This window comes from Streptomyces aquilus, assembly GCF_003955715.1.
Classification (GTDB): Bacteria; Actinomycetota; Actinomycetes; order Streptomycetales; family Streptomycetaceae; genus Streptomyces; species Streptomyces aquilus.
In genome coordinates this window covers 5,870,038-5,924,354 of record NZ_CP034463.1, presented here as the reverse complement: position 1 = coordinate 5,924,354, position 54,317 = coordinate 5,870,038, and the positions used below count along the sequence as shown (strand labels likewise).

56 protein-coding genes, 1 tRNA gene and 1 pseudogene (2 of these 58 only partly in view) are annotated in these 54,317 nt (G+C 71.9%); 16 read left to right on the top strand and 42 right to left on the bottom strand.

Features of this window, described 5'->3' with window-relative positions:
• Both EJC51_RS27245 and EJC51_RS27240 read right to left on the bottom strand, forming a co-directional pair.
• A protein-coding gene (locus EJC51_RS27245; protein WP_126273493.1) for an aldehyde dehydrogenase family protein crosses the window boundary here: on the bottom strand, positions 1–910 show its 5' portion. Its footprint begins 551 nt before the window's first position; only the first 910 of its 1,461 coding nucleotides appear in the window; it begins with the start codon at positions 908–910; the stop codon falls past the left edge of the window.
• Positions 911–1,022: 112 nt separating this feature from the next.
• Positions 1,023–1,847 carry a helix-turn-helix domain-containing protein gene (locus EJC51_RS27240; protein ID WP_126277152.1) on the bottom strand — a complete coding sequence of 275 codons (825 nt, stop codon included), beginning with the start codon at positions 1,845–1,847 and terminating at the stop codon, positions 1,023–1,025.
• Positions 1,848–2,180: 333 nt separating this feature from the next.
• Here EJC51_RS27240 and EJC51_RS27235 point away from each other — a divergent pair, with 333 nt between their 5' ends.
• Complete coding sequence (locus EJC51_RS27235) at positions 2,181–2,687, top strand: ATP-binding protein (protein WP_165951251.1); 507 nt, start codon at positions 2,181–2,183, stop codon at positions 2,685–2,687.
• Between the two features lie 92 nt (positions 2,688–2,779).
• Here the strand turns inward: EJC51_RS27235 and EJC51_RS27230 are convergent, their stop codons facing one another.
• The 8 genes from EJC51_RS27230 to rpmG all read right to left on the bottom strand — a co-directional run bounded on the left by EJC51_RS27230 (position 2,780) and on the right by rpmG (position 6,312).
• Complete coding sequence (locus EJC51_RS27230; RefSeq protein ID WP_059194009.1) at positions 2,780–3,040, bottom strand: DUF397 domain-containing protein; 261 nt, start codon at positions 3,038–3,040, stop codon at positions 2,780–2,782.
• Positions 3,041–3,189: 149 nt separating this feature from the next.
• On the bottom strand, positions 3,190–3,651 hold the full coding sequence (locus EJC51_RS27220) for an SRPBCC family protein (protein WP_126273490.1): 462 nt from the start codon (positions 3,649–3,651) through the stop codon (positions 3,190–3,192).
• Complete coding sequence (locus EJC51_RS27215; protein WP_079311385.1) at positions 3,648–3,998, bottom strand: ArsR/SmtB family transcription factor; 351 nt, start codon at positions 3,996–3,998, stop codon at positions 3,648–3,650. Before EJC51_RS27215 ends, EJC51_RS27220 begins: the two co-directional genes overlap by 4 nt.
• Positions 3,999–4,005: 7 nt before the next feature.
• A complete protein-coding gene (locus EJC51_RS27210) occupies positions 4,006–4,380 on the bottom strand; it encodes a VOC family protein (RefSeq protein ID WP_126273489.1) in 375 nt (124 codons plus the stop codon).
• A 99-nt stretch (positions 4,381–4,479) separates the two neighbouring features.
• Positions 4,480–4,716, bottom strand: a complete 237-nt coding sequence (rpsR, locus tag EJC51_RS27205) for a 30S ribosomal protein S18 (protein WP_126273488.1) — start codon at positions 4,714–4,716, stop codon at positions 4,480–4,482.
• Positions 4,716–5,882: a CobW family GTP-binding protein gene (locus EJC51_RS27200; RefSeq protein ID WP_126273487.1), complete on the bottom strand. Its 1,167-nt coding sequence runs from the start codon at positions 5,880–5,882 to the stop codon at positions 4,716–4,718. The genes rpsR and EJC51_RS27200 overlap by 1 nt, the downstream gene beginning before the upstream one ends.
• Positions 5,882–6,139 (bottom strand): type B 50S ribosomal protein L31, encoded by a 258-nt coding sequence (locus EJC51_RS27195; protein WP_126273486.1) that lies wholly within the window; start codon positions 6,137–6,139, stop codon positions 5,882–5,884. Before EJC51_RS27195 ends, EJC51_RS27200 begins: the two co-directional genes overlap by 1 nt.
• A gap of 8 nt (positions 6,140–6,147) precedes the next feature.
• Complete coding sequence (gene rpmG, locus EJC51_RS27190) at positions 6,148–6,312, bottom strand: 50S ribosomal protein L33 (protein ID WP_019753828.1); 165 nt, start codon at positions 6,310–6,312, stop codon at positions 6,148–6,150.
• A gap of 63 nt (positions 6,313–6,375) precedes the next feature.
• On the opposite strand from rpmG, the gene rpmB reads away from it, so the two are divergent.
• The 4 genes from rpmB to EJC51_RS27170 all read left to right on the top strand — a co-directional run bounded on the left by rpmB (position 6,376) and on the right by EJC51_RS27170 (position 8,191).
• The gene (rpmB, locus tag EJC51_RS27185) at positions 6,376–6,612 is read left to right on the top strand and encodes a 50S ribosomal protein L28 (protein WP_059194016.1); all 237 of its coding nucleotides are present in this window, start codon (positions 6,376–6,378) and stop codon (positions 6,610–6,612) included.
• Entirely contained in the window at positions 6,612–6,917 is a 306-nt protein-coding gene (gene rpsN / locus EJC51_RS27180; RefSeq protein WP_126273485.1) for a 30S ribosomal protein S14, read from the top strand. Before rpmB ends, rpsN begins: the two co-directional genes overlap by 1 nt.
• A gap of 62 nt (positions 6,918–6,979) precedes the next feature.
• Positions 6,980–7,489, top strand: coding sequence for a hypothetical protein (locus EJC51_RS27175; RefSeq protein WP_126273484.1), 510 nt, complete (start codon positions 6,980–6,982; stop codon positions 7,487–7,489).
• Positions 7,490–7,654: 165 nt separating this feature from the next.
• On the top strand, positions 7,655–8,191 hold the full coding sequence (locus tag EJC51_RS27170; RefSeq protein WP_126273483.1) for a DUF4232 domain-containing protein: 537 nt from the start codon (positions 7,655–7,657) through the stop codon (positions 8,189–8,191).
• 6 nt (positions 8,192–8,197) lie between these two features.
• Here EJC51_RS27170 and EJC51_RS27165 read toward each other — a convergent pair whose 3' ends face one another.
• A complete protein-coding gene (locus EJC51_RS27165; RefSeq protein WP_126273482.1) occupies positions 8,198–9,334 on the bottom strand; it encodes a DUF2786 domain-containing protein in 1,137 nt (378 codons plus the stop codon).
• A 65-nt stretch (positions 9,335–9,399) separates the two neighbouring features.
• Between EJC51_RS27165 and EJC51_RS27160 the strand changes: the two genes are divergently transcribed.
• From EJC51_RS27160 to EJC51_RS27150, 3 genes are all read left to right on the top strand, one after another.
• On the top strand, positions 9,400–10,026 hold the full coding sequence (locus EJC51_RS27160) for a LysE family translocator (protein ID WP_126273481.1): 627 nt from the start codon (positions 9,400–9,402) through the stop codon (positions 10,024–10,026).
• A 48-nt stretch (positions 10,027–10,074) separates the two neighbouring features.
• A complete protein-coding gene (locus tag EJC51_RS27155) occupies positions 10,075–10,806 on the top strand; it encodes a Clp protease N-terminal domain-containing protein (RefSeq protein ID WP_126273480.1) in 732 nt (243 codons plus the stop codon).
• Positions 10,807–10,899: 93 nt separating this feature from the next.
• The gene (locus tag EJC51_RS27150) at positions 10,900–12,570 is read left to right on the top strand and encodes a bifunctional 3'-5' exonuclease/DNA polymerase (RefSeq protein ID WP_126273479.1); all 1,671 of its coding nucleotides are present in this window, start codon (positions 10,900–10,902) and stop codon (positions 12,568–12,570) included.
• 13 nt (positions 12,571–12,583) lie between these two features.
• On the opposite strand, the gene EJC51_RS27145 is transcribed toward EJC51_RS27150, so the two are convergent.
• The 3 genes from EJC51_RS27145 to EJC51_RS27135 form a co-directional block, all read right to left on the bottom strand.
• Complete coding sequence (locus EJC51_RS27145; RefSeq protein ID WP_425276807.1) at positions 12,584–16,261, bottom strand: AfsR/SARP family transcriptional regulator; 3,678 nt, start codon at positions 16,259–16,261, stop codon at positions 12,584–12,586.
• 181 nt (positions 16,262–16,442) lie between these two features.
• Complete coding sequence (locus EJC51_RS27140; protein ID WP_126273478.1) at positions 16,443–17,348, bottom strand: glycosyltransferase family 2 protein; 906 nt, start codon at positions 17,346–17,348, stop codon at positions 16,443–16,445.
• A 74-nt stretch (positions 17,349–17,422) separates the two neighbouring features.
• On the bottom strand, positions 17,423–17,854 hold the full coding sequence (locus tag EJC51_RS27135) for a DUF3052 domain-containing protein (RefSeq protein ID WP_126273477.1): 432 nt from the start codon (positions 17,852–17,854) through the stop codon (positions 17,423–17,425).
• A 123-nt stretch (positions 17,855–17,977) separates the two neighbouring features.
• On the opposite strand from EJC51_RS27135, the gene EJC51_RS27130 reads away from it, so the two are divergent.
• The 3 genes from EJC51_RS27130 (at position 17,978) to EJC51_RS27120 (ending at position 20,644) form a co-directional block, all read left to right on the top strand.
• Positions 17,978–18,505, top strand: coding sequence for a SigE family RNA polymerase sigma factor (locus tag EJC51_RS27130; RefSeq protein WP_126273476.1), 528 nt, complete (start codon positions 17,978–17,980; stop codon positions 18,503–18,505).
• A gap of 106 nt (positions 18,506–18,611) precedes the next feature.
• Positions 18,612–18,971 carry a cellulase gene (locus EJC51_RS27125; protein WP_126273475.1) on the top strand — a complete coding sequence of 120 codons (360 nt, stop codon included), beginning with the start codon at positions 18,612–18,614 and terminating at the stop codon, positions 18,969–18,971.
• Complete coding sequence (locus EJC51_RS27120) at positions 18,968–20,644, top strand: dolichyl-phosphate-mannose--protein mannosyltransferase (RefSeq protein ID WP_166682908.1); 1,677 nt, start codon at positions 18,968–18,970, stop codon at positions 20,642–20,644. The genes EJC51_RS27125 and EJC51_RS27120 overlap by 4 nt, the downstream gene beginning before the upstream one ends.
• Before the next feature lie 151 nt (positions 20,645–20,795).
• On the opposite strand, the gene EJC51_RS47840 is transcribed toward EJC51_RS27120, so the two are convergent.
• The 7 genes from EJC51_RS47840 to EJC51_RS27090 all read right to left on the bottom strand — a co-directional run bounded on the left by EJC51_RS47840 (position 20,796) and on the right by EJC51_RS27090 (position 25,369).
• Positions 20,796–20,966 carry a hypothetical protein gene (locus EJC51_RS47840; protein WP_165951249.1) on the bottom strand — a complete coding sequence of 57 codons (171 nt, stop codon included), beginning with the start codon at positions 20,964–20,966 and terminating at the stop codon, positions 20,796–20,798.
• Between the two features lie 33 nt (positions 20,967–20,999).
• Positions 21,000–21,356 (bottom strand): PRC-barrel domain-containing protein, encoded by a 357-nt coding sequence (locus EJC51_RS27115; RefSeq protein ID WP_126273474.1) that lies wholly within the window; start codon positions 21,354–21,356, stop codon positions 21,000–21,002.
• 372 nt (positions 21,357–21,728) lie between these two features.
• Positions 21,729–22,373 (bottom strand): hypothetical protein, encoded by a 645-nt coding sequence (locus EJC51_RS27110; RefSeq protein ID WP_244362872.1) that lies wholly within the window; start codon positions 22,371–22,373, stop codon positions 21,729–21,731.
• A gap of 592 nt (positions 22,374–22,965) precedes the next feature.
• Complete coding sequence (locus EJC51_RS27105) at positions 22,966–23,682, bottom strand: GAF and ANTAR domain-containing protein (RefSeq protein ID WP_126273473.1); 717 nt, start codon at positions 23,680–23,682, stop codon at positions 22,966–22,968.
• Between the two features lie 79 nt (positions 23,683–23,761).
• Positions 23,762–24,508: an ANTAR domain-containing protein gene (locus EJC51_RS27100; RefSeq protein WP_244362871.1), complete on the bottom strand. Its 747-nt coding sequence runs from the start codon at positions 24,506–24,508 to the stop codon at positions 23,762–23,764.
• Complete coding sequence (locus tag EJC51_RS27095; RefSeq protein ID WP_244362870.1) at positions 24,498–24,905, bottom strand: hypothetical protein; 408 nt, start codon at positions 24,903–24,905, stop codon at positions 24,498–24,500. The genes EJC51_RS27100 and EJC51_RS27095 overlap by 11 nt, the downstream gene beginning before the upstream one ends.
• A gap of 47 nt (positions 24,906–24,952) precedes the next feature.
• A complete protein-coding gene (locus EJC51_RS27090; RefSeq protein ID WP_126273472.1) occupies positions 24,953–25,369 on the bottom strand; it encodes an STAS domain-containing protein in 417 nt (138 codons plus the stop codon).
• A gap of 446 nt (positions 25,370–25,815) precedes the next feature.
• Here EJC51_RS27090 and EJC51_RS27085 point away from each other — a divergent pair, with 446 nt between their 5' ends.
• A complete protein-coding gene (locus EJC51_RS27085) occupies positions 25,816–26,310 on the top strand; it encodes an Asp23/Gls24 family envelope stress response protein (protein ID WP_126273471.1) in 495 nt (164 codons plus the stop codon).
• A gap of 40 nt (positions 26,311–26,350) precedes the next feature.
• On the opposite strand, the gene EJC51_RS27080 is transcribed toward EJC51_RS27085, so the two are convergent.
• The 3 genes from EJC51_RS27080 to EJC51_RS27070 all read right to left on the bottom strand — a co-directional run bounded on the left by EJC51_RS27080 (position 26,351) and on the right by EJC51_RS27070 (position 27,484).
• Positions 26,351–26,707, bottom strand: a complete 357-nt coding sequence (locus EJC51_RS27080) for a PRC-barrel domain-containing protein (protein ID WP_126273470.1) — start codon at positions 26,705–26,707, stop codon at positions 26,351–26,353.
• A 9-nt stretch (positions 26,708–26,716) separates the two neighbouring features.
• Positions 26,717–27,109, bottom strand: a complete 393-nt coding sequence (locus EJC51_RS27075; protein WP_126273469.1) for an ANTAR domain-containing protein — start codon at positions 27,107–27,109, stop codon at positions 26,717–26,719.
• 81 nt (positions 27,110–27,190) lie between these two features.
• Positions 27,191–27,484, bottom strand: coding sequence for a hypothetical protein (locus EJC51_RS27070; RefSeq protein ID WP_126273468.1), 294 nt, complete (start codon positions 27,482–27,484; stop codon positions 27,191–27,193).
• A 382-nt stretch (positions 27,485–27,866) separates the two neighbouring features.
• On the opposite strand from EJC51_RS27070, the gene EJC51_RS27065 reads away from it, so the two are divergent.
• From EJC51_RS27065 to EJC51_RS27055, 3 genes are all read left to right on the top strand, one after another.
• Entirely contained in the window at positions 27,867–28,076 is a 210-nt protein-coding gene (locus EJC51_RS27065; protein WP_126273467.1) for a hypothetical protein, read from the top strand.
• Positions 28,077–28,193: 117 nt separating this feature from the next.
• Positions 28,194–28,343, top strand: a complete 150-nt coding sequence (locus EJC51_RS27060; protein WP_126273466.1) for a hydrophobic protein — start codon at positions 28,194–28,196, stop codon at positions 28,341–28,343.
• Positions 28,344–28,633: 290 nt separating this feature from the next.
• Complete coding sequence (locus tag EJC51_RS27055) at positions 28,634–29,257, top strand: hypothetical protein (RefSeq protein ID WP_126273465.1); 624 nt, start codon at positions 28,634–28,636, stop codon at positions 29,255–29,257.
• A gap of 129 nt (positions 29,258–29,386) precedes the next feature.
• On the opposite strand, the gene EJC51_RS27050 is transcribed toward EJC51_RS27055, so the two are convergent.
• From EJC51_RS27050 to bldG, 13 genes are all read right to left on the bottom strand, one after another.
• Positions 29,387–30,451 (bottom strand): fatty acid desaturase family protein, encoded by a 1,065-nt coding sequence (locus EJC51_RS27050; protein ID WP_126273464.1) that lies wholly within the window; start codon positions 30,449–30,451, stop codon positions 29,387–29,389.
• A 379-nt stretch (positions 30,452–30,830) separates the two neighbouring features.
• Positions 30,831–30,907: transfer RNA gene (locus EJC51_RS27045), tRNA-Thr, on the bottom strand.
• A gap of 108 nt (positions 30,908–31,015) precedes the next feature.
• Positions 31,016–32,629 (bottom strand): alpha/beta hydrolase, encoded by a 1,614-nt coding sequence (locus EJC51_RS27040; protein ID WP_126277147.1) that lies wholly within the window; start codon positions 32,627–32,629, stop codon positions 31,016–31,018.
• A 116-nt stretch (positions 32,630–32,745) separates the two neighbouring features.
• Positions 32,746–33,951 carry a DNA polymerase III subunit delta' gene (locus EJC51_RS27035; protein WP_126273463.1) on the bottom strand — a complete coding sequence of 402 codons (1,206 nt, stop codon included), beginning with the start codon at positions 33,949–33,951 and terminating at the stop codon, positions 32,746–32,748.
• A gap of 107 nt (positions 33,952–34,058) precedes the next feature.
• Complete coding sequence (gene tmk / locus EJC51_RS27030; RefSeq protein WP_126273462.1) at positions 34,059–37,391, bottom strand: dTMP kinase; 3,333 nt, start codon at positions 37,389–37,391, stop codon at positions 34,059–34,061.
• 146 nt (positions 37,392–37,537) lie between these two features.
• Complete coding sequence (topA, locus tag EJC51_RS27025) at positions 37,538–40,363, bottom strand: type I DNA topoisomerase (RefSeq protein ID WP_126273461.1); 2,826 nt, start codon at positions 40,361–40,363, stop codon at positions 37,538–37,540.
• 243 nt (positions 40,364–40,606) lie between these two features.
• Positions 40,607–40,804, bottom strand: coding sequence for a hypothetical protein (locus tag EJC51_RS27020; RefSeq protein ID WP_126273460.1), 198 nt, complete (start codon positions 40,802–40,804; stop codon positions 40,607–40,609).
• Positions 40,805–40,947: 143 nt separating this feature from the next.
• On the bottom strand, positions 40,948–43,524 hold the full coding sequence (locus EJC51_RS27015; RefSeq protein WP_126273459.1) for a serine/threonine-protein kinase: 2,577 nt from the start codon (positions 43,522–43,524) through the stop codon (positions 40,948–40,950).
• 209 nt (positions 43,525–43,733) lie between these two features.
• Entirely contained in the window at positions 43,734–45,251 is a 1,518-nt protein-coding gene (locus tag EJC51_RS27010) for a DUF7059 domain-containing protein (protein WP_126273458.1), read from the bottom strand.
• 70 nt (positions 45,252–45,321) lie between these two features.
• Positions 45,322–45,924, bottom strand: coding sequence for a small secreted protein (locus tag EJC51_RS27005; protein WP_126273457.1), 603 nt, complete (start codon positions 45,922–45,924; stop codon positions 45,322–45,324).
• 194 nt (positions 45,925–46,118) lie between these two features.
• Complete coding sequence (locus EJC51_RS27000) at positions 46,119–48,524, bottom strand: sodium-translocating pyrophosphatase (RefSeq protein WP_126273456.1); 2,406 nt, start codon at positions 48,522–48,524, stop codon at positions 46,119–46,121.
• A gap of 265 nt (positions 48,525–48,789) precedes the next feature.
• Positions 48,790–49,227 (bottom strand): ATP-binding protein, encoded by a 438-nt coding sequence (locus EJC51_RS26995; RefSeq protein WP_126273455.1) that lies wholly within the window; start codon positions 49,225–49,227, stop codon positions 48,790–48,792.
• A gap of 118 nt (positions 49,228–49,345) precedes the next feature.
• Positions 49,346–49,687 carry an anti-sigma factor antagonist BldG gene (gene bldG, locus EJC51_RS26990; RefSeq protein ID WP_003975386.1) on the bottom strand — a complete coding sequence of 114 codons (342 nt, stop codon included), beginning with the start codon at positions 49,685–49,687 and terminating at the stop codon, positions 49,346–49,348.
• Between the two features lie 79 nt (positions 49,688–49,766).
• On the opposite strand from bldG, the gene EJC51_RS26985 reads away from it, so the two are divergent.
• Positions 49,767–52,343, top strand: a complete 2,577-nt coding sequence (locus EJC51_RS26985; protein WP_244362868.1) for a DEAD/DEAH box helicase — start codon at positions 49,767–49,769, stop codon at positions 52,341–52,343.
• On the opposite strand, the pseudogene EJC51_RS26980 reads toward EJC51_RS26985, so the two are convergent.
• The 5 genes and pseudogenes from EJC51_RS26980 to EJC51_RS26960 all read right to left on the bottom strand — a co-directional run.
• A pseudogene (locus tag EJC51_RS26980) lies at positions 52,294–52,674 on the bottom strand (Rv3654c family TadE-like protein); the annotation flags it as partial. The gene EJC51_RS26985 and the pseudogene EJC51_RS26980 sit on opposite strands and share 50 nt — an antisense overlap.
• Positions 52,671–53,027 carry a TadE family type IV pilus minor pilin gene (locus EJC51_RS26975; protein WP_126273454.1) on the bottom strand — a complete coding sequence of 119 codons (357 nt, stop codon included), beginning with the start codon at positions 53,025–53,027 and terminating at the stop codon, positions 52,671–52,673. The pseudogene EJC51_RS26980 and the gene EJC51_RS26975, both read right to left, overlap by 4 nt.
• The gene (locus EJC51_RS26970; RefSeq protein ID WP_126273453.1) at positions 53,014–53,202 is read right to left on the bottom strand and encodes a DUF4244 domain-containing protein; all 189 of its coding nucleotides are present in this window, start codon (positions 53,200–53,202) and stop codon (positions 53,014–53,016) included. The genes EJC51_RS26975 and EJC51_RS26970 overlap by 14 nt, the downstream gene beginning before the upstream one ends.
• Positions 53,203–53,293: 91 nt before the next feature.
• A complete protein-coding gene (locus EJC51_RS26965) occupies positions 53,294–54,079 on the bottom strand; it encodes a type II secretion system F family protein (protein ID WP_126273452.1) in 786 nt (261 codons plus the stop codon).
• A 178-nt stretch (positions 54,080–54,257) separates the two neighbouring features.
• Positions 54,258–54,317: the final stretch of a type II secretion system F family protein gene (locus EJC51_RS26960; protein WP_126273451.1), read on the bottom strand. It continues 813 nt past the right edge of the window; 60 of the gene's 873 nt are visible here — the last part of the coding sequence; its start codon lies off the right edge, out of view; the stop codon is at positions 54,258–54,260.

Below are 54,317 nucleotides of genomic sequence, written 5' to 3'. Positions count from 1 at the left end.
ACTCGTCGGCGATCGAGCGGTCGACCAGGACGCGGTTGGCGGCCATGCAGACCTGCCCCTGGTGGACGTACCGGCTGAAGACCGCGGCGTCGACCGCGTAGTCGATGTCGGCGTCGTCGAGGACCACGATGGCGCTGTTGCCGCCGAGTTCGAGGACCGAGCGCTTGAAGTGCGAGGCGCAGACGGTCGCCACATGGCGGCCGACCTTGTCGGAGCCGGTGAAGGAGATGACCTTCGGGACCGGGTGCTCCAGGAAGGCGTCGCCGATCTCCGCGATGTCGGTGATGACGACGTTCAGCAGGCCCTTGGGCAGACCCGCGTCCTCGAAGATCTTCGCGATCAGGGAGCCGCCGGTGATCGGGGTGTTCTGGTGCGGCTTGAGGACCACGCCGTTGCCGAGGGCGAGCGCCGGGGCGACCGACTTGATCGACAGCAGGAACGGGAAGTTGAAGGGGCTGATCACGCCGACGACGCCGACCGGGACGCGGTAGACGCGGTTCTCCTTGCCGTCGACCGGCGAGGGGATGATCCGGCCCTCGGGGCGCAGCGCCAGGTGGATCGCCTCGCGCAGGAACTCCTTGGCGAGGTGCAGCTCGAAGCCGGCCTTCAGATACGTGCCGCCGAGCTCGGCGATGATCACCTCGGTGATCTCCTGCTCGCGCTCCTCGATGAGCCGCAGCGCCTTCTCGAAGACCGCGCGGCGGGCGTACGGGTTGGTCGCGGCCCATTCCTTCTGGGCGCGGGCGGCCGCCCGGTACGCGTCGTCGACCTCGTCGACCGTGGCTATGGTGATCGACGCCAGCTTCTCGCCGTCGTACGGGTTGAAGTCGATGATGTCCCAGGAGCCGGTGCCCGGGCGCCACTCACCGTCGATGTACTGCTGGGCCAGGTCAGTGAAGTACGACGACATGTGATCCCCAAATCACTAGCGGACACGCGATCTGCATCACGGTCTGATCACACGTCATCGTACTTGCGGCGCAAGCGAGTTGGGGACGGAGAGCTAACTTATGGGGAGAACCCTAGGAGAGCTGGAGAAGACCCCTCAGCAGGTCCCGGCTCTCGGCCGGACCCGGACTGTCCTGCTGGAGCTCCTTGAGGGCGGTCTCGTACTGGGCGACGTCCTCGCGCTTGTCCAGGTAGAGGGCGCTGGTGAGCTGCTCCAGATAGACCACGTCGGTGAGGTCGGACTCCGAGAAGCTCAGGATCGTGAACGCGCCGCTCTCGCCCGAGTGCCCGCCGAAGCTGAACGGCATGATCTGAAGCCGGACGTTGGGGTGCTCGGAGATCTCGATGAGGTGCTGGAGCTGCTCCCGCATCACCTCGCGGTCGCCGTAGGGGCGGCGCAGGGCGGCCTCGTCGAGGACGATGTGGAACTCGGGGGCGTTCTCGGCGACGAGGTACTTCTGCCGCTCCAGGCGCAGCGCCACCCGCCGCTCGACGTCGGCCTCGCTCGCGCCCTTCATGCCACGCCGTACGACTGCACGTGCATACGCCTCGGTCTGCAACAGACCGTGCACGAACTGCACCTCGTACGCGCGGATGAGGCTCGCGGCGCCCTCCAGCCCCACATAGGTGGGGAACCAACTCGGCAGGACGTCGGAGTAACTGTGCCACCAGCCCGCCACGTTGGCCTCCCGGGCGAGGGAGAGCAGGGACATGCGCTCGGCCTCGTCCGTGATGCCGTACAGCGTCAGGAGGTCCTCGACGTCCCTGGTCTTGAAGCTCACCCGGCCCAACTCCATCCGGCTGATCTTCGACTCGGAGGCGCGGATGGAGTAGCCCGCGGCCTCGCGCGTGATCCCCCGCGCCTCACGCAGTCGCCTGAGTTGTGATCCGAGCAGCATGCGCCGCACCACCGATCCCGGCTCTCCCGCGCTCACGTTCGCCAGCCTCCCCAACCGTCTTCAGGGGCCGAAGTCTGCCACTAAAACACTTCGAGCTGTACTCGTCCGATTACAGAGATGGAAAGAAGCCAAAGATTCCACACAGGAGGTGGCCGCGAGAAGGCAAGAGAGAGGAGGAAGTTGGCGGAAAAAATGCCCAACAAGCGGTACGGCACCATCCAATTCGGTCACGTGCACGTGCATCTGCACCTTGCATCTGCACCACACATCCGAAACCATGGTCCCGCGCAACCGCTGCATCGCAACGACCGCGAGTTCCCGGGAGTGCCTCGCATGGGGATGAATGGATCGACCATGCTCGAGCCGTTACGGCAGGGCCTTCCGCCGCTGGATCCCGCGGCCGTGTCCAACGCCGCCTCCTGTGCGCTGCCCGCCCGCTACGAAGCGGTGCGCGAGGCACGGCAGTTCACCCGCAGAACGCTCGACCAGTGGGACATCGGCGACCGTTTCGACGACGTCTGTCTGGTGGTCTCCGAACTGGTCACCAACGCCCTGCGGCACGGACTGCCGGCCGGCGACGGCCACACCCCCGCACAGATCCCGCCGGTGCGGCTGCATCTGATGCGCTGGACGGACCGGTTGGTGTGCGCGGTGCGCGATCCCAGCCACGACAACCCGGTGGCGCGCGATTCGGACGACTTCTCGGCGGAATCCGGCCGCGGCCTGTTCCTCGTCGACTCCTTCGCCGACAGCTGGGGCTGGCACCCGTTGGCCGGCACCCTCAACGGCAAGGTCGTCTGGGCCCTGTTCCTGCTCCAGCCGCGGGAGTCCGCCGAGTGAGGCTCCGCGGCGTTTTTCGACGCCGCGGTTCTACGCGCGTCACCGCAGGTAGTGAGCCGGTCACCCCGGGTTGACCGGGGCGGCCGCCGCCCTCAACCGGCTATCAGGTGGTCGAACTCGCCGTCCTTGACGCCGAGGAGCATCGCCTCGATCTCCGCGCGCGTGTAGACGAGCGCCGGACCGTCCGGGAAGCGCGAGTTGCGCATGGCCACGCCGCCGTCGGGCAGCCGCGCGAACTCGACACAGGAACCCTGCGAGTTGCTGTGCCTGCTCTTCTGCCAGGCCACCCCGCTCAGGTCCGTGGCCGCCATGCCGTTGTACACGTCCATGCCGTTGTACACGTCGTGGTCCACAGGTCGCTCCCCGGTGCTGCGGTGGCCTTGGGGCCAATTGATGCAAAGGTCAACTGGTCCGGATCATAGCTCTGTTCACGTGCAGATGCATGAGCAGATGCACGTGCACGCGGGGTGTTCCCGTGGTTACAGATGTGACGTACGTGGTGCTACATCCGTTCCAGCGCATCCCCCAGAGCGCGCATCACATGCGATCTCCAGCCCCCGTCCATGATCGTCCGGGCCATCAGCTGTGCGGGGTCGTCCGGGTCGAATCCCTCGTGTACTAGAAAGAGACGCGTTCCACGCCCTTCCTGTTCCAACCTCCACGTGATGGTCCAGTCGGCGGAGTTGGCAGGATCGGTGTCGGTCCAGCGGACGCTCAGCATCCGTTCCGGCTGAAAACCGAGAACCTCCACGTCGACGGTGCCGGAGAAGTTGGTGTTGGGCCGCGGCACGGAGGTCATCGTGTACCGGTGACCGACCTCCAGACGGAACGCCTCGGTTCCTTGCATCTGCCACTGCACGAGCAACTCGGGCTCGGTGAGGGCGCGCCACACCTTGGCGGGCGGGTGCGGGAAGAACTGGTCGACGCGGATGACGGTGAGGTCGTCGTCAGGGGTGGCGTTCATGTCGCGTCATCGTCGGGCATGCGGTCGAGCAGTTCGCCCAACCCCTTCAGCCGGTCGCGCCAGAACCGCTCGTACGGGTGGAGCCAGTCCTGCACCTCGGCGAGCGGGGCCGCCTCCAGGCGGTAGATGCGCTGCCGGCCGGAGCGCTGCTCGGAGACGAGGCCGGCGTCACGCAGCACCTTGAGGTGCTCGGAGAGGCTCGGGCGGGCCATGTCGAAGTGGGCGGCGAGGGCCTGCACGGGCTGCGGGCCGCCGTCGCGCAGGAGCCGCAGCACCTCGCGGCGCACGGAGTTGGCGAGCGCGGCGAAGACGCGGTCGTTCGCGGCGGCGGTACCCGTCCCGTTCATGGCGAGGTCAGAAGCCTTCCTTCTCCGTCAGCAGCATCAGACCGTTGCCGTCGGGGTCCGTGAAGGCGGCCATCCGGCCCCAGGGGAGCTCGTCAGGGCCCTGCACGGACACGCCGGCCTCGGCGAGGCGCGCGCAGTCGGCGTCGACATCGGTCGTCACCAACATGATCCCCCGGGCCGAACCGGGCTCGAAGCCGCCCATCCCGGGGCCGGAGAGCGTGAAGACGGTCTGCGCGCCCTCGGGGGCGACCTGGAGCCAGCGGCCCTGGGGCATGTCCCGGTCGACGGCGACCGTCATGCCGAGGACGTCGGTGTAGAAGCGCAGGGCGCGGTCCTGGTCGGAGACGGGGAGGGTGACGAAGGAGGCGTGGGTGATGGTCATGTGGGCCATGATAGGTAGGCGATTCCCTACGCGTCAAACGTAGGGAATCGCCTACCTATGGGTGCTCACCTGGCGTGGCGTTGGTACACCTGTAGCCGCTCACTTGGCGCTGGAGTACGGCAGCAGCGCCATCTCCCTCGCGTTCTTGACGGCGCGGGCCAGCTGTCGCTGCTGCTGGGCCGTGACGCGGGTGACGCGGCGGCTGCGGATCTTGCCGCGGTCGGAGATGAACTTCCGCAGCAGGTCGGTGTCCTTGTAGTCGATGTAGGTGACCCCGGCGGCGTCCAGCGGGTTGGGCCGGGACTTGAGGGGCTTGCGGTCGCTCTTACGAGGCATCAGACCTCCAGGAGGGTGTCGAAGGCGGGCGGCAACTGCTTCCAGGCGCTGCGGCCCGCGGCGTACTCGGCGTCGGTCAACAGGCAGGACTCCAGCAGCCGTTCGAGTCCGTCGCGGTCGAGGGCGGGGGACGTGAACACGAGGTGCTGGCAGCAGTCGCCGTGCTCGGGGTGCCAGTCCAGCGCGGCGGCGGCGCGACGCACCGGCGGGACCATGTCCCAGGCCGCGTCGGGGAGGGAGGCGAGCCAGGGCCCGACGCTCTCCACGCACAGCGCGCCCCCGGCCGCGTCCCAGTGCAGCAAGGTGTCCGGCCGGTCCGCGAGCCAGAACCGGCCCCGGCTGCGGGCGGCGGCACAGGTGATGTCCTCCAGCGCCTCGTACAGCCGCTCCGGGTGGAAGGGCCGGTCCCGGTGCCATACGAGCGTGGAGACGCCGTGCGCGTCGGCCTCGGCGGGCAACAGGGCGCAGGCGGGGTGCTGGGCCGCGGCGGCGGCCTCGACGTCGAAACCGGCGAGGGCGGCCCGCGCCAGCGGCGATCGCGCGGACGCCGTGGCGTCGGCCGCGCCCGCCGGGTCACCGGGGCCGATCGGGACCTGGCGGGCCGTCGGGTGGAGTTGGGTCAGCAGCTCCCGGTCCTCGTCGTCGGCCTCCTCCGAGTCGGTCACGGCGAGGACGGGGGCGTACTCCAGCTGGCGGGCGAAGGTGTCGGCGACCGTGCGCTGGTCGGTCGCGGCCGCGGCGAGGCCGCGCTCGGCGAGGTCGTCGCCGTTGCCGAGGTAGGGCAGGACCAGCGCCGGGTCGACCGCGGTGATCACACCGGTGACCATGAGGCCGCCGGCGGTCACCACCTCCGCCATGGCCTTGGGCTCGACGGAGTCCCACAGTTCGACGATCGCGAGCCGCGTCGTCCCGTCGTCCGCGAGGCGCCGCAGCTCGGGCACCAGGTCTTCACGCAGCGCACAGCACGCACAGTCGTTGACCAGGGGCGTCTCCCCGGCGGACAGCAGGCCGGAGCCGTCGCGCACGGTCCGCACGACGGTGCCCGCCGCGGCCGTCGCCAGGTCGTGGTGGAGTACGACGCTGCCGGGCACGTCGGCGAGGAGCCGATCGACGGCCGCCTTACGGGCGTCGGCGTGCAGCCCGCCGACGATCACGACCGAGAGCATCAGCCCCGCTCCCCCGACCGGCCGTAGCGCCGCTCGAAGCGCTCCACGCGGCCCGCAGTGTCCAGGACGCGCGCGGTGCCGGTGTAGAAGGGGTGGCTGACGTTCGAGATCTCGACGTCCACGACCGGGTAGGTGTTGCCGTCCTCCCACTCGACCGTCTTCTCGCTCGTCATCGTCGAGCGGGTGAGGAAGGCGTGGTTCGCGGCGCGGTCCCGGAAGACGACGGGACCGTACGCCGGATGGATGTCCTTGCGCATGGTGGCGGTCAGCGCTCCTCTCGGAAGTCGACGTGGCGGCCGACGACCGGGTCGTACTTGCGCAGGGTCATGCGGTCCGGGTCGTTGCGGCGGTTCTTGCGGGTGACATAGGTGAAGCCGGTCCCGGCCGTGGACCGGAGCTTGATGACCGGGCGGAGTTCGTTGCGAGCCATGCCGTGTATCTTACTGAAAATGAATTCCATTTACACAACTGCTTCGAGAGAGGTGCGTCACCCGTGTCCGCCCACTGCATGCTGACCGGCGCCCGGCCCGGCTTCGGCAACCGCATCTCCCACTCCCACCGGCGCACCTCGCGCCGCTTCGACCCCAACATCCAGTCCAAGCGGTACTGGCTGCCCAGCGAGGGCCGCCACGTCCGGCTGCGGCTGAGCGCGAAGGGGATCAAGACCGTCGACACGATCGGCGTCGAGGCGGCCGTGGCGCGCATCCGCGCGCGGGGAGTGAGGATCTGATGGCCAAGAAGAGCAAGATCGCGAAGAACGGGAAGCGGCAGGAGATCGTCGCCCGGTACGCCGAGCGACGTGCCGAGCTGAAGGAGATCATCCGGCGGCCGTCCTCGACGGATGCCGAACGTCTCGCGGCCCAGCGGGAGTTGGGCAGGCAGCCGCGGGACGCCAGCGCCACCCGGGTGCGCAACCGCGACCAGGTGGACGGCCGGCCGCGCGGCTACTTCCGGGCCTTCGGCCTGTCCCGGGTGAGCCTGCGGGAGCAGGCGCATGCCGGGTACCTTCCGGGGGTCCGCAAGTCGTCCTGGTAGCTTGCTGCGGTCGTAGCGTCGCCGGTGTCGGGGCGTCGCCTGCCATCCGCTAGGGAGCTTTCATGGGTTCGGCTTCGGCTTCGGCTTCGGCTTCAGGGAACTTCTCGCGGACCGCGGCGGCCGCGGCTCTGGCGCTGGCGGGCGCCCTCGTGCTGGGTGCGTGCAGCTCGGACGGCGGGTCCGACTCCGACGACGCCACCCCGAGCGTGAGCGCGTCCGTCAGCGGCCCGGCCTCGTCCTCCGGCTCCGCGGCCCCCTCCGGTGACCTCGCCGGCAGCTGGCTCACCACCGCCAAGGGCAAGGCCGTCGTCCTGATGGTCAACGGCACCGAGGCGGGGCTGTTCGCGACCGGCGGGACCGTGTGCAGCGGGACCGCGGGCGAGGAGTCCGGCATGCAGATGATCCACCTCAAGTGCACGGACGGCAGCAAGGACCGGGCGACCGGGATGGTCGACTCCGTCGACAAGACCACCCTCAAGGTGACGTGGGAGGGCGGCCTCGGCGCGGAGACGTACACCAAGTCCGAGGGCGGCAAGCTGCCGTCGGGCCTGCCTACGGCGAGCCTGGGCTGACGTAGAGGCCGTTCGGCGAGCTTGGGCTGACGTAGAGGCTGTTCGACGCGGCTGGACCTAGAGGCTGTTCGGCGGGGGCGGGCAACCGTTGCCCGGGCTCGTGCGTGATGATCCATGCACGAGCCTCAGCGGCACCGCGCCGCCCGGAGCATCCAAGGACCCACCATGCGCGCCCTCCCCCTCGCCGCCGCCACCCTCGCCGCGGCCTTCCTGCTGACCGGCTGTTCCGACGACGACGGCGGCAAGGACACCGGCGCCTCCGCCGCCGCCAAGTCCGGCGGTGCCTGCGCGATCGGCGAGATGGGCGTGCGGGTCGGCCCCGCCAACGCCGCCCCGGCCGCCGGTGACACCGGCAACGTGCCGGTGACGATCACCAACAAGAGCGGCGCCAAGTGCACGCTGGACGGCCTGCCCAGTGTGGGCCTCGCCGCCGGCGGCACCACGGCGAAGGTGGAGTCCGACCCCGCCGCCACGGCCAGGAAGACGAGCCTGGCCAAGGACGCCTCGATCTCCTTCACCATCACCTATGTCCGGGGCGAGAAGGGCGGCGACCGCAGCCTCGCCGTGACGAGCGCGGACTTCACCCTGCCCGGGTCCACCAAGACGCACGCCTTCAAGTGGTCGTACGGCGATGTCGCGCTGAAGAAGAACAGTCAGACTCCGGACGCGACGGTGTCCGGATTCCAGGAGTCCAGCGACTGACCCGGCTCAGCGCAGGGGCCTGCGGGACTTCACCTGCGCCCGGTCGGCCGCCTCGGCGCCCTCCACCCAGCCCGCCTCGTCGGTGACTCCGCGCAGGCGGGTCGTGGTGGTCTGCGGGAACATGCGGTCCACGCGGTCGGTGACGGCGACCTCGCGGGTGGCGAGGACCGGGAGCAGGTCGTCGCCGACCTGGGTCTCGGCGGCGGCGCGCAGCCGGTCGCCGACGCGGTGGGCGTAGGCCGCGAGGAAGGACTGCCGGAAGGTCTTGGTCCGCTTGCGGCCACCGGCCCGCTGGGCGGCCTCCGCCTTCGTCATGGCGGTCGTGGCCTGCACCAGGAGCGAGGTGTAGAGCAGCTCGACGGCGTCGAGGTCGGGGCCGAAGCCGACCACCGTGGAGAACGCGAACGCCTCGTTCCAGACGGCCCGGCAGTGGTTCGCCGTCGCCACCGCGTCCAGCAGCACCGCCTTGGCCTGCTCGTACGGCGGCTCGACCCCGATCCGGCAGGCGCCGGGGGCGTCATGCGTGGGCGCCTGCGCATCCAGCAGCGCCTCGTCGACACTGTGCCGGGCCATCAGTTCCTGCGCCTTGGCGGTGAGCGCCTCCGCCTCGTCCGGGTAGCCGGTCGCCTCCGCCTTGGCGAGCAGCGCGCGGATCCGGGTGAGCATCCGGGGCTCGGCGGAGGCGTGCCGGGTGACGGGCTCGTCCAGGGGTTCGAGGGTGGGCAGCCGCAGCAGCAGGCGGTACAGCTCCAGGACCGCGGTGGCGTGTGAGAAGCGGTCGGTGCGGGGTGCGGGTTCGGCGGGGAGTTCGGCGAGCTGGGCGGCCCAGCGCGGGCCGCGCGCCCGGTCGTCGGGCGCCTGCGCGCGGATCAGCGCCGACAGCAGGCGCAGGTGTACGTCGTCCAGCTCGCGCCGTACCAGTCGTACGACGTCGGCGGGCTGCCAGCCACGGCGCCAGGCGGCCGCGACGAACTCCCGCCCCCGGCGTTCGACTTCGGCGTCGGCCTTCGCGTCGGCGGCGAGGAGGGAGGCGGCCGCGTCGAGGGCGGAGTCGGCGTCGGTGTAGAGGGCGGCCTCGAAGGCGCGGTCGACGGTGCCCGGAGTGCCGGGGGTGTCTCCGCTGGACGTACTGCTGCTGGTCACGGGGCGATCGTCTCACTCCCCGAAAATCGGGTGCCGTGGGCGGTGGGGGCTTCGAGCATGGCCGCATGATGGACATGTCTCTCTACGCGGCCTTCCTCGTGGCCGCCTTCGCGCTCTGTGTGACTCCGGGTCCCGACATGATGTTCATCGTGGCGATGGGTGGCCGGGGCGGGCCGTCGACGGGGGTGATGGCGGCGTTCGGGGTGGCCTGCGCGATGTTCGTGCACACGGTCGCCGCGGCGCTCGGCCTGTCGGCGCTGTTCCTGGCGCTGCCGACGCTGTACCACGTGCTGCGCTGGGCGGGCGCGGCCTATCTGCTGTACCTCGCAGTGAAGGCCTTCCGGGACCGTTCGGTGCCGGGTGAGGGGACGGCGGCCGGGCCGGGGATGCGGCGGGCGTTCTGGCAGGGCGCCGTGACCAATCTGCTGAACCCCAAGGTGATCCTCTTCAACGTGGCGTTCCTGCCCCAGTTCGTGGCGCCCGAGAAGGGTCATGTGTGGGAGCAGTTCCTGGTGCTCGGGCTCTCGATCACGGTGATGGGGTTCGCGGTGGACGGTTCGATCGGGCTGCTCTCCGGGAAGCTGTCGGCGCTGCTGCGGCGGAGCCGGCGGGTGGCGCGCGGGCTCAACGTCTTCAGCGGGACGGTGTTCACGGGGCTGGCGGTGCGGCTGGCCGTCTCGGCGCCGAAGTAGTGTCAACTCCGAGTTGACACTCGATGGGTGTCAACCTACGGTTGACACATGACGACGAACCCCATCATCACGTCATCCGTACGCCTCGACGACCTCATCGCCGCCATCAAGAAGGTCCACGCCGAGCCCCTCGAACAGCTTGAGGACGCGGTGATCGCCGCCGATCACCTCGGTGAGGTCGCCGACCATCTGATCGGCCACTTCGTGGACCAGGCCCGCCGCTCGGGCGCCTCCTGGACGGACATCGGCAAGAGCATGGGGGTGACCCGGCAGGCGGCGCAGAAGCGGTTCGTGCCCAAGGAGGGCGGGGACGCCGGCGCGAACCAGGACTTCAGCCGGTTCACGCCACGCGCGCGGAACGTGGTGATGGCCGCCCACAACGAGGCCGTCGCCGCCCACAACGCCGAGGGCCGCCCCGAGCACCTGGTCCTCGGCCTGCTGGCGGAACCGGAGGGGCTGGCCGCGAAGGCGATCGTCGCGCAGGACGTCCTCCTCGACACCGTCCGCCAGGCCGCCACCGCCGCGCTCCCGCCGGCCGCGGAGAACGCCCCGGAGCTGGTGCCCTACGGCGCCGACGCCAAGAAGGTCCTGGAACTCACCTTCCGCGAGGCCCTGCGCCTGGGCCACAACTACGTCGGCACCGAGCACATGCTGCTGGCGCTGCTGGAGTTCGAGAACGGCGAAGGAGTGCTGTCGGGTCTCGGGATCGGCAAGCCGGCCGCGGAGGAGTACCTCACCGAGGCGCTCGCCAAGATCCAGAAGCCGACGCAGCAGGGCTGACCCTCGTTGCCGGTACGGCGACAGGGCTGACCGTCATAGTCGACGCGACAGGGCTGAGCCTCGTTGTCAGACCCTCCTGCGACACTCGCAACCATGACCGACCGCTGGGCGCTCGCTCCGGCCGAGGGCGGTGGCGCGGAGGTCGCCCCCCTCGGTGACGACGGGCTGCCCGTGGGGCCGGTGGTGCGGGAGCCGGATCTGGCGGCGGCCGTGCGGGGGCGGCCGGAGGTCACGCGGTGGGTGTGGCGGTCCACCGCCGAGGTGTACCCGCGGCTGCTCGCCACGGGGGTGCGGGTAGAGCGGTGCTACGACATCGAGGACGCGGAGACCCTGCTGCTCGGCCATGCCGGGCGGTACGGCGAACCCCGGTCGGCCGCCGCCGCGCTCGCCCGGCTGCGCGGCGGCCCCGTACCGCCCGATCCGCCGCTGCGCTCCGCCGAACCCGGCTCCCAGTCCTCCCTCTTCGAGCCCCAGGCCGTCCACCTCCCCCTCACCGACCTCCTGGAGGTCTACGCCGACCAGCTGCGCCGCCAGGACGCCACCGCGCACCCCGACCGGATGCGGCTGCTGATCACCGCCGAGTCGGCCGGGATGCTGGTGGCCGCCGAGATGAACCGCGCCGGACTGCCGTGGAGCGCCGACGTCCACCGGGCGGTGCTGCACGAGCTGCTGGGCGACCGGTACGCCGGTGGCGGTGAGCCCCGGCGGCTCGCCGAGCTCGCCGACGAGGTGTCCGCCGCGTTCGGCCGCCGGGTCCGGCCCGACCTGCCCGCCGACGTCGTCAAGGCCTTCGCGCAGGCCGGCATCAAGGTCGCCTCGACCCGTCGCTGGGAGCTGGAGACCGTCGACCACCCGGCCGTGAAGCCCCTCATCGAGTACAAGAAGCTGTACCGCATCTGGGTGGCCCACGGCTGGTCCTGGCTCCAGGACTGGGTGCGGGAAGGCCGCTTCCGCCCGGAGTTCCTCTGCCACGGAACCGTCACCGGCCGCTGGGTCACCAACGGCGGCGGCGCCCTCCAGATCCCCAAGGTGATACGCCGTGCGGTCGTCGCCGACCCCGGCTGGCGGCTGGTCGTCGCCGACGCCGACCAGATGGAACCGCGCGTGCTCGCCGCCATCTCCCGCGACCCCGGTCTGATGGAGGTGGCCGGCCGGGAGAGCGACCTCTACCAGTCCGTCTCCGACCGCGCCTTCTCCGGCGACCGCGACCAGGCCAAGATCGCGGTGCTGGGTGCCGTGTACGGCCAGACCTCCGGGGACGGCCTGAAGAACCTCGCCGCGCTGCGCCGCCGCTTCCCCAAGGCGGTGGCGTACGTCGACGAGGCGGCCCGCGCGGGCGAGGAGGGGCGGCTCGTACGGACCTGGCTCGGCCGCACCTGCCCGCCCGCGGCCGGCTCGGGCGAGGACGGCGCCGACGAGGCCGGCATTCCCCAGGAGGACGACGGCTGGGTGCCGGGCTACGCCTCCACCAACGCCCGCGCCCGCGGCCGCTTCGCCCGTAACTTCGTCGTCCAGGGCAGCGCCGCCGACTGGACCCTGCTGCTGCTCGCGGCCCTGCGGCGGACCTGCGCGGACATGGCGGCCGAGCTGGTCTTCTTCCAGCACGACGAGGTGATCGTGCACTGCCCAGAGGAGGAGGCCGAGCAGGTCGTCGCCGCCATTCGGGAGGCCGCGGCGCTGGCCGCCCGGCTGACGTTCGGCGAGACGCCGGTGCGGTTCCCGTTCACGACGTCGGTGGTGGAGTGCTATGCCGACGCCAAGTAGCCGCCCGCCCCGGTCAGCTTGCGAGCAGCTCCCTGAGCTCGGCCAGGACCTCCTTCTTGTCCGTGCCGTCCAGCGCGGCCAGCGCGACGCGCCACTGCTCCCGCGCCTCGGCCGGCCGCCCCGTCTCCCGCAGCAGCAGCCCGTACTGATGGCGGGCGAGCCCGCCGGTGTACCCGTCGGCGCGGGCGTCCGCGCGGCGCAGCAGCTCGGTGCACTCGCTCTCGCACGGCCCGGTCCGGCCGAGCAGCCGCAGCGCGCGCACCAGCCCGAGCCGGGACTGGGACTCCCCGTGCCAGTCGCTGTGCCCGCCGAGCATGCTCAGGCTCTCCTCGAAGTGCGGTACGGCGGCGGCCGGTTCACCGAGGGCGAGATACGCGTAGCCGATGTTGCAGAGCGCGGAGTGGGCCACGATGACGTTGCCGATCTCGTTGCCGATCGCGAGCGAGCGCCGGTGGTACTCGATGGCGGCCCGCGGGTCGGTGTGCTCGTAGAGGTTGCCGAGATGGCCGTACGCCACCGCGTCGCCCCACGGATCGTCCAACTGTGGTGACAGCTCCAGACATTGGAGCAGCGCCTGCTCGCACTCGGCGTACCGGCCGAGGCTCTCCAGCAGCAGGCCCTGGTTGCCGAGGCAGCGCCGGACCCGGGAGATCATGCCGAGCCGCCGCCACAGCACGATGGCCTGTTCCATGAACGCGAGGGACTCGCCGTGCCGGCCGGCGAGGAAGTGCATCCCGGCGAGGTCGCTCAGCGCGTAGGCCTCGGCCACCTCGTCGCCCAGGCGGCGCGCCAGCTGGAGCGCCACCTGGCCGAGCACCTCCATCTCGGAGACCCGGCCGCCGCGTTGGAGGCAGGGGAAGATGAGCCGCAGCAGCGTGGAGACATGGGCGGCGGTGCGCTCGTCGGAGGCGTCCGCGTACCGCTCGGCGAGCGCGACGATGTTCTCCAGCTCCGCCGTGCTCCAGGCGAAGGCCTCCTCGGAGCCGGCGAAGGGCGGCACGGACCGGACGTGCGCCGTGTGCTCGGGGGGTTGCGTCGGGGTCGGGCGACGCCGGTCCTCCTGGTCGAAGCCGGGCACGACGGTCTCGGTGAGGACGCGTTCGGCGACGGCCGTGTACCAGCGCACACCGGTGCGGGCGACGTCGGCGGCCTGTCCGCTGCCGGCGAGTTCGCGGGCGAAGTCGCGGACCAGGTCGTGCGGGGCGTAGCGGCCGTACGCCGTCTCCTCCAGCAGCGCCACCTCGACGAGCCGGTCCAGGGCCTCCTCCGCGCGATCGGTGTCGGTGCCGAGGAGCCGGGCGACGAGCGGGACGCCGTACGTGGGCAGGTCCAGGGCGCCCAGGCGGCGCAGCGCGAGGGCGGCGTCGCGGTCGGAGCGGCGGCCCGAGGCGGCGAGCGCGTCATGGGCGACGGCCAGGGAGCGGCGTACGGACAGGTCGTCGTACTCCAGCCGCTGCAACCTGCTCTCCGTGGCGGCGAGTTGATCGGCGAGCACGTCCGGGGTGAGGGCACGGCGGGCGGCCAGGCGGGCGCCGACGATGCGCAGGGCGAGGGGGAGGCGGCCGGTGAGTTCGACGAGGGGGTGGGTGGCGTCGATGCGGTCGTCGCCGTCGCCGTCACCGGCATCGGGGCCGGGGTCTCGGCCTGACGCCGCCCGCAGCAGTGCCGCGCTTTCCTCCGCCGACAGGGGTTCGAGCGGGAAGCGGCGGGCGCCGTCGAGCGCGGCCAGCGGGGAGCGGCTGGTGACGATCACCGCGCAGCCGGGGCCGGCCGGCAGCAACCGCCGCACTTGCGCGGCGTTCTCGGCGTCGTCCAGCACCATCAGGGTGCGGGTCGGGGCGAGCATCGAGCGCAGCAACGCGGCCGCCGCGTCGGGGTGTTCCGGGATGGAACGGGGGTCGGCACCGAGGTCCCGCAGCAGCGCGGTGAGCGCCTGGGCCGAGGTGAGGGGGGTCATGCCGGGGGTGGCGCCGTGCAGGTTGACGTACAACTGCCCGTCGGGAAAGCGGTCCCGCAGGGCGTGCGCGGTGTGCAGGGCGAGAGCGCTCTTGCCTACACCGGCTGTGCCGCTGATGACGGCGATGGGGGTGTAGGGGGCGGCGGGGGGAGGGGTGTGTGCGGGGTTGTGGGGCGAGTTGTGGGGCGATGTGCGCGGGGAGTTGTAGGGAGAGTTGTGGGGGGTGAGGGTCTGGCGGAGGTCGTCGAGGTGGGTGGTGCGGCCGGTGAAGTGGGGTGGGGGTGGGGGGAGTTGGGCGGGGCGAGGTAGGGGGGTCGGGGGCGCGGGTGCCGGGGGTGGGGTGGCGGACGGGGGCGAGGACGGGGCAGGGGTCGAGGGCGAGGCGGAGGTCAGGGCCGAGGGCGGAGCGGGGGTCGAGGGCAGGACGGGGGTCGGGGCTGCTTCTGTGGCTGCGACTGCTGTGGCGGCAGCGGAACCGGCGGTTGGGGTTACGGCGGCCGAGGTGCCGGCGGTTGGGGTGGCGGCAGCCGGGGGCGGAGCGGTCGGTGCGGCGCCGGGTGCCGCGGACGTGGCGAGCGGGGCCGACGCCCTTCCCGCCGCGCCCACCGAACCGTCGGCCGTGTCCGCAGACCAGCCGACCGTGCCCACCGTCCCGTCGGCCGGATCCGGCGCCCCTTCCACGCTGCCCGGCACCCCAGCCGCGCTGCCCGGCGTCGCGTCGGCCGTGTCCACAGACCAACCGGCCGTGCCCACCGCCCCGTCGGCCGTGCCCACCGCCCCGTCGGCCGTGCCCGGCGCCTCTACCACGCTGCCCGGCGTCCCTGCCGACGTGCCCGACGCCCCAGCCGCCCTGCCCGCCGCCCCAGCCGAGGAACCCGGCGTCCTGGCCCAAGTACCCCCCGCCCCCAACTCCCCCCGCAGCACCTCAACATGCGCCTCCCGCACCCCCGCCCCCGGCTCCACGCCGAGTTCCTCGATGAGGTGGGTGCGCAGGTCGCGGTGGACGGCGAGGGCCTCGGCCTGGCGGCCCGTGCGGTGGAGGGCCAGCATCAGCTGGCGGTGGAAGGCCTCACGCAGCGGATGTTCGGCGGCGAGCGCGGTCAACTCCGGTACGGCGGCGTCGAGCCGGCCGCCACCGACGGCGAGCTCGGCGTCGTACCGCCACTCCAGGAGCAGCAGCCGGGCCTCCCCCAGCCGCTGCACGAAGGCGTATCCGCCCAGCTCGGGCGGGAGCCCGGCGAGCGGGGTGCCGCGCCACAGCGTGAGCGCCGCGGTGCTCGCGCGCAGGGTGCGCTCCCAGTCCCGCCCGGCGTGCGCGGCGCGGGTCTCGGCGGTCAGGGACTCGAAGACATGGACGTCGAGTTCGCCCTGCTCGACCCGGAGCAGATAGCCGGGCGGCACGGCCCGCAGCCGGTCGGGGTCGTCGAGCAGCCGGCGCAGCCGGGTGACGTGGTTGTGCAGGGAGGCCTGCGCGGAGGCGGGCGGCGACCCGCCCCACAGGGCGTCCTTGAGCGCGTCGACGGAGACGGTACGGCCGGCCTCCAGCAGCAGCGCGGCCAGCAGCACCCGCACCTTGGGGCTGCTGACGACACGGGCGGCGGGGTGGTCGGCGCCGCCGTCGACGTCGTACAGGACCGGCGGCCCCAGGAGTCCGAAGCGCAGCTCGCACCGCTTCACACCGACCCACTGCCTTCCGACGCGCTGTACCTGGCGAAATCTCGCCGTTGGCGACATGTTAGCGATCCGTTGGTGACGCCTGATGTGATCATTCCATCGGATCTGGCCCGAGGGTGCGCGCGTCTGACGCGTTACTCGGGGGAGTGTCGCCGTCGCGGCCGGATCCGGGGATGTGACAGGACCCCGGTCGTCGGAGGTGAACGACCGGGGTCCTCGTCCGTTTCCGGGCACCGTCGGCTCAGATGACGGGCGGCCGCCCCAGCCGGGTCAGCCGCCACACCGTCCGCCAGCGCATCGGCCGCCGCTCCCCCGCCGACTCCCGCAGCCCCTCCGCGAACCCGCCGAACCAGGCGCGCAGTCCGGCCCCGGACCGGTTCCGTGCGACGGTCAGCAGCATCCACACGCCGAGGTGGACGGGGATCAGCGGCAGCGGCAGTCGGCGCCGGGCCAGCCACACGCGGTTGCGGGCGTTGACCCGGTAGTAGACGGCGTGCCGGGCGGGCGAGGTCTTCGGGTGCTGGAGCAGCAGCTCGGGGGCGTACAGGATGCGCCAGCCGGCGTCGGCGGCGCGCCACGCCAGGTCGGACTCCTCGTGCGCGAAGAAGAACCGCGCGGGCCAGTCCCCGATCTGGTCGAGCATGGCCATGCGGAAGCCGTGTCCGCCGCCGAGGAAGCCGGTGACGTACCCGCCGCGCAGTGGATCGGCGGAGCCGAGGCGGGGCACGTGCCGCTGCTGGGTCTCGCCGTGCTCGTCGGCGATCCGGAAGCCGACGATGCCGAGCCGGTCGTCGGCCGCGAACAGCTCGCCGACCCGCCGCAGGACGTCGGCGTCGACGAGCAGCCCGTCGTCGTCCAGTTCGACGACGACGTCGACGTCCCCGAACTCCCGCAGCCGGGCCAGCCCGACGTTGCGTCCGCCCGGGCAGCCGAGGTTCTCCTCCAGTTCCACGACGGTGACCTCGCCGGGCAGGGACAGCCGCTCGGCGAACTCCGGCAGCCGGCAGCCGTTGCCGACGATCACGATCCGGGTGGGCGGGACGTCCTGCTTGGCCACGGACTCCAGCAGGGCGTCGACCTCGGCGGGCCGGTTCCCCATGGTCACGACGGCCACGGCGACACGCGGCGCCCGCGCTGCCTCCTCCATGCCCTCACCTCATCCCGGCTCTCAAGTACCGCCGCGATGCTAGTGGTTCACGGTAAGGACTTCTCGACGACTCCTCAGGTACGCGGCCGAGTCCGCCGTTCCGCGCCCCGGTTCTCCTTCCTCCGGACGAATTTCAGCCCCGACCAGTCCTCCCCCAGCGCCGCCACCTTCACATCGACGACGCCGAGCGGGAGGAAGAGCTCCCGCAGGTCGTTCTCGGTGATGTCGCTGACATGCCCGGCTGCCTTGCGGGGCCAGGCGATCCAGAGCATGGCGTCGTCGGCGAGGTCCCGGACCAGCGCCGCCGCCTCGGCCGCGAGCCGGGCACGCTCCCGGTGGAAGGCGACGGTGACGTCCATCCCGCGCGGGCCGCCGACGACAGGGGAACACCCGTCGGGCAGCCCGGGGATGTCCCACCCTTCGGGCGCGTGCCGCAGCCCCACCCGCTGTCCGCCCTTGAGCCCGATCTTCCGGGCGAGCGGGGTACCGGAGTAGCCACTCGTCATGTCTCTCTCCCTCGCACTCCTTCCCCCCCATCATGGCGCGCGTGACCCATGTCACATGGCGGGGGTGCATAGCGGGACCGGGCCCGACGTCCTTATCAAGGGTGTGAGGGAGGGGCGACGCTGATGAGGCAGGGACGGTCCGACGCGTTCGACCGGTTCGTGGCGAACCGGTGGCCGGCCTTGCTGCATCTGGCGCGGCTGCTCACCGGCGGCGACCGGCACCGGGCCGAGGACCTGTTGCAGGAGGCGCTGGTCAAGCTCTGGTTCGCCTGGCCACGGGTGGCCGACCAGGCGCCCGAGGCCTACGTGCGCAAGATCCTGGCCCGCGCCGCGGCCCGCTCGGCGCGGCGCCGCTGGTGGGGCGAGCAGCCCACGGACCCGCTCGACCGGCTGCCCGACGCGCCCGAGCCGGCGGACGAGACCGCCGCCGTGGACGAACGGACCCGTCTGGAGGCCGTGTTGGCGCAGCTCCCGGCACGTCAGCGGGCCGCGGTGGTGCTGCGCTACTACCAGGACCTGCCCGAGCAGCAGGTGGCCGAGGTGCTGGGCTGCCCGGTGGGAACGGCCCGCTCGCTCACGGCACGGGGCGTCGGACGGCTGCGGCGGCTGATGGCGGAGACGGCCGAGCCCGTGTCGTCGTCGACCGAGTGAAGGCCACCGGGTGAAGGCCACTGAGTGAGGGCCACTGAGTGAAGGCCACTGAGTGAAGGCCACTGAGTGAAGGCCACCGAGTGAAGGGCGGGGTGAAGAAGGAGCCATGGACCACTTCGAACAGGAACTGGCGCGCATGATGCGCCACAACGGTGCCCCGGAAGAGGGGTACGAGGACCGGCACCGCCGACGCCTGTACGCCGGCGTCCGCGCCCGGCAGCGCACACGGCGGGCCTGGCTGGCCACCGGTTCGGCGCTGACGATCGCGGCGCTCGGCGCCGTACTGATGACCCTGCCGAACTCCTTCGCCCAGAACGGCCCCGGCCCGCACACCCCACGCCCCGCGACCTCCGCCGAGCCCCTCCCGACCCGCTCGACGGCGGACGGCGCCCCGATACCGGCCCTCACGTCGAGCAGGACAGCCGTCCCTGTGGCGTCACCGCGCGGCGGAACCCGTACGACGTGATCGACGAGAACACGCCCACGGTCGCGGCGCCGCACCACGCAAGACGCGCCCCCTCCCCACCCCCGTGGGAACAACGCCTACGCCGCTTCGGATACACGCCCCGCCCGCACACCCCCCTCCGGGACCGCCTGACCGCCCCCTTCCCCCAGCCCTTCGCACGCTGGTCGGGCTGGGCCGGCCCCCTGCTGGTGGCGACCCTGGCCGGCGTGCTGCGCTTCTGGCGCCTGGGCGACCCGCACACTCTCGTCTTCGACGAGACGTACTACGCCAAGGACGCCTGGTCGCTCCTGCACCTCGGTTACGAGGGCACGTGGCCGGACCGCAAGATCGCCGACCCGCAGATCCTGGCCGACCCGCAGGTGATCCCGCTCTCCGACCCCGGGGTGTTCGTCGCGCATCCGCCCGGGGGCAAGTGGGTGATCGCGCTGGGCGAGTGGATGTTCGGCCTGGACCCGTTCGGCTGGCGCTTCATGACGGCGCTGCTCGGCACGCTGTCGGTGCTGATGCTGTGCCGTATCGGCCGCCGCCTGTTCCGCTCGACCCTGCTGGGCTGTCTGGCCGGGACCCTGATGGCGCTGGACGGCCTGCACTACGTCATGAGCCGCACCGCACTGCTCGACCTGGTCGTCATGTTCTTCGCGCTGGCGGCGTTCGGCTGCCTGCTGATCGACAGGGACCGGGCACGGGCGAGGCTCGCCTCGTCCCTGCCGCCCACCGACCCGACCGGCCCCATACGCCCGCACTCCCCCACCGCGACCCGCGCGGGCACCGGACCGCGCCCCTGGCGCCTCGCGGCCGGCGTCTGCCTCGGCCTGGCGTCCTCGGCCAAGTGGAACGGCCTGTACTTCCTGGCGTTCTTCGTGGCCCTGACCCTGTTGTGGGACGTGGGCGCCCGCCGCATGGCCGGAGCACGCCACCCCTACCGCGCGGTCGTCCGCAAGGACCTCGGCTGGTCGCTGCTCTCCCTGGTCCCGGTGGCCACGGTGACCTACCTGGCCACCTGGACGGGCTGGTTCCGCTCCTCCGACGGCTACGACCGCCACTGGGCCGACGGACGCGGCGGCCCCTGGTCCTGGATACCGGCCCCCTTGCGCAGCCTGTGGCACTACGAGCATGACGTCTACCAGTTCAACGTGAACCTGGACGCGTACCACAAGTACAAGTCGAACCCCTGGAGTTGGCTGGTCCTGGGCCGCCCGGTCCTCTTCCACTACGAGTCCCCGAAGCCGGGCTCGACCGGCTGCCACACCCCGACGAACTGCTCCCAGACGATCCTGGCCCTGGGCACCCCGGCCCTGTGGTGGACGGCCTGCGCCGCCCTCGCCTACCTGCTCTACCGCTGGGCGCTGCGCCGCGACTGGCGAGCCGGCGCGATCCTCTGCGGGGCGGCCGCCGGCTACCTCCCCTGGTTCCTCTACCAGGACCGCACGATCTTCTCCTTCTACGCGGTGGTCCTGGTCCCCTACGTCTGCCTGGCGGTCACGATGCTGCTGGCGGCCCTCCTGGGCCCACCGGACGCGCCGGGCACCCGCCGCGTCCGGGGCGCGGTGGCGGCCGGCGTGATCGTCCTGCTCATCGCCTGGAACTTCATCTACTTCTTCCCGATCTACACGGCCCAGACGATCCCGTACGCGGACTGGCAGGCACGGATGTGGCTGGACTCATGGATCTGACCCGAAACCCCGCCATGCGGGTCGCAGCAGTCCGCCAGAAGTCGATCGCCGAGAACGACACGAGCATGGAGGCCGGTGCGCGAAATACCCTCGGTAACACCAGCCTGCTCCTCCGGCGGCCCGCTCCACGGACGCGATCCGCCCGTCGCCGTCAGCGAAGCGGACGCCGCCGGGCGCGCCGGGACAGCCGCACGGCGACCACGGCCACATCGGCCACGAGCACCAAGATGCCGACGATCAGCAGATAGCCCAGACCTTCGGCCGCCACACCGATGATTCCCAGGACGACGGCGACAAGGACGAACAGGAGAAAGTACGCCACGGCTTGGACACCTCCCTTGGACCGTGCCGTCGCTCAGCGGCGTGCGAGCTTTCGCTCGCCGTTCGCGCCCGGCTGGTACGTCATCCCGTAGTGCCGGAAGATCGCTTCCTCCTGCTCGGCGGGCAGGACGTCGTCCGTGCCGATCGAAGGAGCCTTCCTGACCAGGCTCCTGGTGTAGGCGATCTTCACGTAGCCCGGCCCCAGGAGTGCGTCGTCGACGGGCACGAAGACCAGGCGCCGACGGGTCGGCAGCCCGGTCCGTACGGTGGCCACAGCCGGTTCGTCGGTGGTGGTGTCCACGTAGACCGCTTCGAGCACGCCGATCTTGTGCCCCTTCGGGTCGACGACGTCATGGGTGCGCCACTCGCGGATGTCGACTGCCTGGATCATGCGCTGTCCCTCCTGAGCGGGACACCGGTCGATGCGGGCCGCTCCCCTGGAAGATCGCGGCCCGGCCCGAACCGGAAGAGCGGCTGTGACAACGACTCCGGCGCAACCACGCCGGAGTCGCCCTTCCGGGCGGCTGCACGTGAGAGTGAGCCAACCCACAATCCAGGGTACTGCGGCCGCCACGGCTCGCGCCCTTGACGGGGTGAAGGCGGAGGCTGGAACCCTGGCGGCGGTTCCGATCTCCGGGACATCGCCGGTGCGGCCCGGTCACGTGCTGTCCGGGGGTGCACAGCCCCGGGTCCCGGCCGATCTGCGTGACCCGCCAGCGCGGCGATCCGGTCGAAGGCTCCGTCGGGCGGGGTGTCCAGGCGGCTATCCGGGCCGTTGGGTCCGGTCGTTGTGCGCGAGGCCGTCCGGATGCTGTGGCGTGCGCTCTCCGAGGGACAGAAGCAGGACGCACAGGACGGTCGGGGCGCGGTGGACCTGTCCCGCCTCCTGCCAGCCCCACGCCTCCAAGGCGGCACGGGCCGAGCGGTCGGACCGGTCCAGCAAGGTGACACCGAGCGAAGCCTGGTGGTCGGCGAGCAGGCGCTCCTGGAGCCGGCGGGCGAGCCCGCGGGCGTACTGGTGCGGATGGACGACGGTCTCGAGGATCGCGAAGACGTGTCCGGACGCGGTCAGTTGCTCCAGGTTCTGGGGCAGCGGACCGTCGAACCCCTGCCACCAGGAGCCGTCACGTGGCACGGGGATTCCGAAGACACAGCCGGTCAGGGACCGGGCCTCGGCGACCAGCATGTCGAAGCCCGGCAGTTTCACGCCGTCCGCCAGACGGCGCAGGAACTCCTGCCGGCCATGGAACTCCGCGCCCGGCGGGGTGGTGGTGGACTCCACGTACAGATCCGCCAGGTCCTCTCGCAGGCCCTCGGCCTGCCAGCGGTTCAGCCGGCGCAGCCGCACCGTGTCCATGGCGGACGGCTCCGGGCCTTCGGGTTCGTGGGGTTGCCGCGGAGTGCGCATGGGCGCCTCGGTTCAGGAGACCGGCGGATGGGCGGGAGTGCCATCGTGGCCGATGTGCGGTGCGGCGCCGGGGTCCGGGACGTCTGTTCGCCAGCATAGCCCCGGATCGGCGCCGCTCCGGGGCCAGTTGGGGGCGCGGGGCCACTGTGGCCCGGGCGGCGGGTCGGCCGACCGCCAGGTCGTTCAGGCACGACCGGCGTTGACACGAGACGAGCACCCTTACGTCAGGCCCTGTTCCGCCGCTCCTGAATCTGCTCTAGGCTGCACGCGGGGAACGAAGGACTGCGACCGTTTCAGGTACCAGCAAGTCTCCCCATCCAGGCTCCCAGCCCCCGAGTCGGAAACCAGGCACGGCCGGAGCCGACTCGCCGGACAGCGCGGCTCCAGCCCCGGTCCTCCCGGCATTTTCCAGACGGGGTGTTCCCATCAGTCCCGCCGCCGCGGAGGACAACGCGCGAGGACATGGCGGAGGGGGGCCTCCCGTCCTCGCGCTCCGGACGGCCGCCGCCGTCGTGCGGCGGCGGCTGTCCGGCCCACGGTTCCGGGCGCGGGAGCGGCGTGCCGATGCGCGTCGCCTGCGGCGCGGTGTGCGTCAGGACCCCAGCCCGGCTAGGGGTTCCGAGCCGTCGACGAAAGCGCGGGCCACGTCGGCCAGGCGGCGGTTGTGGGAACGGGCGTAGCTGCGCAGCGCACTGAACGCCTGCTCCATGTCGACGCCCTGGCGTTCGGCGAGCTTCCCCTTGGCCTGTTCGATCAGCACCCGGCTGTTCAGCGCCGTCTGCAACTGCTCGTTCAGCACGGTGCTGCGCTGGGCGGTGCGTTGTTGCAGCAGGCTGATGGTGGCGACGTCGGCCAGCGCCTGGGCGACGAGGGTGGCGGCCGGGTCGAAGGGGCCGGGCGCGGCACGGAAGAGGTTCAGGGCGCCTACGGTCTCCTCGCGCAGGCGCATGGGCAGGGCCTGGACGGCCCCGAATCCACTGCGGTGGGCCGCGGTGACGAAGCGCGGCCAGCGGTCGATCTCCCGGGTCAGGTCGGGGATGATCACCGGTGCGCCGGTGCGGAAGCACGTGAGACAGGGGCCTTGGTCGTTCTGGAGCTGGAAGAGCTCCAGCACACGCACCTGTTCGTCGGAGGCGGCCATGACGCGGAGCTTGCCGTCCCGGTCGGCGAGCAGGACCCCGGCGGCGCTCGCGTCGAGCATGCCGACGCAGCGGTCGGTCAGCAGGCGCAGGAAGTCCATGAGGTCGAAGTCGGCGACCAGGTTGTCGGCCAGCTCGACGAAGGTCTTGGCCAGAAGTTGTTGATCCATCGTGAGCACCCTCGATTGAGACTAGTCCCGGCCTGAAGGGGCGGGAAGTACGGCACGTTCCTCGGCCGGCACCCATGCGTCAGGTTTCCTCCACGGCCTGGTCCGGCTCCGCGTCCGGTGGGAAGCGAAGCCGACAGGCCACGACGTCCGCGGCCACGTCGGCGAGCCGGCGTCCCTGTGCGTAGGCGTAGGCGCGGAGCCGGACGAAGGCTTCCTCGATGCCGACGCCGAGCTGAACCGTGAGCATCCCGCTGGCCTGGTCGATCTCCGCCCGGTAGGCGCCCAGGTCCTCGAGGGGATCCCCGCGCGGCCCGCCCGTCGCGTCGATGCGCGCGTCGAGCAGCACCAGAGTGGCGAGATCGGCGAACGCCAGCGCGTCCGCCAGTTCCTCCGCGCTCAACCGGACCGGGACGTGGGCGTACAGGTCCAGAACTCCCGGGCTGATCGCGCCCATCTGAAGAGGAAGCGCGAAGACCGCGCGGGCCCCGGCTTCCAGGGCCGCCTCGGCGAACACCATCCAGCGGTCCTGCAGGTCACGGGTGAGCAGATCGGGTGTCAGGACGGCCGAGCCGTGCAGGAAGGCGTCCACACAGGGCCCCTCGCCCAGCGTGAGCTGGAGCTCTTCCAGCTGCTCGCTGACGGTGTCGGTGCTGCACAGCGGGTGGCTCGGCGCGGCCCTGGACATCGCCGACAGCCCGGCCCCGCCGACCGGCAGCGCGGCCACGGCCGCGGTGCACACGTCCACCACACCGACCCGGGCACCGCGCCGGGCCGCCTGCTCGGCCACCAGCAGCTGGATGCGTGCCGACCTGCTCTCAGGGCCCACCCGGGCCACCTCCGTCCACCAAGGTGGCGCCGAGCGACGCCTGGTGGTCGGTCAGCAGCCGCTTCTGCACACGACGGGCGAGTTCCCGGTCCTGCGGGTGCGGGCGGATCAGGATGTCACCGAACGCGAAGGCCCTGCCGGACACCGCGAGTTGCCCGACGCCGCGCGGCAGCACGCCGTCGAAGCCGAGCCACCACGAGCCGTCGCCGCGCACCGGGAATCCGAAGGCGCATCCCATCAGGCCGTCCGACTCGGCGTTCAGGAAGTCCTGGCGGCCGGGACGGCGGCAGGCATTACCCGGCGCCGGTACGCGGGACTCCACGTACAACCCCGCCAGATCCTCGCGCAGGTCCTCCACCAGCCGACGGTTCAGCCGGCGCAGTCGCGCCGGAGCCACGCCCTCCCCCGGCGTCCGTGACTGTCCCCGCCCGGGTCCGGCCGTCATCACACATCGCCCGAGAGAACAGGCGCAGGCGGGACAGACCCGTGTCCGTGCGGCAGGGCTGGAGCCGGGGCGTCGCCGGAAGGAGGCGGCGGGTCGTACGGAGGACCGAGGAGCAGGAAACCGCACCCGGTGAGGCCGACCACAAGGACGAGCATCGGCGGTGGGTGGTGCAGTCGCAGGGTCCCGCCCGCCACCGTGGTCTGCTGCGCGGCGTGCAGGAAGGCGTTGAGGCCGCTGCAATCGCAGAAACTGACGGGGGTGAGGTCGACGTCGATGGTGCGGATGCCGTCCCGCAAGCACTGTTCCAAGGATGCTCGCACCAACGGCACGGATTCGAGGTCGATCTCACCGGCCAGGGTGATCAGCGCCCGTTTCCTTCGGTCATGGCGATACACGGTGAGCTGTGGAAGGGGCATGACGCCTCGGTTCGGAAAACCGTCCGGCAGCGGCCCGGCCGTGCCGGACATCCGGCACCACCTGGCGCGCTCCCGGTGGGGGCGGACGTTCAGCGGGGTCGGAGCGAACGCGGGTGCGACCACCTGTGCGACAGGAAAGAGGCCCACCCGGTTCCCTCCTGGGGTGCGCCGGGTGACGGACTACGAGTCCGCTCCCCGCGCGCTGTGTGTCGAGCAACGACAAGTCGCCGGGGTCTGGGACGTCCGTACAGGAGCTTAGTCCCCGATGGAGTCCGGTGGGGTCCGCTGAGCCGCCTGGTCTCAGCGCCTGGACCGTGGCCGCGATGTGAACGGCGTACGCAGGCATGTCCGACGCGTAGCGCGGTACTGGACAAGCGGCGCGAAACGCGGCGGCCGACGGCCGCCGGGCACGTCAGTCCGTGCACCACCCGAGGAGGTGGCTTCACATGACGGAGCCGAACGGTTCGACCCTGCCCCAACCCGACCCGGGCGAGCCCGGCACCGACCTGGGCACGACACTGCGCACCACCCGCCCCGGGCTCCAGGAACCGCCGGAGACCCGCGGCCGGACGACCATCGCCGACGGGGTGGTGGAGAAGATCGCCGGCATCGCCGCACGGGAGGTCCCGGGAATCCACGCGCTGGGTGGCGGATTCACCCGCACCATGGGCGCGATGCGCGACCGGGTCCCGGGCGGGCATGCGAGCGCGGGGCGTGGCGTCAAGGTCGAGGTCGGTGAGAAGCAGACCGCCATCGATCTCCAGGTCGTCGTCGCATACGGGGTGAGCATCACCGATCTCGCCGCAGAGGTCCGTGAGAACGTGATCGCGGCGGTGGAACGGATGACGGGCCTGGAGGTCGTCGAGGTGAACATCGCGGTCAACGACGTGCACCTGCCGGACGAGGACACGCAGGAGACCCTTGAGGGCCGGGTGCACTGAGGCATTGCCCGGGCCGTCTCCGGACGCGGTCAGAGGGCGGTCAGCGGCGCGCGAGTTGCCGTTCTCCGGCCGCACCGGGCTGGTAAGGCAGTCCGTAGTGCCTGAAGACCGCTTCCTCCTGCTCGGCGGGAAGCACGTCGTCGGTGCCGATCGATGGAGCCTGCTTCACCAGCGTCTTGACATAGCCGACCTTCAGATAGCCCGGCCCGACGATCGCGTCCTCAAGGGGGACGAAGACCAGGCGGTGCCGGGTGGGCAGCCCGGTCCGTACCGTGGCCATGGCCGGCTCGTCGGTGGTGGTGTCCACATAGACCGCCTCCAGGACACCGATCTTGTGCGACTCGGAGTCGATGACATCCCGGGTGCGCCATTCCCGGACGTCGGCTGCATGGATCATGGTCTCTCCCTACCTGGACGACTCATCGGCCGATGAACAGTCGTGCCCTCGGTCCTCCGCGCCGAACCGCCGCAGTGCACGCCGCAGCGCACGCTGCATCCGCTCCGGCAGCGGCTTGCCCTCCCAGGCGGCGACCACGGCCGCGGCCACCTCCGGAAGTCCGGTGTCGCACTGCCGCGAGACGTCGACCAGCAGGTTCCTGGCCGCCCCGCGACCGCAGGGGGTCAGCACCATCACCATTCCGCGGGCCTGGTCGATGACCGCACGGCCGGCCAGCGCCCGCCGCAGCTGATCGTTCTCGGCGCGCAGGGCGACGAGGTCCTGCCCCGCCGACGCGTTCCCCCACGTGGCCTCGGCCCGCAGTTTCCACCAGTCCTCTTGGAGCACGGTTGTGCGTTGCATGGCATGTACCTCTTCACGAGTTCGACGTCTCCCGTCTGGCGGGAGCCGTCCCGGACCGTGCTTGCCTGCCCACTCCCCGGGTCACCTGTGGTGGTCATGGTCCCGACGGTCCTCGCGCCGCCGGCGCGCCCGGTTCTGGCGGCTGTAGCGGCGGTCCCAGCGGTCCTGGCGATCTCGGCGCTCCTGATAGTCCCGGTAGTCCCGGGGCTGCCGGTAGTCCCCGAGATCGGAACCGCCACGGCTTCGGCCTCCGCCACGATCGCGGCCGTGGCGGGTCGCGCCGTAGACCAGCACCGCCGCCGCCACCCACCAGACGGGGTGAAGGAAGCCGAAGCCGAAGAGAACGGCGATGAGGACGAGGAGCAGGACGAACACGGTGGGCCTCCCCGGGAGCAGAACACGGCATCGATACCGGGGACCGGGGCCTCACCCACAGCGTAGTCCTGCCCAACGGTCGCGGATACCGTGCGACGTCACCGCGTCCTGTCCGGCACGAATGGCTGCTTGACACCTGTCGGGACACTGCGGCGAGGGCTAGCGTGCGACAAGCCGCCCCGGCCCCCGGCAGCGTCGCACCGCCGACGCGCTCCCCAGAGGGCGCACCCTGCGCATCGGTACCGGAACCCGCCGCGTCACGAGCCCGGCCGTTCCCGCACCCGCCCGTCGTCACGAGAACCCGGCGACGTCCCGATGCGCCTCAAGCGGGCAACGATCTGCCGCCCGCCGCGTCGCACGCATCCCCTACCAGGCGGTACACATGTACGCGCTGATCGTTCCCGCTTCGACCCCCTTCGTCCTGCTCATCGTGGTGATGGCCCTTTCGTGGTGGGAGGACCACATCTTGCCGCCGCCGACCGAGCCGGCCGAGTCCCCCGCCGAGGCTCCGCTCACCCCGGTGGCCCCGGCGCAGCTCCCAGAACTCGCCCGTGTCGACACCGCGTTGACAGGGGAGGTTGCCGGGCGTTGACTGACAGCACGGCGTAGGGCCATGCCACTCCGGAACATCGGGGCGCGGCATTCCACCTTCCCACTTCGCCCGGACCCCGCGGACTCAAGGAAATCCCCGCGATCTGGAGGCCCGGCAATGATCTGGATTCTTCTCCTTCTGCTGATCCTGGTGGTCTTCGGGTTCGGCTTCACGATGCAGATCCTGTGGTGGGTCGCCGCCATCCTGCTGGTCGTCTGGATCGCCGGCTTCGCGATGCGCGGGCGCGGCGGTAGCCGCCGCCGGTAGCCCGTTCCGGAGTCCGCCCCTGCCCGCAGGGACACCGGCCCGTACGGCGAGCACCCGCAACAGGCGCCTGCGGCGCGAAGGCAGGACCGATCGGGCTCTCCGGAAACCTGAAGCAGGTCCGGCGACAAGGCCAAGGACGCCTTCAGGCCCTGACCACCGACGCCCCGGGTGGTGCCCACCTCGGGCGGACACCACCCGACAGCCCGAACGCCCGAACGCCCGACAAGCCGACAGGAATCGACGGCAATGAAGCAGACCAGCGTGCGCACCGAGAGCCGGAGAAGGCAGCCATGATGATCGCCGTGATCATCGCCGTGGCCGTCATGGGTCTGGCCATCCTCCTCTACGCAGGACGTGGACGAACCCGAGGCAGCGGCGGGCAGGGACTGAAGCGCCGCTTCGGTCCCGAGTACGTCCGCGCGGTCGCCGAGCACGACGGCGACACCAAGGCCGCCGAACAGGAACTCGGCAAGCGGGTGAAGGAGCACGGCTCCCTCACGCAGCAGGCGCTGTCGCCCGCGGCCCGCGAGCGCTACAGGACGCGATGGGCCGCCGTCCAGGAGCAGTTCGTCGCATCACCGCGGCAGGCCGTCACCGAGGCGGACGCCCTGCTGGCGCGCCTGGCACGGGACCGCGGCTTCCCCGACGGCGAGCGGTTCGAGGACCAGATCGCCGCCCTCTCCGTCCACCACGCCCACTACGTCCAGGGCTACCGCAGCATGCACGCGGCGGCCCACGGGCCGAGCGGTACCGAGGACATGCGGGAGGCGATGGTCGAATCCCGAAGCCTCTTCGAAGCACTGGTCACCGGGGACCCTGCCACCCCGCCCCGCCCCTCCGCCGCCGCCCCCGACGGCCAAGGCAAAGCGCCGCGGCCACTGCCCCGACGCCACGCGAAGGGAAGCAGCACCTGAGGTCCCACGACGCCGAACACGCACCGCACCTCCGGCCGGGCAGACCGGCAGGGCGACCAGGACAAGCCGGCCCTGCGCCTCCAGCAGGCCCTGGCCACTCGGACTGCGACGGCCGTCTTCTGCGATCGGTCATCCGACCGGTACGGCGAAGCGCAGGATGCGTCCCCAGGTGGAGCCGTACTGCCGCCACAACGGTCCCGTGATGTACGGGATGTTGTGCTTCTCGCAGAGTGCACGCACACGCGGCGCGATCTCGGCGTAGCGGTTGCTGGGCAGGTCCGGGAAGGCGTGGTGCTCGATCTGGTGGCCGAGATTGCCACTGAGGATGTGGAAGAGCCGGCCGCCCTCGATGTTGGCGGAGCCCTGGACCTGACGCAGGTACCACTCACCGCGGGTCTCGTTCTCGATGTGCTCCTCGGTGAACGTCTGGACGTCGCCGGGGAAGTGCCCGCAGAAGATGATGGTGTGGGTCCACAGGTTGCGCACCGTGTTGGCGGTGAGGTTCCCGAGCAGACACGGCAGCGCGGAGGGCCCGGCCAGCAGCGGGAAGACCATGTAGTCCTTGGCGATCTGCCGGGTCGCCTTGGCGAGAAACCCCCGCACGTCGTTCAGGAAGGATCGCCACGGCTTGCGGCCGGCGGCGACGACATCCGGTTCCAGGTCGTACAGGGCGATGCCCCACTCGAAGAGCGGCGCGAGCAGGAAGTTGTAGAACGGCTGGGCGAGATGGCGCGGATGCCAGGCCTGGTCGGCGCTCATCCGGAAGGCGACGTACCCGAGGTCGCGGTCGCGGTCTACGACGTTGGTCCAGGTGTGGTGCAGGTGGTTGTGGGTGTGCTTCCAGGCCTCGGCGGGGGTGAGGAAGTCCCACTCCCAGGTCGTCGAGTGGATCGCCGGGTCGCCCATCCAGTCCCACTGGCCGTGCAGGATGTTGTGGCCCAGCTCCATGTTCTCCAGGATCTTGGCGAGGGAGAGCAGGGTGGTGCCCGCCACCCAGGCGGGCGGGAACAGCGAGACGGCGAGGGCGACCCGGCCGCCCGCCTCCAGGCCGCGGTGCACGGCGATCACCGTACGGATGTAGCGCGCGTCGTCGGCACCGCGCGCGGCGATGATCTCGGCACGTATGCGGTCGAGTTCCTTGCCGAACTCGTCGCCGAGGGTGACCTCGGGAAGCTCGGGAGCGGTTGCGGTCACGGGGGACTCCTTGCGTGGCTGGGCGTGAAGTTCGCCGGTACTCGGGTCGCGTGCGCGACCTGCAGGAGGGAACACGTCCACAAGCCGGGGGCCCGGGTTGTCGTCGGCGGATGCGTGGTGGCGCTCACCGCCGGCGCCGAGACCTGCGTGCGCGGCGCGCCTCCCAGGAACAGAGCGATGGAGCTGCTGCCGGGGGCTCGGGCCTCGTCGGCCACCCTAGTGCCGCTTCCGGGGCGGCCAACAGTGCGCCTACGGCCAACCACGGGCAGGAGACCTCGCAACCGGGCTCTCGCATGTACGGCGTCGCCGCGCGGTGCCCGGACGACGCGGCATGAATGACAGAAAACCCCAGGTCATAATCCTGACCTGGGGTTCCGAGTGGAGCCGCCTTCGGGATTCGAACCCGAGACCTACGCATTACGAGTGCGTTGCTCTGGCCATCTGAGCTAAGGCGGCGCGCCGTCCGCACCATGGTGCGATCAGCAACGTCGGTAAGTCTACACAGTTTCCGGGGGTGCTCCGCACCAGCCCCGGAGGGGGTCGTTCCGGGGGCGGGTGGAGGGGCTACGAGCAGCGCTTGCCCTGTGTCGGAGGCGTCCCGCGGAGGAGGTACGTGTCGATCGCGGAGTCGATGCAGGTGCTGCCGCGGCCGTAGGCGGTGTGGCCGTCGCCCTCGTAGGTGAGCAGGCGGGACGACGTGAGCTGGGCGGCCAGGGCGCGGGCCCAGCGGTACGGGGTCGCCGGGTCGCGGGTGGTGCCGACGACGACGATCGGGGCGGCGCCGCGTGCGGCGATGCGGTGCGGCTCGCCCGTGGCCCGCACCGGCCAGTACGCGCAGTTCAGGGAGGCCCAGGCCAGGCCCTCACCGAAGACCGGGGACGCCTTCTCGAACTCGGGGAGCGCCTCGCGCACCTCGTCCGGCGTCGAGAACGCGGGTGGAAGGTCGAGGCAGTTCACGGCGGCGTTGGCGAACATCAGGTTCGAGTAGCGGGCGTCGGCGTCACGCTCGTAGTAGCTGTCCGACAGGAACAGCAGCCCGGCGCCGTCGTTCTCCCTCATCGCCGACGTCAGCGCCTCGCGCAGCTGCGCCCAGGCTCCCTCGTCGTACATCGCCGCGATCACGCCGGTCGTGGCGAGGGCCTCGCCGAGCTTGCGGCCGTCCGCGTCGCCGGTGGGGATCGGGTGCGCGTCGAGCTTGCGGAAGAAGGCCTTCAGCCTGGTCCCCACCTGGTCCGCCCGCTTCCCCAGCGGGCAGTCCGGCTGCTGCACACAGTCCCGCGCGAACGACTGGAACGCCGTCTCGAACCCCGCCGTCTGGTCCAGGTTCATCCGGCGGGCGGGCAGCGACGGGTCCATCGCGCCGTCCAGGACCAGCCGCCCGACCCGGTCCGGGAACAGACCGGCGTACGTCGCCCCGAGGAACGTCCCGTACGACGCCCCGACGTACGTCAGCTTCGCGTCGCCCAGCGCCGCCCGCAGGATGTCCATGTCCCGGGCCGCCTCGGCGGTGGACACATGGCGCAGCAGCTCGGGCGACCGCGCCCCGCAGCCCTCCGCGAACTTCTGGTACGCGGCGACGAGTTCGTCGGTCTCCTCCGAGTCGTCGGGTGTCGTGTCGGTCTGTGTGTACGCGTCCATCTCCCGCCCGCCGAGGCACTCGACGGGCTCGCTGCGGGCGACGCCGCGCGGGTCGACCGCGACCATGTCGTACCGCGCCCGGACCTCGGCCGGGTAGCCGACCCCGGCGTACGCCTGGAGGTAGCCGACCGCCGAGCCGCCCGGCCCGCCCGGGTTCACCAGCAGCGAGCCGAGCGCCTTGCCGGGGCCGGTGGCCTTCTTGCGGGCGACGGCGAGGCGGACGTCACCGGCGTCCGGCTTGTCGTAGTCGAGCGGCGCCCTCATGGTGGCGCACTGGAAGCCGGGGACACCGCAGCCGCGCCAGCTCAGCTTCTGCTCGTAGTACGCCGTGAGCGCGGCCGGCGTGGCCTTCGGCAGCGCGGCCAGCGCCGCCTCCGCGGCCGAGCTCGGGGAGCCGGTCGCGCTCCCGGAGGAGCAGGCGGAGACGAGCAGCGCGGCGACGGCGAGCACGGCACCGCCGGTGCGGGTACGCCGGTGGCGGCGTGGCCGAAGGGGCCGGGCGAGCGGGTCTGCGGAGCGGGGACTGCGCCTGATGTGCATCATGTGAGCGTAACTGTGCGCAGTGACATGAATGCTCTCCGTGCACAATCCGGCTCGTACGAGTTACCTGGTCAACCTCCCGTTGATCGTCGCGTGATGATGCGTGCGGCGGCCGGTCAGCCGGCGCGCAGCGCCATCGTCATCGCCTCCACCGCGAGCAGCGGCGCCACATTGCGGTCCAGGGCGTCGCGGCAGGCGGCGATCGCCTCGATGCGGCGGAGGGTGGCCTCCGGGGAGCTGCCGCGGGCGAGCCGCTCCAGGGCGTCCTCCGCGTCCGCGTTGGCGATGGCCACGCGCGAGCCGAGCTGGAGGGCGAGGACATCGCGGTAGAAGCCGGTGAGGTCGGTCAGCGCGACGTCGAGGCTGTCGCGCTGGGTCCGGGTTCTGCGGCGCTTCTGCTTGTCCTCCAGGTCCTTCATCACGCCCGCCGTGCCGCGCGGCAGCCGCCCGCCCTGGGCCGCGCCCAGCGCCGCCTTCAGCTCCTCGGTCTCCTTGCCGTCCATCTCCTCGGCGAGCAGCTTGGCGTCCTCGGCGGCGGCGTCGACGAGTTCCTGCGCGGCCTTGAGGCAGCCGCCGACGTCGTCCACACGCAGGGGAAGCTTCAGCACGGCGGTCCTGCGCTCCCGCGCGGCCGGGTCCGTGGCCAGTCGGCGGGCCCGGTCGACATGCCCTTGCGTGGCCCGGGCGACGGCCGCCGCCACGGCGGGCTCGATGCCTTCACGTCGTACGAGAAGGTCGGCGACGGCGTCCACGGACGGCGTCCGCAGGTTGAGGTGCCGGCAGCGGGAGCGGATGGTGGGGAGGACGTCCTCGATGGAGGGGGCGCACAGGAGCCAGACCGTGCGGGGCGCGGGCTCCTCGACCGCCTTCAGCACGGCGTTGGCCGACTTCTCGTTCAGCCGCTCGGCGTCCTCGACGAGGATCACCTGCCAGCGGCCGTTCGCCGGGGACGTGAAGGACTTCCGGACGGTGTCCCGCATGTCGTCGGCGAGGATCTGCGTGCCGACGGCGGCGACGGTGGAGACGTCGGCATGCGTGCCCACGAGGGCCGTATGGCATCCGTCGCAGAACCCGCACCCGGGGACCCCGCCCAGCGCCCGGTCCGGGCTCACGCACTGCAACGCCGCGGCGAAGGCGCGCGCGGCCTGCGTACGCCCCGCGCCCGGCGGGCCGGTGAACAGCCACGCGTGCGTCATCTTCGACGCGGCGGGCGGCGGGGTGTCGGAAGCGGCGGCGGTGACGAACGCGTCGGCGTCACGAGCGGCAGCGGTCAGCTGCTCACTCACCTTCTCCTGTCCGACGAGGTCGTCCCAGACGGTCATGCCTCACGCCGCCCTTTCGTGATGGTCGGGGTCGCGGATTCCATACGGTCGGGGTCGCGGATTCCATTGTGCGGTGCGGCACTGACAACGCCGCCCCGCAACCGGCCTCAGCCCCGACGCCCCCGGCCGCGCCGACCACGCCCGTCGCCGAACTCGTCGCCGTCCCGGTCCCGCGGGCCCAGCAACTCGTCCGCCAGCGACGGCAGGTCGTCCAGCGGAGTCTCCTCGGCCCAGTCCGACCGGGCCCGTCGCCGCGGCGCCCCGGTCTCGTCGACCTGAGGCATCTCACGCGTCCGGTCCTCGGCCCCGTCGGGCCGCGACTGCTCCTCCCGGAAGAACCCCGGCGGCACCCGGTCCGCGGGGTCCTCCCCCGGCACAGGCGGCAACACGCCCGTCTCGTCAGCGGCCCCCGGCGCGACGGGCGGCAGCACGGCGGTCTCGTCCGCGGCACCCGGCACGACAGGAGGCAGCACCGCCGTCTCGTCCGCCGCGCCCGGCACGACAGGAGGCAGCACCGCCGTCTCGTCGGTGGCCGAAGCCGGCGGAGGCTTGGGCAGCTCGGCGGTCACCTCGTTGTCAGGAACCCGCCCCTCGGAGCCACGACCCGCGGCGCCACGCCCCTCGGCCGCACGCCCACCGGAGCCACGCCCTTCCGAACCCCGGCCCTCACCGGCGTCCCCATCCGCGTCCGCCCCCTCGGACACCTTCCGCAGGACCGCCGTCTCCTCCACGGGCCCGCCCGACGCGTTCGTCGGCGTCACCACCGGCGTGGGCACGGTCGCCGCGTCCGGGGCCACCGCGGGCGGCGTCGGCTTCTTCGGGCCCGCCTCGGCCGCCGCGTACGCCTGCTCGGCGAGTCGCCGCGCCTCCTCGGCCCGCAGCAACGCCTCCTCGGCCTTGCGCTGCTTCTCCAGGCGCCGCGCCTCGGCCTCGGCGTGCAGCCGCGCCTCCTCCTCGGCCTGCTTGCGCCGCCGCTCCTCCTCGGCCTTGCGGCGCGCCTCTTCCTCCGCGCGGGCCTTCTCCTCGGCGAGCAGCCGCTGCCGCTCCTCCTCGGCCCGCTTACGCGCTTCCTCGGCCCGCAGCCGAGCCTCCTCCGCCTGGCGTTCCGCCTCGCGCCGCTGGGCCTCCTCCAGCTCGCGCCGCTTGCGCTCCTCCTCCTCGGCGCGCAGCCGCTCCAGCTGCTCCTGGCGCTCCCGCTCCAGCCGCTCTTCCTCGGCCTTGCGCGCGGCCTCTTCCTCGGCCTTGCGGCGCGCTTCCTCCTCGGCCTTGCGCCGGGCCTCCTCCTGCTCGCGGATCTCCTGCTCGGAGAGCGGCAGCATCTGGTCGAGCCGGTGGCGTACGACGGTGGTGACGGCCTCGGGCTCCTGGCCCGCGTCCACCACCAGGTACCGGCCGGGGTCGGCCGCGGCGAGCGTCAGGAACCCGGAGCGCACGCGCGCGTGGAACTCCGCCGGCTCCGACTCCAGCCGGTCGGGGGCCTCGGTGAACCGCTCCCGGGCGATCTCCGGGGAGACGTCGAGCAGGACGGTCAGATGCGGGACCAGTCCGTCCGTGGCCCAGCGGTTGATGCGGGCGATCTCGGTCGGGGACAGGTCACGGCCCGCGCCCTGGTAGGCCACCGACGAGTCGATGTACCGGTCGGAGATGACGACCGCGCCGCGCTCCAGGGCGGGCCGGACGACGGTGTCCACGTGCTCCGCGCGGTCCGCCGCGTACAGCAGCGCCTCCGCGCGGTGCGACAGACCGGCCGAGGACACGTCGAGCAGGATCGACCGCAGCCGCTTGCCGACCGGCGTCGCGCCCGGCTCGCGCGTGACCACCACCTCGTGCCCCTTGGCCCTGATCCACTCGGCGAGCGCCTCGGCCTGGGTGGACTTCCCGGCGCCGTCGCCGCCCTCCAGGGCGATGAAGAAGCCGGTCGCCATGGGCGCCGTCACCGGGTCGTCGCCGCCGAGCAGCGCGTCCCGCAGGTCGTGCCGCAGCGGCACTCCGGAGCGGTCGTCGACCTTGGCAAGCACCAGCGCGGCCACCGGCAGCAGCAGCGCGCCGACCAGCATCAGCGTGAACGCGGCCCCGCCGTGCGCGAAGACGAACTTGCCGCTCTCCAGCCGGTGCGGCCCGATCAGCGCCGCGACCAGCGGGGCGATGACCGCGCCGAGCGCCACGAACACCCGTACGACCGCGTGCAGATGCTCGGTCGTGCGGGGGCGGCGGTAGTCCTCGGTCTCCTGGTCGAGCAGCGCGTGCCCGGTGTTGGCGGCCACGCCCGCGCCGATGCCGGCGAGCACGACGATCAGGAGGACGGTGGTGACGTCCGGGACCAGGCCCGCGGCCAGCAGGGCGACGCCGGTGAAGGCGATCGCCAGCGCGAGCAGCCGGCGGCGCGACAGCGAGACCAGCACCTTGGGCGCCGTACGGATGCCGACGACGACCCCACCGGTCAGCGCGAGCACCAGCAGGCCGTACGTCACCGGCCCGCCGCCCAGGTCCTTGGCGTGCAGCACGGACACGGCGACGGCCGCGGCGACCGCGCCCGCGACGGCGGCGGAGGCGAGGACCAGCAGCGGCAGCACACCGGTGCGGCCCTTGTCGACGCCGGCGCCCGTCTTGGGGCGGCGCAGGCCCTCCAGCGGCGAACGCGCGCGCGGGGTGCGCGTGTCGGGCAGTTCCAGGAAGGTCAGCACGGACAGCGACGCGGCGAACAGACCCGCCGCGACATACGAGGCGAGGGCGGCCTGATGCTGGTCGAACCAGTCGATCCCGGCGCCCAGAAGGTTGTTGACGAGCGCTGCGGTGACGAGCGCGGCAGCGGCGAGCGGGATCGCCACGAAGCTCGTACGCAGCGACAGGCGGCGCAGCGCGTCCAGGTGGTCCGGCAGCGGTCGTACCGTCGCGCCCTCCGGCGGCGGGGCCGGGAGCAGGGCGGGCGCCGCGCTCTCGCGGCACACCGACCAGAAGCGCTCGGCGACTCCGGTGACGAAGGCCGTCACCAGGAGCATCGCCAGCGCGTTCTCCGGCGTCCAGTCGATCCACAGGGGCGCGACGATCAGCAGCGCCGCCCGCACCCCGTCCGCGCCGACCATGGTCCAGCGGCGGTCGAGCGGCCCCTCCTGCGCGGTGAGCGACGTCAGCGGGCCGAGGAGCACCGCGCCGAACAGCAGCGTGGCCAGGATGCGCACCCCGAAGACGGTCGCCACTGCGAACGCCACCCCTCGGTACCCACCCCCGAAGGAACCCTCGGCGATCGCCGCCTGGAGGGCGAGGACGACCACGACCAGAAGGGCGAGGGCGTCGCCTACACCGCCCACCAGCTGGGCGCTCCACAGCCTCTTCAGCTGTGGTTGGCGCAGCAGGGCGCGGACGGCGCGCTCGCGGGAGTCCGCGGCAAGGGCGTCGTCGGGGGCCGGGTGGTGGGCCGTTGGCTGCTCGGCTCGCGTCATGCTTTCAGCCTATCGGGCAGCACCGACAGACCGCGGCGCCCGTCCGAACGTGCGCACGCCCCGACACCAAAGTGATGCCGGGGCGTTCGTTTCGCGAAGCCTCAGTGGGGCAACAGGGCCGAAAACAGCCCCTGGTGCCGCCGGTCTCAGTCCTCCGACGCCGTCTTGGAAGCCGCCGCCTTCTTCGCGGTGGTCTTCTTCGCGGCCGTCGTCGTCTTCTTCGCGGCGGTCTTCTTGGCGGCCGTCTTCTTGGCCGGGGTGGCCTTCTTCGCGGCGGTCTTCTTGGCGGGAGCCTTCTTCGCCGTCTTCTTGGCGGGGGCCTTCGCCCGCTTCTCGGCGAGGAGTTCGTAGCCGCGCTCGGGGGTGATGTCCTCGACGCTGTCGCCGGAGCGCAGAGTCGCGTTGGTCTCCCCGTCGGTGACGTACGGGCCGAAGCGGCCGTCCTTGACCACGACCGGCTTCTCGCTGACCGGGTCGGTGCCCAGCTCCTTCAGCGGCGGCTTGGCCGCGGCCCGGCCGCGCTGCTTGGGCTGGGCGTAGATCGCGAGCGCCTCTTCGAGGGTGATCGTGAAGAGCTGCTCCTCGGAGGTGAGCGAGCGCGAGTCCGTGCCCTTCTTCAGGTACGGCCCGTAGCGCCCGTTCTGCGCGGTGATCTCCTGGCCCTCGGCGTCGACGCCGACCACGCGCGGCAGCGACATCAGCTTGAGGGCGTCCTCCAGCGTCACCGTGTCCAGGGACATCGACTTGAACAGCGAGGCCGTCCGCGGCTTCACGGCGTTCTTGCCGGTCTTCGGGGTGCCCTCGGGAAGCACCTCGGTGACGTACGGGCCGTAGCGGCCGGCCCGCGCGATGATCTGGTTGCCGCTGACCGGGTCGGCGCCGAGCTCGAAGTCGCCGCTGGGCTTGGCGAGCAGCTCCTCGGCGTACTCGACGGACAGCTCGTCCGGAGCGAGGTCCTCCGGCACGTCCGCGCGCTGGTGGCCCTCGGCGTCCTTCTCGCCGCGCTCGATGTACGGGCCGTAGCGGCCGACGCGGAGCACGATGCCGTTGCCCACCGGGAACGACGACACCTCGCGCGCGTCGATCGCGCCCAGGTCGGTCACCAGCTCCTTGAGGCCGCCGAGGTGGTCCCCGTCGCCGTTGCCGGCCTCGGCCGCGCCGCCGCTCTCCGGGGTGCCCTCGCCGAAGTAGAACCGCTTCAGCCACGGCACGGACTGGGCCTCACCGCGGGCGATGCGGTCGAGGTCGTCCTCCATCTTGGCGGTGAAGTCGTAGTCGACGAGCCGGCCGAAGTGCTTCTCCAGGAGGTTGACCACGGCGAAGGACAGGAAGGACGGGACGAGTGCCGTGCCCTTCTTGAAGACATAGCCGCGGTCGAGGATGGTGCCGATGATCGACGCGTACGTCGACGGGCGGCCGATCTCGCGCTCTTCGAGCTCCTTGACCAGGCTGGCCTCGGTGTAGCGGGCCGGGGGCTTGGTGGCGTGCCCGTCGACCGTGATCTCCTCGGCGGAGAGCCGGTCGCCCTCGCTGACCTGCGGCAGCCGGCGCTCGCGGTCGTCCAGCTCGGCGTTCGGGTCGTCGGCACCCTCGACGTAGGCCTTCAGGAAGCCGTGGAAGGTGATCGTCTTGCCGGAGGCGCTGAACTCGACGTCCCGGCCGTCGGCGGCGGTGCCACCGATCTTGACCGTGACGGAGTTACCGGTCGCGTCCTTCATCTGGGAGGCGACGGTCCGCTTCCAGATCAGCTCGTAGAGCTTGAACTGGTCGCCGGTCAGACCGGTCTCGGCGGGCGTGCGGAAACGATCACCCGAGGGCCGGATCGCCTCGTGCGCCTCCTGCGCGTTCTTGACCTTCCCGGCGTACGTCCGCGGCGCGGACGGCAGGTAGTCGGCGCCGTACAACTGCGTGACCTGCGCGCGGGCCGCGGCGACAGCGGTGTCGCTGAGCGTCGTGGAGTCCGTACGCATGTAGGTGATGTAGCCGTTCTCGTACAGCTTCTGGGCGACCTGCATGGTCGCCTTCGCGCCGAAGCCGAGCTTGCGGCTGGCCTCCTGCTGGAGGGTCGTCGTACGGAACGGGGCGTACGGCGAGCGGCGGTACGGCTTGGACTCGACGGAGCGGACGGCGAAGTCGGTGTTCTCCAGCGCGGCGGCCAGCGCACGGGCGTTGGCCTCGTCGAGGTGGAGGGTGTTGGCGCCCTTGATCTGGCCCAGGGAGTCGAAGTCACGGCCCTGCGCGACCCGCTTGCCGTCGACCGTCTGGAGACGGGCGACCAGGGTCGACGGGTCACTCGGGTCACCGGCGCGGCCGGTGCCGAAGGTGCCGGTCAGGTCCCAGTACTCGGCGGAGCGGAAGGCGATGCGCTCGCGCTCCCGCTCGACGACGAGCCGCGTGGCGACCGACTGGACACGGCCCGCCGAAAGGCGCGGCATGACCTTCTTCCACAGGACCGGCGAGACCTCGTAGCCGTAGAGACGGTCGAGGATGCGGCGGGTCTCCTGGGCGTCGACCATGCGCTGGTTGAGATCGCGCGGGTTGGCGACGGCGGCCCGGATCGCGTCCTTGGTGATCTCGTGGAACACCATGCGCTTGACCGGGACCTTGGGCTTCAGCACCTCCAGGAGGTGCCACGCGATGGCCTCGCCCTCACGGTCCTCATCGGTGGCGAGGAAGAGCTCGTCGGAGTCCTTCAGCAGATCCTTGAGCTTCTTGACCTGGGCCTTCTTGTCGGCGTTGACGACATAGATCGGCTCGAAGTCGTGCTCGACGTCCACGCCGAGGCGGCGCACCTCGCCGGTGTACTTCTCCGGCACCTCCGCGGCGCCGTTGGGGAGGTCGCGGATGTGCCCGACGCTCGCCTCGACGACGTAACCAGGGCCGAGGTAGCCCTTGATCGTCTTCGCCTTGGCTGGCGACTCGACAATGACGAGTCGGCGGCCGCCGTGTGCGGTCTCGCTGGTCGGGGACAACTTCGCTCTTCTCTCCGGTCGACGCTGGGGCCTCCCCAGGCGGTCCCCGGGGTCGGGTCATGGTGACGCTGCGGAGTGTGACGGTACATCCCGCCCCCGTGTCAAACGGGAAAAGCCCGCAACGGCCACTCGAACGGTAACCCGACTACCGCCATTCCTGCCGCCCGGAGTACCCACCGGTCATTTCGAGCCTTAGTGGAGGACCCCCTCCCAATTACCGGGACCTCGGCCTTTCCATGGTCGTCACAGCTGGGTGAAGCACCATGCGCCGACGACGAGCGCGATCACCGCGGCGGAGCTCGCGATCATCGCCGATGCGACCGGGCTCACACCGTGCGCCACCGGTTCCCGGTGCCGTACGCGGACCGCGGTCCACGCCAGCAGCCCGGCTCCGAACAGCGCGAACACCGCTCCAGCGAAGATCGCCGGTCCGCTCTCCATGGCTCCCCCTGCCCCTTTTCTCCCGACCGCACGTGCCCTCGGGCAGGGAGGTTGACACGCGCGGGCGGCGGCCAGGCGAACCCGAGGTGAACGCGGGACCGACCCGGCTGTGGACTCCCCGGGGCGGCCGGACCCGGCCGGGCTCAGACCGCACCGGGCGCGGGTATCTTTCCGGTCGTCTTCTCGCCGTCGGTCCGGCTCACCGTGCACACGGCCTTCTTGAACCCCTTGTTCCAGTCCTCGTCGTCGGCCACCCAGCCGTAGACGGTGCGCTCCGACCCCGGTGCCCAGGTCGACTCGAATTTGTTGCGGCACAGCTTGGTCGCGTTGTCCCTGCCTTTCTCGTAGGTCATTTCCTCGGGTGCCTGAACCGCGCCTATGACCTGGTCGGTGTGGGGTTTCACGCAGTCGGTGAGCGGGGCGTCGTAGCCGTCGTCCCGCTCCTCGTAGATCCAGCAGTCGCCGGTGCTCATCTGACCGACCCACAGCCGCGTGCCCTCGTCCCGAAGTCGGCCGACCTCACCGCCTATCGCCGCATGGCGGCCGAGTACGAGACATGCCGTACCGCTGTTGGCCGCGGTGAAGCCCGCCTTCGTCGGTACGACGGCGTAGAGCGCCGCGTCCGGAAGGGCGTCGACGACGGCGCGCGTCTGGTTCGCGCAGCGCCGGCCGCCCTCCGCGCGCGCGTCGGCGTAGTCGGTGGCCGTGTCGACGGCGACGACCTGTCCGTCCGGCCAGTCCTCGGCGCAGTCCACCACACCGAGGTTCGGCTCCGACTTGAACGGCGTCCCCGACCAGACCGCCTGCACACAGTCGCCGGTCTCCAACGGCTCGCTGAGGCCGACGACATCGCCGTACGGCAGCACGGGCCCGGTCGGCGGCGGTGAGCTCTTGGGGACGCTGGAGGTGGGCGGCTTGTTCGCCGTGTTGTTCGTGTCTCCGCCGCCGCTGTCCTGGGTCAGCGAGACGGCCAGCCAGGTGCCGCCGGCGACGACGAGGACGGCGGCCACGACGAGAGCGACCAGCGCGAGCCGCTTCTTGCCCCCGGAGGGCGGGCCGGCTCCGGGCATCCCCGGCCCACCCGTGCCCCAGCCGGCCCCGGAAGTGCCGCCCAGGTAGGGCTGGGTGGGGCTTGCGGCGACGGCGGGGTTGCCGGCGTAGGGCGGCGTCGGACCGCCGGCGTGGGGAGGCGTCGAGGCGCCGGCGTAGGGCGGCGTCGCGCTGCTCCCGTACGGCGACGGGGCGCCGCCGCCCGCGTAGGGACCGTAGGGCGCGGGGCCGCCGCTCGCATAGGGCCCTTGCGCATAAGGGTTGCCGGGTTCGGGCGAGGGTGAGGACGGCCGCTGAGGAGCGGCGGCCTGCCGCCACGGGTCGTACGCGGCCCCGGCCGCCCCACCCGGCGTGGCCGCCCCACCGCTGCCGGACGCGGCTCCCGGGGTGTGCGGCGTCTGCGGGGCACCGGGCGTGAAGACCCCGCCCGACGACGGCGGAGCACCCGGCGTGAAGCCCCCACCCGGCGTGCCCGGTGTCTGTGGCGTCCCGGGTGTCTGCGGAGTACCCGGCGTCCGCGGGGCGCCCGGCGTCCCAGGTCCCGCACCGCCGCCACCGCCACCGCCGTCCGCGCCACCGCCCCACCCCGGCGACGTACTCGCGACGTACCCCGGCGGTGGGCCGTCGATCAGCCCGCCCCCCGGAGCGGCACCGGAGCCGACCGGCTGCACGTCCGCCCCCTCGCCCGCACCGAACCCACCGGCCGGCGGCCCGAATCCAGGCGGCGCGCCGAACCCCGCCGCCGACCCGGCGCCGACGCCCGCACCCGCCTCTCCCGCCGCCGCGGGCCACCCCGGCGAAGCCCCTCGCACCACCCGCTCCAGCCCCCGCGCCACCGCCTCCGGCGACGACCTGCGCACCGGGTCCTTGACCAGCAACCCCTGGAGCACGGGCGCCAGTTCACCGGCCCGCACCGGTGGCGTCGGTTCCTCGCCGAGCAAGGCCGTCAGGGTCGCGTACTCGCCGTGTCGGTCGAAGGGGCCGTGGCCCTCCACGGCCCAGTACAGGGTCGCGCCCAGCGAGAACAGATCCGCGGCCGGTGTCGGCGGCTCCCCACGCGCGCGCTCCGGCGCGAGATAGCCGGGCGTGCCGAGGATGCCCGCCGTGGCGGTGAGCCGGGGTTCCCGGGACTCGGGTTGGAGGGCGATGCCGTAGTCGGTGAGCAGCACGCGCGCGTACGGGTCGCCCGAAGCATCCGATCCCAGCAGGATGTTGGCCGGTTTCACATCCCTGTGGAGGATGCCGATCCGGTGCCCCGCGGTCAGCGCGTCGAGCACGGCCAGTCCGACGCGGGCCGCCTGGACGGGCGGCAGCGGCCCCGAACTCCGTACCACCGCCTGGAGGTCGACCGCGTCCGGCACGTACTCCATGACGATCCACGGCAGCCCCTCGTGCACCACCACGTCATGCACCGTCGCCACATGGCGATGCCCGCGCAGCCGCGCCGCGTGCCGCGCCTCGCTGCGGGCCCGCGCGATGCGCTGCGCGGGCTCGCTCGCGTCCATCGGCACGTCCGGCAGCGCGATCTCCTTGAGCGCCACCTCGCACGCCAACTCGTCGTCGTACGCCAGCCAGACCCGGCCCATGCCGCCCGCGCCGAGCGTCCGCAGCAGCCGGTAGCGGCCGCCCACGACCCTGCCTTCACCGTGATCCGGCGTCTCCCCCGACATCGGGCCTCCCCCCGAGGCCCGAGCGGGTGCGCCTCCCCCGAGGACGCGTCGGGCCTGCCCCTCGAAGGTAGCCTCGCACGCCCCACTGACAGGAGACCTTTTCGTCACCAATCAGGCCAGACCGGGCGCACCCGTCTCAGGGGTACGCCCACGCCTCAGCCGCCCCGGCCCCAGTCGGCTCGACCTCAGCCGCCCCGGCCCCAGTCGGATCAGGCCGGCTCCAGGAACCCCTGCTCCACCAGCACCCTGATCTGCGCCGGCGTACGGTCCCGCAGCAACACCGGGTCCTCGCCCACCAGTTGCGCGATGGCGTCCAGGATGCGCCCCGCGCTCAACGAGCCGTCGCACACGCCGGCGAAACCCGCGCCGACCGTGTCCACCTTGGTGGCGCGGCGCATGCCACGGTTCTGGCGCAGCACCACATGCTCCGGGTCCTCGGCGCCGGGCAGCCCGACCTGCTCCTGCACGATCTCCGGCGCCAGCTTGAAGTGCCCTTCCAGCAGCGCCGCGTCGTCGTGCGCCCGCAGATAGTCGAGCCGCTCGAAGTGCGCCGCGACGGTGTCGCCGAGCGGCTGCTCGACGGGGTGCGGCCACTCCTCCGCGACGACCGAGGGCACGGCGGCCGCCGTCCTCCGCAGGGTGATCCAGCCGAACCCGACCGCCTTCACCTTGCGCGCCTCGAACTCGTCCAGCCAGGCGTCGTACAGCGCCTGGTACTCGGCCGGGTCCCCACGGTGGTCACCGGCGTCCCTGAGCCACAGCTCGGCGTACTGCGTGACGTCCTGCACCTCGCGCTGGACGATCCACGCGTCGCACCCGCGCGGCACCCACGACCTGAGCCTGTCCTGCCAGTCCTCCCCTTCCACGTGCTGCCAGTTGGCGAGGAACTGCGCGAACCCGCCCTCGTTCAGCCGTTCCCCCGCCTGCTGAACGAGCGACCGGCACAGATCGTCCCCGCCCATCCCGCCGTCCCGGTACGTCAGCCGGGCGCCCGGCGAGATCACGAAGGGCGGGTTGGAGACGATCAGGTCGTACGTCTCGTCGTCGCGCACCGGCTCGAAGAGCGAGCCCTCCCGCAGCTCGGCCGCCGGGGCGCCGGACAGGGCCAGGGTCAGCGCGGTGATGTGCAGCGCGCGCGGGTTGAGGTCGGTCGCCGTCACGCGCGTGGCGTGCCGCGCGGCGTGCAGCGCCTGAATGCCGGACCCGGTGCCGAGGTCGAGCGCGGAGCCGACGGGCGTGCGGACGGTGATGCCGGCGAGGGTCGTGGAGGCACCGCCCACGCCGAGGACGACACCCTCCGCGCGGCTGCCGATGCCACCGGCGCCGCCCACGGCGCACCCGAGGTCGGACACGATGAACCAGTCCTCGCCGTCGGGCCCGCCGTACGGCCGTACGTCCACCGTCGCGGCCACTTCGTCGGCGCCGGCCCGCACCAGCCACCCGGCCTCCAGACACGCCTCCAGGGGCAGTACGTCCGCCACGCGCGCGTGGCGCACGGGTTGCTGCAACAGGAAGAGCCGTACGAGCACCTCCAGCGCGCTGTCCCCGCGGGTGGCCCGCAGCGCGGGCACGGTCTCGCTGCGGGCGAGCGCCGCGTAGGCGGGGGCGCCGAGCAGTTCGAGCAGGCCGTCGGCGGTGAAGGAGGCGCTCAGGAGGGCGTCGCGCAGGGCGGCGGCGACGTCGGGGCGGTCGGCGGAGGGCAGGGGGGCAAGGCTGGAGTCACTCACGCCCCCATTGTGGACGCAAACCGGCGCCGCAGGCGGTGCCCGCGGCGCCGGGGGCCGCCCGGGGCGGGTGTCAGCCGTTCGTCGCCGACGGCGCGGTGGACGCGCTCTTGCAGCTCTCCTGCTCGGCCATCGCCTTGCCGACGTCACCCTCTTCGAGGTTCTTGAGGGCGTCGCTGCCGGTCGTGCTGAGCTTGTCGAGCTCGGTCGCGACGTCCTTGAGGCCGTCCGCGAACTTGCCCTGGTCCTTCGTGTCGAGCTCGTCGACCTGCTTCTTGAGGGAGGCGTAGGAGGCGGACAGGCTGTTGAGCTCCTTGACCGCGTCCTGCTGCTTCTTCTCGGCGTTCTTGCTGTCGCCGGTGTCGGGCGCCCCGGCCTTCTGCACGGCCGCGCCGATCGCCTTGTAGGCGTCGGACATGTCCTGGAAGGCCTGGGCGTCGGTCTTCTGGACGTCCTCCGGCTTGCTGTTGTCCGAGGTCTGCTGCTGGATCGCGGCGTTCGCGGCCTCGATCTTCTTGGCCTGCGGCTGTACGGCGTCACAGACCTGCTTGGCCCAGGCGTCGAGCTTCTCGCTGTTGTCGTCACCGCTGCTGCATGCCGACAGCGCCATCGCCAGTACCGCACCGCCGGACAGCGCGGCTGCGAGCTTCTTGTTCACCGGATTGGTCCCTTCCATGGCTCCTCGGCCCCGGAACATACACGGCGCCTGGAGGACACCTACAAGCAGGGCGTCCGATAAGTCATGCATTAAAGCCATTTGCACCAAGTGAGAGAAGGGTCACGAAGGGGGCGTGCGCACACAGAGCGGGCGGGCGGCGCGTCCACCGCGCCACCCGCCCGCCCCAGGTGAGGAGGCTGCCGTAAGACCGCCTACGAAACCACCGCGGGATCGGCCGAACCGGCCACCCTCTTGGCACTGTCCTCCTCGTCCCCCACGGCGATCCCGCGCCGCTTGGAGACATAGACCGCGCCGACGATCACGGCGAGCGAGAGCAGGGCGATCCCGATCCGGACGCCGATGCTCTTGTCCTCGCCGTAGCTGAACTTGATGACCGCGGGCGCGATGAGCAGCGCGACGAGGTTCATCACCTTCAGCAGCGGGTTGATCGCGGGCCCGGCGGTGTCCTTGAAGGGGTCGCCGACCGTGTCGCCGATGACGGTCGCGGCGTGGGCCTCGCTGCCCTTGCCGCCGTGATGACCGTCCTCGACGAGCTTCTTGGCGTTGTCCCAGGCACCGCCGGAGTTGGCCAGGAACACCGCCATGAGCGTGCCCGCCCCGATCGCGCCCGCCAGGAACGAGCCGAGCGCGCCGACGCCGAGCGTGAACCCGATGAAGATGGGTGCCAGCACGGCCAGCAGTCCGGGCGTGGCGAGCTCGCGCAGGGCGTCCCGGGTGCAGATGTCCACGACCTTGCCGTACTCCGGCTTCTCGCTGTAGTCCATGATCCCGGGGTGCTCGCGGAACTGCCGCCGCACCTCGTAGACCACGGAACCGGCCGACCGCGACACGGCGTTGATGGCGAGCCCGGAGAACAGGAAGACGACCGCGGCGCCCGCGATGAGGCCGACGAGGTTGTTGGGCTGCGAGATGTCCATCATCAGACTCATCGGAGCCCCGTCGCCGGACAGTTTCTCGCCGACGTCCCGGGCGCCCGTGGTGATGGCGTCACGGTACGACCCGAAGAGCGCCGACGCCGCCAGGACGGCGGTGGCGATGGCGATGCCCTTGGTGATGGCCTTGGTGGTGTTGCCGACGGCGTCCAGGTTGGTGAGCACCTGCGCGCCCGCGCCCTCGACGTCGCCGGACATCTCGGCGATGCCCTGGGCGTTGTCGGAGACCGGCCCGAAGGTGTCCATGGCGACGATCACGCCGACCGTGGTGAGCAGACCGGTGCCGGCCAGCGCCACCGCGAACAGCGCCAGCATGATCGACGTACCGCCGAGCAGGAACGCCCCGTAGACGCCGAGGCCGATCAGCAGGGCGGTGTAGACGGCCGATTCGAGACCGACGGAGATACCGGCGAGGACGACGGTGGCCGGGCCGGTGAGCGAGGACTTCCCGATGTCCATGACGGGACGCCGGTTGGTCTCGGTGAAGTAGCCGGTCAGCTGCTGGATGACGGCGGCGAGCAGGATGCCGATGGCGACCGCGACGAGCGCGAGGATCCGCGGGTCGCCGCCCTTCCCGGCGATCTCCCCCTCGGTGACGCCGTCGAGATCGGCGTACGACGACGGCAGGTACGCGAAGACGGCCGCGGCCACCAGCACGAGCGAGATCACCGCGGAGATGAAGAACCCCCGGTTGATCGCGGACATGCCGCTGCGGTCGGACCGGCGCGGCGCCACCGCGAAGATGCCGATCATGGCCGTCAGCACACCGATCGCGGGCACGATCAGCGGGAAGGCGAGCCCGGCGTCACCGAAGGCCGCCTTGCCGAGGATCAGCGCGGCGACCAGGGTCACGGCGTACGACTCGAAGAGGTCGGCCGCCATGCCGGCGCAGTCGCCGACGTTGTCGCCCACGTTGTCGGCGATGGTCGCGGCATTGCGCGGGTCGTCCTCCGGAATGCCCTGCTCGACCTTGCCGACCAGGTCGGCGCCGACGTCGGCGGCCTTGGTGAAGATGCCGCCACCGACACGCATGAACATGGCGATCAGGGCGGCCCCGAGGCCGAAGCCCTCGAGCACCTTCGGCGCATCGGCCGCGTACACCAGCACGACACAGGAGGCGCCCAGCAGACCGAGCCCCACCGTGAACATGCCGACGACGCCGCCCGTGCGGAAAGCGATCTTCATTGCTTTGTGCGAGACGGCGGTGAGATCCTTTTCCGGTTCACCTTCCGCCGGGGTCGCTTCCCGTGCCGCCGCGGCTACGCGCACATTGCTGCGCACGGCGAGCCACATGCCGATATAACCGGTGGCCGCCGAGAACCCCGCGCCGATCAAGAAGAAGACGGACCGACCGGCGCGCTGATTCCAGTCGTCCGCGGGCAGCAGCATGAGCAGGAAGAACACGACCACGGCGAATACGCCGAGCGTGCGCAACTGCCGGGCCAGATAGGCGTTCGCGCCTTCCTGTACGGCCGATGCGATCTCTTTCATGCTGTCGGTTCCCTCGCCCGCCGCGAGCACCTGGCGCACCAGGACACCCGCGACCACGAGCGCGGCCACCGCGACGGCGGCGATCACCCAGACGATGATCCGGTTGTCGTCGGTCAGGACCGCGGCTGCGAGAGAAGTGGGATGGTCCAACTGAGGGGTAGAAAGCCCCGCCATTCGTCCTCCTTGACGCTTGGGCTGAGCTCAAGATGTGGACGGATTGTAGGTAGCGGAACCTGATCAAAACAGTGGGCGGTAAACGGAATTAGCCTTCACATGCTCTTCAGCAAATGATCGACGTCACGCCACAGAACCCGAAAGAGCTAATGCCCCAAAGGCATTGACTGATCGTGAATTATTTCACGAATTCCGAAAACACAAAGGACCCCGCGGGAGCGGGGCCCTTTGATGTTCTGCTCGTATGTACTCGTATATATGAAGGTCAGGGAAGCGTTGCGGCCGGCGGGGTGGTCGGCCAGGTCATCTTGATCGACCCGCCGTGCTCCCCCGCGGTGACCTCCACGTCGTCGACGAGGCCGCTGATAACCGCGAGGCCCATCTCGTCCTCCTCGGTCTCCACGTCCGGGTCCTCGGCCGCCGCGCCGGGCGCCCGGTCACCCGGGGCCGAACGCGGCGCCTCGTCGCCGACCTCGATGGAGAACTGCTTCTCCTCCTCGATCAGCAGCACCTTCACCGGAGCGGTGATGCCGCCGTTCTGATGCAGTCCGACGGCACGGGTGCAGGCCTCGCCGACGGCGAGCCGCACCTCGTCGAGCACGGCCTCGTCGACTCCGGACCTGCGCGCCACCGCCGCCGCCACCAGGCGGGCGGTCCGGACGTGCTCGGGCAGCGCGCTGAAGCGGAGTTCAACGGTGGCCATGCATCCCCCTCGGAACTACGGGCGTGCTGTCGGGGGACCGGACCGCCGATCGTCCGGACCCCCCAGGTACTACAGCCGTCCCGGGCACGGTTCAGGTCACCGCGCCCGGTCCGCTGGTTCAGTCGGTCGCCGCAACCGCTTCCTCGACCGAGGTGTGGATCGGGAACACCTTGGTGAGACCGGTGATACGGAAGATCTTCAGAATGCGCTCCTGGTTGCAGACCAGGCGCAGCGAGCCCTCATGGGCACGCACCCGCTTCAGGCCGCCGACCAGCACGCCGAGCCCGGTGGAGTCGAGGAAGTCCACGCCCTCCATGTCGACGACGAGGTGGAAACTCCCGTCGTTCACCAGCTCGACCAGCTGCTCGCGCAGCTTGGGCGCGGTATATACGTCGATTTCGCCACCGACCTCGACGACCGTACGATCGCCGACGGTACGGGTCGACAGGGACAGGTCCACGGATCCTCCAGCACCTTGCTATCGAGCGGTCGCCCGTTAGGACACTCGGCAGAGCCCCCAGGACGGTTCGCCAGCCGCGATGGCATTCAATCACTTACCGGCAGGCGTGCACGACGCCTTGGTCCCATTGTCCGTCACGCCGGTGACACACTCGGTGCCGATGGCCAAGAATCACCGATCCGATCGATCCCCGACGGACGCCGTATCCCGGGTGGACCCGGGCACGGTGCTGGGCAGGCTCGCCTCGGGGCCGAGCCGTGCTTCGCGCATCACTCATACGGAGCACTTGCCCCCGCGCGCGGGCCGCCATGCCGTCTGGCCTGACCGGATTCGCCCGGAGGTGCTCGCGGCCGTGCAGGCGGCGGGCATCGAACACCCCTGGGCCCACCAGGCACGCGCCGCGGAGCACGCCCTGGACGGCGAGTCGGTGGTCGTCGCCACCGGCACCGCCTCCGGCAAGTCCCTGGCGTACCTCACGCCCGTCCTGTCGGCCCTCCTGGACGGCTCCGAGGCCCCGAACGGCCGCGGCGCCACCGCGCTCTACCTCGCCCCGACGAAGGCGCTCGCGGCGGATCAGTGCCGTTCTGTGAAGGAACTTTCACAACCGCTGGGCAATTCAGTTCGACCAGCCGTCTACGACGGTGACACCCCGTTCGAGGAACGCGAGTGGATCCGCCAGTACGCCAACTACGTGCTGACCAACCCCGACATGCTGCACCGCGGCATCCTCCCGTCCCACCCCCGCTGGTCCTCCTTCCTGAAGGCGCTCAAGTACGTCGTCATCGACGAGGTCCACACCTACCGCGGCGTCTTCGGCTCCCACGTCGCCCAGGTCCTGCGCCGGCTGCGCCGCCTCTGCGCCCGCTACGGCGCCTCCCCGGTCTTCCTGCTGGCCTCCGCGACCGCCGCCGAGCCCGCGGTCGCCGCCCGCCGCCTCATCGGCCTGCCGGTCGTCGAGGTCGCCGACGACGCCTCCCCGCGCGGCGAGCTGGTCTTCGCCCTCTGGGAGCCCCCGCTCACCGAGATGCAGGGCGAGAAGGGCGCTCCGGTCCGCCGCACGGCCACCGCCGAGACCGCCGACCTCCTGACCGACCTGACGGTCCAGGGCGTCCGCTCGGTCGCCTTCGTCCGCTCCCGGCGCGGCGCCGAGCTCATCTCGGTCATCGCCCAGGAACGGCTGGCCGAGGTCGACCGCTCGCTGTCCCGGCGTGTCGCCGCCTACCGCGGCGGCTACCTCCCGGAGGAGCGCCGCGCCCTGGAGCAGGCCCTCCACTCGGGCGAGTTGCTGGGCCTCGCCGCGACGACGGCCCTGGAACTGGGCATCGACGTCTCCGGCCTGGACGCCGTCGTCATCGCCGGCTACCCGGGCACGCGCGCGTCCCTGTGGCAGCAGGCCGGCCGGGCGGGCCGCTCCGGCCAGGGCGCCCTGGCCGTCCTGGTCGCCCGCGACGACCCCCTGGACACCTTCCTCGTCCACCACCCCGAGGCCCTCTTCGGCCGCCCCGTGGAGACGACGGTCCTCGACCCCGACAACCCCTACGTCCTCGCCCCGCACCTGTGCGCGGCGGCGGCGGAACTCCCGCTGACCGACGAGGACATGGAGCTGTTCGGCCCGGAGACCGAGGGCCTGCTCCCCCAGCTGGAGGCCGCGAAGCTGCTGCGCCGCCGCACGAAGGCCTGGCACTGGACCCGCCGGGAGTCCGCCGCCGACCTCGCCGACATCCGCGGTGGGGGCGGCCGCCCGGTGCAGATCGTCGAGTCCGGCACGGGCCGCCTGCTCGGCACGGTCGACGCGGGCGCGGCCCACACGACCGTCCACGAGGGCGCCGTCCACCTCCACCAGGGCCGCACGTACCTGGTGCGGGCCCTGGACCTGGAGGACTCGGTGGCGCTGGTGGAGGAGGCGAACCCTCCGTACTCGACCGTGGCCCGCGACACCACCGCCATCGCCGTCCTGGAGACGGACGTCGAAGTCCCCTGGGGCCAGGGCCGGTTGTGCTACGGCTCCGTCGAGGTCACCAACCAGGTCGTCTCCTTCCTCCGCAGACGCCTCATCACCGGTGAAGTCCTGGGCGAGACGAAACTCGACCTCCCTCCTCGTACGTTGCGCACACGCGCGGTGTGGTGGACCGTCACCGAGGACCAGTTGGACGAGGCCCGCATCAACCCCGAGATCCTCGGCGGCGCCCTGCACGCCGCCGAACACGCCTCCATCGGTCTGCTCCCCCTGTTCGCGACCTGCGACCGCTGGGACATCGGCGGCGTCTCGATCCCCCTGCATCCCGACACGCTGCTGCCGACGGTCTTCGTCTACGACGGCCACCCCGGCGGCGCGGGCTTCGCGGAGCGCGCCTTCCACACCGCCCGCGCCTGGCTCACCGCCACCCGCGAGGCCATCGCCTCCTGCGAGTGCGACGCCGGCTGCCCGTCCTGCATCCAGTCCCCCAAGTGCGGCAACGGCAACGACCCGCTGCACAAGAGGGGGGCGGTGCGGTTGCTCACGGTGTTGCTGCGGGGGGCGCCGGAGGAGGAACCGGAGGAGACAGGGGAGTCTGCGGTGCCCGTGGTGGATCCGAAGGCTGCGCGGACGCCGGGGCCTTCGGCACCGGAGCCGAGTCCGGAAGCGGCTGTTCCGCCGGGCCCGCCCGGGCCCTGACCTCCGCCGCGAACGGCCCCCGCCCCGCCGCCGCCGTCACGTCCGAGATCTCACCCACCAGTGCGCACCGCACGAGCCGCGTGCCCTGGGCCCGGGCCACCCGGCCGGCCCGGGCGCAGGCCGCCGTACCGCCCTCCGCCCAGTGGTCCGCCGCCGCGAGCGCCGCCAGATCCGCGCCGCCGGCCGCACGATGCCGGGTCACCACGGCCTGCCCCAGGGCGAGTACGACCCCGAACACCACGCACAGCACGGCGATCGCACCGACGCTCCACACGGTGGCGGAGCCACGGTCGGAACCGACACCCCGCCGGCCCACACCCCGCCCGCTCATCTCCCGCCCTCCACCGAGGCCACAGCCTCCTCCCGTACCTCGAACGGCAACCCGCGCAGCACCGGCGGCTTGGCCACGACCACCACCCGGACCTGCGTCTCCTCCCGGCTGACCGTGACCTTCGCACCGCGCGGCGCCGCCCCGCGGGCCACTTCGACGACCGCGTCGGCCGGGTCCTCCCGCGCCGCGGCCCTGGCCCCCGTCCGCGCCGCGTCCACGCACTGGATCTGCGCGGCCACCACGAGCAGCCCCCACACCAGTGCCGCCGCGAACATCACCAGCACGGGCAGCACCACGGCCGACTCCGCCGTCACGAACCCCCGGTCCGCGCGGCCCCGTTCACATCCGCGCATCGAGGGCCTGCTTCACGATTCCCTGGAGCTCCGCGCTGACGGCCCCGCTGGTCACCACCTTGTAGAGGACCACCGCGAACGCCACCGCCGCCACGATCCCCATCGCGTACTCCGAGGTGACCATCCCCGTGTCCTTCCGCGCCGCCCGAAGCCGCGCGAGTACCACCTTGTACATCTCAACCCCCGTAAGGATCCGCTCTGTCGCCTGCTGTTTCTCTGTCGCTCACTGCTTCTCGATCACCGGAACCGCTGCACGCCCGTCCCTGTCATCCACCACCCCCTCCCCTGGCCGCGCCCGCCAGCCCGATCACGATGGGCAGCACCCCCACCGCGATGAACGCGGGCAGAAAACACAGCCCCACCGGCGCGGTCACGAGGACGGCGGCCCGCCGGGCCCGTGCCGTCGCCGTGCGCGCCCAGTCGGCCCGGGCCTCCGCGGCGAGCCGGGCGACGGGGACGGCGGCGGGCAGTCCGGACACGTCGGCCCGTTCCAGCAGCCGCGCCAGGGGCCCGGCACCCGGCATCGAGGCCAGTCGCCGCCAGGCGTCGCCGGGTTCACCGCCCAGCCGCACCTCCGCCGCGCCCCGCGCGAGCCCCTCCCCGACCGGGCCGCCCAGCGCCTCACCCACGGCCTGCGCCGCGACCACCGGTCCGGCACCGGCCGCGATACAGGCCGCCAGCAGATCGGCCGCGAGCGGCAGTTGGCGCGCGGCCTCCCCGACGTCGTACTCCTCCTCGGCGCCCGCGGCCGTCTGTCGCCTGCGCCACCACCACAGCCCCGCGGCCACGCCCAGCCCGACGGCGACCCCGGCGGCACCCCCGACGAGGGCCCACCCGCCGGCCACCACCCCCGCCGAGGGCAGCCACCGCCGTACGGCCTTCCGCGGGTCACCCCGCGGCCCGGCGGACTTCGCCTCCCGCGCCACGAGCCGGGCCAGCCGCCGCCGAACCGCCCGCTCGCGGCGAACCCCCTCGATCCATCTCGCGCCCCACACGAGAACCAGCAGGGTCCCCACAACTGCCCCCAGCCTGTGGACAACTTCCGCACTCACAGCACCCTCCTCCGCACGCCCCGCTGCTCCGAGCCACTACGGCCCCTCACCCGACTCACACCGCCACCGCTCCCCGCACGCCCCCGCCGCTCCTGACTTCCGCCACCCCTCACCGCCTGACACCGCCACCGCTCCCCGCACGCCCCGACCTCCGGGCCTCCGCCACCCCTCGCCCGTCTCACACCGCCTCCGCTCCCCGCACGATCCGCATCGCCCACCACATCCCCAGTCCCTCCAG

Bases quoted from the DNA above. Each gene is read 5' to 3' on its own strand.
- EJC51_RS27090 (WP_126273472.1), bottom strand. From the start codon at position 25,369: ATGCCCCTTCCACAGCTCACCGTGTATCGCCATGACCGAAGGAAACGG.
- EJC51_RS27105 (WP_126273473.1), bottom strand. From the start codon at position 23,682: ATGGATCAACAACTTCTGGCCAAGACCTTCGTCGAGCTGGCCGACAAC.
- EJC51_RS27140 (WP_126273478.1), bottom strand. From the start codon at position 17,348: ATGGAGGAGGCAGCGCGGGCGCCGCGTGTCGCCGTGGCCGTCGTGACC.
- EJC51_RS26970 (WP_126273453.1), bottom strand. From the start codon at position 53,202: ATGTACAAGGTGGTACTCGCGCGGCTTCGGGCGGCGCGGAAGGACACG.
- EJC51_RS27215 (WP_079311385.1), bottom strand. From the start codon at position 3,998: ATGAACGGGACGGGTACCGCCGCCGCGAACGACCGCGTCTTCGCCGCG.
- EJC51_RS27065 (WP_126273467.1), top strand. From the start codon at position 27,867: ATGTACGCGCTGATCGTTCCCGCTTCGACCCCCTTCGTCCTGCTCATC.
- rpsR (WP_126273488.1), bottom strand. From the start codon at position 4,716: ATGCCTCGTAAGAGCGACCGCAAGCCCCTCAAGTCCCGGCCCAACCCG.
- EJC51_RS26995 (WP_126273455.1), bottom strand. From the start codon at position 49,227: ATGGCCACCGTTGAACTCCGCTTCAGCGCGCTGCCCGAGCACGTCCGG.
- EJC51_RS27040 (WP_126277147.1), bottom strand. From the start codon at position 32,629: ATGCACATCAGGCGCAGTCCCCGCTCCGCAGACCCGCTCGCCCGGCCC.
- EJC51_RS27085 (WP_126273471.1), top strand. From the start codon at position 25,816: ATGACGGAGCCGAACGGTTCGACCCTGCCCCAACCCGACCCGGGCGAG.
- tmk (WP_126273462.1), bottom strand. From the start codon at position 37,391: ATGACGCGAGCCGAGCAGCCAACGGCCCACCACCCGGCCCCCGACGAC.
- EJC51_RS27005 (WP_126273457.1), bottom strand. From the start codon at position 45,924: ATGGAAGGGACCAATCCGGTGAACAAGAAGCTCGCAGCCGCGCTGTCC.
- EJC51_RS27240 (WP_126277152.1), bottom strand. From the start codon at position 1,847: ATGCTGCTCGGATCACAACTCAGGCGACTGCGTGAGGCGCGGGGGATC.
- EJC51_RS27060 (WP_126273466.1), top strand. From the start codon at position 28,194: ATGATCTGGATTCTTCTCCTTCTGCTGATCCTGGTGGTCTTCGGGTTC.
- EJC51_RS27035 (WP_126273463.1), bottom strand. From the start codon at position 33,951: ATGACCGTCTGGGACGACCTCGTCGGACAGGAGAAGGTGAGTGAGCAG.
- rpmG (WP_019753828.1), bottom strand. From the start codon at position 6,312: ATGGCTCGCAACGAACTCCGCCCGGTCATCAAGCTCCGGTCCACGGCC.
- EJC51_RS27075 (WP_126273469.1), bottom strand. From the start codon at position 27,109: ATGCAACGCACAACCGTGCTCCAAGAGGACTGGTGGAAACTGCGGGCC.
- EJC51_RS27020 (WP_126273460.1), bottom strand. From the start codon at position 40,804: ATGGAGAGCGGACCGGCGATCTTCGCTGGAGCGGTGTTCGCGCTGTTC.
- EJC51_RS27235 (WP_165951251.1), top strand. From the start codon at position 2,181: ATGGGGATGAATGGATCGACCATGCTCGAGCCGTTACGGCAGGGCCTT.
- EJC51_RS27130 (WP_126273476.1), top strand. From the start codon at position 17,978: ATGAGGCAGGGACGGTCCGACGCGTTCGACCGGTTCGTGGCGAACCGG.
- EJC51_RS27115 (WP_126273474.1), bottom strand. From the start codon at position 21,356: ATGATCCAGGCAGTCGACATCCGCGAGTGGCGCACCCATGACGTCGTC.
- EJC51_RS27220 (WP_126273490.1), bottom strand. From the start codon at position 3,651: ATGAACGCCACCCCTGACGACGACCTCACCGTCATCCGCGTCGACCAG.
- EJC51_RS27200 (WP_126273487.1), bottom strand. From the start codon at position 5,882: ATGCTCTCGGTCGTGATCGTCGGCGGGCTGCACGCCGACGCCCGTAAG.
- rpsN (WP_126273485.1), top strand. From the start codon at position 6,612: ATGGCCAAGAAGAGCAAGATCGCGAAGAACGGGAAGCGGCAGGAGATC.
- EJC51_RS27135 (WP_126273477.1), bottom strand. From the start codon at position 17,854: ATGACGAGTGGCTACTCCGGTACCCCGCTCGCCCGGAAGATCGGGCTC.
- EJC51_RS27055 (WP_126273465.1), top strand. From the start codon at position 28,634: ATGATGATCGCCGTGATCATCGCCGTGGCCGTCATGGGTCTGGCCATC.
- EJC51_RS27080 (WP_126273470.1), bottom strand. From the start codon at position 26,707: ATGATCCATGCAGCCGACGTCCGGGAATGGCGCACCCGGGATGTCATC.
- EJC51_RS27145 (WP_425276807.1), bottom strand. From the start codon at position 16,261: ATGTCGCCAACGGCGAGATTTCGCCAGGTACAGCGCGTCGGAAGGCAG.
- EJC51_RS26985 (WP_244362868.1), top strand. From the start codon at position 49,767: ATGGCATTCAATCACTTACCGGCAGGCGTGCACGACGCCTTGGTCCCA.
- EJC51_RS27125 (WP_126273475.1), top strand. From the start codon at position 18,612: ATGGACCACTTCGAACAGGAACTGGCGCGCATGATGCGCCACAACGGT.
- EJC51_RS27195 (WP_126273486.1), bottom strand. From the start codon at position 6,139: ATGCGCAAGGACATCCATCCGGCGTACGGTCCCGTCGTCTTCCGGGAC.
- EJC51_RS27210 (WP_126273489.1), bottom strand. From the start codon at position 4,380: ATGACCATCACCCACGCCTCCTTCGTCACCCTCCCCGTCTCCGACCAG.
- EJC51_RS27170 (WP_126273483.1), top strand. From the start codon at position 7,655: ATGCGCGCCCTCCCCCTCGCCGCCGCCACCCTCGCCGCGGCCTTCCTG.
- EJC51_RS27155 (WP_126273480.1), top strand. From the start codon at position 10,075: ATGACGACGAACCCCATCATCACGTCATCCGTACGCCTCGACGACCTC.
- EJC51_RS27015 (WP_126273459.1), bottom strand. From the start codon at position 43,524: ATGTCGGGGGAGACGCCGGATCACGGTGAAGGCAGGGTCGTGGGCGGC.
- EJC51_RS27160 (WP_126273481.1), top strand. From the start codon at position 9,400: ATGATGGACATGTCTCTCTACGCGGCCTTCCTCGTGGCCGCCTTCGCG.
- EJC51_RS27000 (WP_126273456.1), bottom strand. From the start codon at position 48,524: ATGGCGGGGCTTTCTACCCCTCAGTTGGACCATCCCACTTCTCTCGCA.
- EJC51_RS27150 (WP_126273479.1), top strand. From the start codon at position 10,900: ATGACCGACCGCTGGGCGCTCGCTCCGGCCGAGGGCGGTGGCGCGGAG.
- EJC51_RS27110 (WP_244362872.1), bottom strand. From the start codon at position 22,373: ATGCGCACTCCGCGGCAACCCCACGAACCCGAAGGCCCGGAGCCGTCC.
- EJC51_RS27175 (WP_126273484.1), top strand. From the start codon at position 6,980: ATGGGTTCGGCTTCGGCTTCGGCTTCGGCTTCAGGGAACTTCTCGCGG.
- EJC51_RS26975 (WP_126273454.1), bottom strand. From the start codon at position 53,027: ATGCGCGGATGTGAACGGGGCCGCGCGGACCGGGGGTTCGTGACGGCG.